This window comes from Bacillus sp. sid0103, from assembly GCF_019219025.1.
Map to the genome: position 1 here is coordinate 230687 of NZ_JAHUWN010000003.1, position 57671 is coordinate 288357.

Consider the following 57671-nt stretch of genomic DNA (forward strand, 5'->3'; position numbering starts at 1 on the left):
ATGTGATTGCAGTTTGGCAAGTTCTGAAACAATGGCTGGTTGAGCGAGTAAATATCCTAAGCGAATTCCAGGAATCGCAAACATCTTTGTCAGCGAACGAATGATAATTAAATTTGAAAACCTATTTAGGTATGGTACAAACGAAACATAATCGGTTAAAAAATCAAAAAATGCTTCATCCAAAATGACGAGGCAGTCTTGCTCTTCACATTCCTCTAAGATCGAAATAATCGTTGACATTGGATATTGAATGCCAGTTGGATTATTTGGATTACACAAAAATAAGGCATCTGCACCATTTAGACTGGAACGTAAATCATCTGAAATCAATTCAAACCTTGGCTCTCTCAATTGATGATAGACAATTTCACAGTTGTTGGCCTGACAAGTTGTTTCATACTCTGAGAATGCCGGCTCCACGATGACGACTTTTTTGCCAGCCAGTCTTCGTGCAAGTAGTGTGATAAGTTCTGCACCACCATTACCAATTAAAATAAAATCCATCGGGATTTGTTCTGATTTAGAAATCCTATCCTTTAGCTGTGTAGCGAATGGATCTGGATAGACATGAATTTCTTTAAAAAAGTCCTGCCACCTTTCCTTTAACGCAGGTGGTGGTCCAAGTGGATTGATATTCGCGCTAAAATCAATATACTGCTTCGGAAGAGCTAACCCCATTGCCTCATATAAATATTGAGGATTCGAGCCATGTGAAGGCCAAATCAAGGAGCATTCCTCCCATCCATATCATTAATAAAAATAAAAAGACCGTTCTCTTAAGAATAGAATTGGCTTTAAGAATATGATTCGCTTGAATCGGCTGGAGCGATTCTCCCATTTTTGCACGGTCTGAAACGACTCCTTTGTAATAATTGATACCGCCAAGTTGTATCCCTAAAATAGCCGCGACAGCTGCTTCACCCCAGCCGCTGTTAGGGCTTGGATGCTTCTTCGCATCACGGAACAAAATGGACCACGCCATTCTCTGTCCTGTCCTTTCAGGTGGTTTAGAAAGCAGCATGATCATCCCTGTTAATCGGCTGGGGATCCAATTCATCACATCATCCCATTTTGCAGACGCCCAGCCAAACTCTTTATATTTTTCGTTCATATGGCCCACCATCGAGTCGCAAGTATTCGCAGCCCGATAAACCATCGCAAGTGGTGCACCGCCAATGAGTGCCCAAAACATAGGGGCTGTCACACCATCACTCGTATTTTCTGCGACCGTCTCAATCGCCCCCCGTGCAATTTCTCCTTCGTCCAGGGATGCTGTATCACGCCCCACAATATAGGATAGTTTTTCACGGGCTCTAGCTAGATCCCCATTGACTAATGGTTGATAAACCTCTACCGCTGCACTTTTTAAGCTCTTTTGGGCAATGGTTGTCGAAATAATCATACTTTCTACTAAAATCCCAGCAAAGGGATGCACCCAATAACTTACTACAACTAAAACCAGTGCGACGAAAAAAACAAATAGTAAAATAAAAAGGAGCATTCCCACCCCATTCCATTTCTTATACTTCCCTTTATTCCAACGTTTTTCAAAAAATGTAATCATCGTCCCAATCCATCTGACTGGATGGGGCCAATTGGGTGGATCGCCAATAAACATGTCAATAAAATAGGCACCTGTAATTGCGACTAAATGATAGACGATCATTTTCGTTTCCTTTTATTTGATGTTTGAATCGCTTCGGTTGTACACTGGTAAACAGCCTTACTAATCAGCTTTCCTAATGGGGTAATAGTTCCAGCAAACTCCAATCTTTCTCCCCTTTGAGTTGCAGCAATTAAAATACTATCTGTCGAAGTTCCAGTAGCGAAAGTTCCTGTGAGTTCATCCATTACCTTTAGGTCATTCAACGCCTTTACTTTCGCTTCCGTTGCGGTCATGATGCTTTGGATAAAAGCCTCCTCCGTTAGCTCACCATCGACAAAAATCCATGTATTGATTGTTCCAGGTACCTTATCATACGAATGAACTTCACTTTTCGAGGCATCAATTGCATTTCCCACTCCAGCTGTTACAACAACAAAAATCGAGAAGGTGTCACTCGTATACGTTTTGTATATGACATCCTCCAATATTACTGCAGTCATCATTCCAACTGTTTCGGACGGTTCCATCCCTTTTGATTTGAGAAATGAAGCCATTTCTGAACGGTGATCATGACAATTATAATCCTTGTTGACATGCCGATTTACAAATGTCTGATGCCATCCGGTACCTGAGCCAATTACTCCTGAGGACATCGTTCTTAATGGTATCGGGGATGTGAACTCGATAAAATCTTGTGATATATGTAACCTCGAATCATCTAAATGAAAATCCAGCAATTCGCTCTTCACCTTTGGCAGTAAAACCATTTGTGGTGCAGCGACTTTAGGATGGGGGTGGTTTTGGATATCGGTATGGTACACGTCTCTTATTCGTTCTTCACGTAACACCTCATTAGGAATGTGATCGATATTAATCCGTCCATTTTCAAGGAGGAGCAACCGGTCACAATAAAGCCCAGCAAGGTTTAAATCATGAAAAATCGAGATGACAGTTAAACCGTTTTCTGCTGTCCATTGTTTTAGGAAATCTAGTAATTCCTTTTGATACGATAAATCCAAATGGTTCGTGGGTTCATCTAAAAGAAGAATTTCAGGTTCTTGCGCTAAGGCTTGGGCGAGAAATACTCTTTGTTTTTCACCGCCTGATAACTCCTGAATATTTTTATGTTGGAATTTGGCCACACCAATTTGATTCATTACCCGTTGGACAACCTCTTCATCGTCGTTACTCCAGGTTTGAAATAACCCCTTTTGATGGGCATAACGCCCGAGGGAGACGGTTTCTCTAACCGTGTAAGAGAAAGATTGTGATGAATGTTGGGACAGGACAGCAACAATTTGGGCCAACTGTTTTGCCTTGTATTCCTGCAGACGTTTGCCATGGATCAGAATCTCCCCTTTTTGGAGCGGTAAAATGCCGCTTAGCATTTTCAAAAGGGTTGTCTTTCCACTTCCATTTGGTCCTAATATCCCGAATAGTTCTCCCTTTTTAACGTCAAAAGAAAGGTCCTTCAGAATTGCTTCACTCGAGTATCCTCCAGAAACCTTTTGCACGTTCAGCATTCTTTAACCACTTCTTTCCATCTTTTTTCTTTGCAGCAGAATGATTCCAAAAATCGGAGCACCAATTAAGGCAGTAATTACACCAATCGGTAATTCCGTTGGAGATATGATCGTTCTTGAAATCAGGTCAGCCAAAATTAAAAAACCGCTTCCCGTAATAATCGATAATGGAAGAAGATGGCAATGATTAGAGCCCCACAATAATCTCGAAAGATGTGGAATCACCAATCCTACAAACCCAATGGTGCCTGACACCGCAACCGCCGCTCCAGTTAAAATAGAGCCTGCCGTTAAGATTATGAGCTTTTTCTTATGAACATTGACTCCTAAATGCTGTGCTCGTTCTTCTCCAAACGACATGGCATTTAGTTCTTTGGCATTAAAGATTAGCAGACAAGAACCAATTACAAAAAACGGTAAAATGATTTTTATGTAATCCCAACCTCTCATCGATACACTACCTAAAAGCCAGCCAATAATTTGCCGGAGCTCATCCCCTGTAAGCGCAATCATGAGCGATATGATTGCTCCCAAGAAGGAGCTAAAAATAATTCCTGTTAAAATAATGGTTTCCACTCTTAAAGTACGCTCTATTTTACTCGCAAATGTAAGGACTAGAAAGATTGTAAAAAAAGAAAATAGAATGCTCAGCAATGGTAAGGTAAAGGAACCGATGAAAGGGATGGAAAGTTGGAAAAATAGCGTTAACACTGCACCTACAGATGCCCCAGAGGATACACCTAATGTATATGGATCTGCTAATGGATTTCTGAGCAGACCTTGAAAGGCTGCCCCTGCAATAGCAAGGGAAGCCCCGACAAGACCTGATAATATCACTCTAGGTAAGCGTATGCTTAGGACAATACTCGAATACATTGGGTCAATTGTCTCCAATGAAATAAATCCAAATAATTTTGCACTGATAATCTTCATAATCGTTAAGATTGGAACTGAAATCGTTCCAATTGAAATACCTAATATAATAGATAGAACAAGGAAAATTCCAGCTAGAATATAGGCAACAAACTTGTTATTTAAAAACTTCAGGATAGACAGCCTTCGCAAGTTCTTCTACTCCTTCAACGATCCTTGGGCCAGAACGAGTGACCCGATCTGAATCGACATCCACGACATTCTTATTTTTTACGGCGCTGACCGATTCCCAGCCTTTTCTGCTTAAAACCTGGTCTTTCGGATTCTTCACATAGTAACCATAAGTAGTTACAATGACATCAGGATTGCGTTTAATCATTGCCTCCTGATCAATTTTAATCCAGCCTTCTTGATCATTTGCGATATTTTCTGCATTTATTAAACTTAGCATCTGATCCATAAACGTATTCTTTCCAGGTGTATAAATTTCTGGTGCCGGTGAAACCTCGACAAATACTTTTTTCTTATCTTTTATTTTCTGTGCCTTTGCTTTAATATCTGCCAATTTATCCTTCATCGCGGTGATCATTTCTTCGGCTTTCACTGTTTCACCGGTAGCTTTTCCAATCATATCAATGGAATCATAAATTTGGTCAAAATTTTGGGCATCATTAACGACTAAAACTGCAATGCCAGCATCTTTTAGCTGCTGGAGACCTGCTTCAGAATTGTGTGCTGAAGAGGCATGGGCTAACACTAAATCTGGTTTTAAGGAAATAATTTTTTCTAAATTTATTTCCTGTCCGCCGATTTTCTCTTTTTTCGTTGCAGCCTCCGGATAATTATCGAAATCGGATACACCCACCACTTCTTGATCGAGACCTAAAGCAAATGCAATTTCTGTATTACTTGGGATTAGTGAAACAATCTTTTCTGGTTTCTTTTCAATTGTTACTTTGGTTTGGGTAGCATCTGTAAGCGTAAGGGGATATGTTATTTCCGCCGTTTTCTTCTCAACACTGGATTTATTCTCTTCGTTTACTTGGTCATTCTTTTCAGCACAACCTGCTAATACTCCTACTGTCAATAATACTACTAACAGCAATGAATACAACTTCTTCATTTTTCTCCCTGCTTTCTGTGTAAAGTATCATGTATGTAACAAAAAATAAATCTTTTCTTGTGCCAAACAAAATGCTTGATAACAGCAAAAAACATCTCCAAAATGAAATGGAGATGTTGGTATGATAGATTCAGGTTACTAGCATAAGTAAAGAGAGTCTAGCCTTCAACACCTTCCTATCCTCGTAGGTTATTGGCGCACAAGAATTAGGCAGGTTTCCTGGCTCATGGTCATCGCTTCCTATGCCTTCCCATCGTATACGACAGTGACACAATATAGGTTGCTCCCATTTACAGTGGCGGGACCGCGTTGGATTATACCAACTTCCCTTTTAAGCTTAAAATCTTCTGAGAAGATTTTAGCACCTAAATTTAAAAAAATATTTTTTGTTATATTTATTATAGAAAATGAGGAATGATTTGTATATGTTTTTTTACAACAAGTTATTGTTCAATGCTTCTGCATAAATTTGCCATTTCAATCGCAGCCGTTGCTGCATCCCAACCTTTATTTCCTGCCTTTGTACCAGCTCGCTCAATTGCTTGTTCGATTGAATCCGTTGTTAACACTCCAAAAATAACCGGAATGCCACTTTTTAGATTGATAGCAGAAACACCCTTTGCCACTTCATTACAAACATAGTCAAAATGCGGAGTAGAACCGCGAATGACCGTTCCAAGCGTGATCACTGCATCATACTTTTTACTATTGGCCATTTTTTGTGCGATTAATGAAATCTCAAATGCCCCCGGAACCCATGCAATATCCACGTCAGTCTCGCTAACTCCATGTCTTTTTAGTGCATCCTGTGCCCCGCTTAATAATTTACTGGTGATGAATTCATTAAATCGACCAACAACAATTCCAATTTTCAGACCAGATCCAACTAAATTTCCTTCAAAAATATTTCCCATGAGTATGCCTCCATAAGTAGTTTTTGTGATTTGTATTTCTTCTTTTCAACAGGTAATTAAACTTCCCGCTTAACCAAGTTTTCCTTTTTCATTCGGTATTCCACTAAATCCTTAATCGTAATCATTTTAAGGTTCATGTCCTTAGCAATTTTATGAAGCTCTGGGACGCGGGCCATCGTTCCGTCCTCATTCATAATTTCACAAATGACTCCAGCGGGCTTAGCACCGCATAATTTAGCAAGATCTACAGCAGCTTCTGTATGCCCAGTTCTTCGCAAGACACCACCTTCTTTTGCAATAAGTGGAAACATATGACCTGGTCGTTTAAAATCATCCGCTTTTGATTCGGGATCAACCAAACTCATCACTGTTGCCGAGCGTTCAAACGCTGAAATGCCTGTCGTCGAAAACTTGTGATCAATGCTAACGGTAAACGCAGTTCCATGCGGATCCGTATTATTAGAAACCATTGGGGATAAATCAAGCTTTTGAGCTAAATCCTCCTCAATCGGAATACAGATGAGACCTCTTCCGTGTGTTGCCATTAAGTTAATCACTTCCGGCGTTGCCTTTTCTGCAAGGGCAATAAAATCCCCTTCATTTTCCCTGTTCTCATCATCACAGACAATGACAACCTTCCCTTTTTTTAAGTCAGAAAGGGCTTCATCAATCGTATTAAACACGTTTCATCTCTCCTTTCAATAGTACAACAAAACGAAAGCCTGATTTGATTCCTTTATTTAATAAAATCCATTCTCTTCTAAAAAATTAGCGGTTATCCCTTTGTTACTTTTTTGCGGGGCATCATTTGATAGGTTATGGATAAAATGACCGACATATTTTCCAATCATATCGCATTCTAAATTAACAATATCTCCTGAACCCTTATTCCCTAAAATTGATTCTGACAATGTATGTGGAATAATCGATAAAGTAAAGCTTTTTTCCGAAACGGCAAAAACAGTTAAGCTTGTCCCATCGACCGCAATGGAACCTCTTAAGATTACATATCTTAATAATTCCGGCTCTGCTTCAATCTCATAGTAAACAGCATTCTCAAGTGACTGTTTACTTTTTATAACGCCAGTACCGTCAATATGTCCTGAAACGAAATGACCGCCAAACCTTCCACCGGCTGCCATCGCCCGCTCTAGATTTACTTTTGAACCTCGTTTAACCATGTTTAAACTGCTGGCTTTGACCGTTTCCGGCATCACATCTACTGTAAACAGTTTACCTGTAAAAGATGTAACGGTTAGACAGACCCCATTGACTGCAATACTGTCGCCAAGATGGACATCATTCAGTATTTTTTTTGCTTCAATGGTTAACACAAACGACTCACCAGTCCGCTGGATGTTCGCGACTACGCCAATTTCCTCAATAATTCCAGTAAACATATCGTTCCTTCTCCTAACTATGTTTCCCTTTAATTCAGACTCTAAAAAAATAAGAAAGACCCTGAAGACAAAAGTCATCAGGGTTCTTTAAAAGGCAATAGAAAATAAAGGCTTAAAAATAGGCATACTTCACCTATAGTTAATCCTGTCTTTTCCTTCTCCCATCCAGACTTTAACTGTCGGCCCTGGAGTTTCACCAGATCCACCGCTTAACAAAAAATGTTAACCGGGTCACGGACTAAGAAGCATTGCTTCATCACCGCCGGTTAGGAATTTCACCTGACCCCGAAGGAAATTATTCGAATATATATTTATATGTTATGATACTTACTTCTAACAGTAAAGGAATTTGCTCTAAATAGTATGTCCTAAAAAAGAAATTAATACTATTGTCTTAATATTAGAACTATCATTATTAAAAAATAAGATAAATTACCCTGCTTATTTTACCTTCTATCCTATTGTTTATATGTCTTTATAGGTAAATAAATATCAAAATGAAGCTTGCCATTCGCATTTAGTTGTTTATGTTCTTCTTTATATACTTCTATACTTAATGCATTATGATCCTGTTCATAGCCATATTCTTCCATCCAAAAATATATTTTTTTATATGTATTGTCTACTTCTTCAAGACTCCCATGATGGGTAGCAAAAACATAATTTTTACTTGGAATCGTAAATCCAACCATACCTTCTGGAACTTCCTCAATTTTTTTAACCGGAGTTGTTACATAATAAGTAAATTCTGTTTCTCTGCTATGAAAAGGTGCAATTAAAACTGGTTCGTTCGTTTGATAAGATACCTCTTCAAGTCGATTAAGCATCTCCTTAAATAGACTCGGGAGTGTATGGATTTGCGAGTAAGTTCCATTCCATGAAATTCCAACCACTTTCATTTCTTCTTTTTCTATTACTTGGATACTCATTCTAATCCCCCTTTTGAATTATCATATTAATATAATTCTAATGATCACTGTTAAAATCCTGCATAAATATTTCGACTAAATCATTCAAATAACTAAAGATCCCATAAGCAATTAAAAAGGCCGCTCAAGATATGAACGGCCTTATTCTAATTTAATAGTTATTTAACCTCTTGAGGGATTGCTATATTCAAGCCTTTGGCTACTTTCTCACCATATTCTGGGTCTGCTTTGTAGAAATGTTGGATTTGACGAAGCTTAATATCATCTCTCTCAACCGGCTTCATCGCACCTACAACTGTTTCAATTAAGCGTGCTCGCTCTTCTTCTGACATTAACCGATAGAGGTCGCCGGCTTGTGTATAGTGGTCATTATGGTCATAAGCAACCTGTTCAGCTACTCCAGTAACCTGAAAGGCTGTTTGTTTATATCCAGGTCCTTCTTTTGGACCCTCGAAACTATTTGGTTCATAATATACAGATCCACCGCCGTTATTATCGGAACGCATTGCACCATCACGTTGATAGTTATTCACTTCTACCTTCGGACGGTTAATTGGCAGCAAGTTATGATTTGGACCTACCCGATAGCGATGGGCATCCGAATAAGCAAATAGTCGTCCTTGAAGCATTTTATCTGGCGAAGCCTCAACACCTGGGACCATTGTACCAGGTGAGAACGTGGCTTGCTCAACCTCAGCAAAGTAGTTCTCAGGGTTACGGTTGAGAACCATACGGCCTACCTCGATTAATGGGTAGTCCTTGTGAGACCACACCTTTGTGACATCAAAGGGATCGAAGCGGTATGTTTCCGCATCTTCAAATGGCATGATTTGAACATGCAGCCTCCAAGCTGGGAAGTCCCCTTTCTCAATCGCATTGAATAAATCTTCGGTATGGTAATCAGGATTTTCGCCTGCTAATTTCCCTGCTAGTTCAGTTGACATGTTCTTAACGCCTTGCTCTGATTTAAAGTGATATTTCACCCAGACAGCCGCTCCATCGGCATTTACCCATTTAAAAGTATGGCTTCCATAGCCGTTCATATGTCTAAGTGTTGCTGGAAGACCGCGGTCACCCATTAAATAGGTTACTTGGTGTAAGGATTCCGGTGATAATGACCAGAAATCCCAGACTGCTGTCGGGTTTTTCAAATGAGTTTTTGGATCTCTTTTTTGGGTATGAATGAAATCAGGAAATTTAATCGCATCACGAATGAAGAAAACAGGTGTGTTGTTTCCAACTAAATCATAGTTTCCTTCTTCAGTATAAAACTTAACCGCAAAGCCGCGAGGATCACGTACTGTATCGGCTGAGCCCAGCTCCCCGGCAACAGTCGAGAAACGAATAAACATCGGGGTACGTTTTCCAACCCCATTAAATAGTTTTGCTTTTGTATATTTTGACATATCGTTGGTCGCCTCAAAATAACCATGTGCTCCGGCGCCTTTGGCATGGACAACACGCTCTGGAACTCTCTCACGATTAAAGTGCGCCAGCTTCTCTAGCAAATGTACATCTTGAATCAAAGTAGGTCCACGTGTTCCAGCAGTCATCGAATTTTGATTATCTCCGACAGGTGCTCCATTTCCTGTTGTTAAGTTTTTGTTACCGTTACTCATCTAATCACCTCGTAAACTATTTTTTAAAACTTAAGCAAATTATAATATAAATTTTATTAAAATCAATATTAATTTATAATAATTATAAATTAATATTGATTTCCAACATAATAACCTGTACCCACTATTACATAGGTATTAAAAATAAAGGACGTTATTCCAAAAATACGAAATAACGTCCAAAAAAATTTTTTTAACTGTCTGTAGTCCTTTGTTGTATTTACGGACGTCCCACCGTTTATTCTATCACATTAATTGTATGAAAATTTTTAAAAATTTGAAAATATTACGACTTAATAGAACCTCTTACGGAGTTCATCTCTTATGTCTATTCTTAAATGTTAATTTTGTTGAAAATAGCATATAATGGACGTAACACCTATATAGGAGGATTTTTTATGACTGATTCAAATCAAACAAATACAAATGAAGAGACAAAGAAGAAAATAAGTCTGCAAGAGGCGATGAAACAACAGCTTCAAAATAAGAAAAACAAATCTGCGGCAGGAAATGTAAGTGGAAATAACTCGATGGCAACTAAAAAGCTGCAAAGTCAGCAAACGAAAAAAGTAAGCAATTCACGGAGAAAAATGGGTGTCTAGTGGTCAAAATCGAGCTGATATTTCCCCAGGTGCGCTCGTCAAAATTGTCCTTAAAGCGGATCAACGAAGCGGGAAACTAACAGAGGGTACCGTCAAGGATATATTAACTAAGTCCAGTTTTCATCCCCATGGTATTAAGGTCAGGCTCACAGATAGACAAGTTGGCCGTGTAAAGGAAATAAATAATTAATTAGGTAAACCCCTCTGCGCTATAATGCAGAGGGGCTTTTTTACCGTGGAATACTTTCTCATTTACCCGTGTAGACGTGTTTTTTCCTTCAAGGTAAATAAAGAACCCTTTCATTTACCGAGTGGACATGTTTTTTCTCTTCAAAGGAAATGAAACACCCTTTCATTTACCGCACGGACGGTTTTTTCCTCTTCAAGGGAAATGAAACACCCTTCCATTTACCGCACGGACGGTTTTTTCCTCTTCAAGGGAAATGAAACACCCTTTCATTTACCGCACGGACGGTTTTTTCCTCTTCAAGGGAAATGAAACACCCTTTCATTTACCGCACGGACGGTTTTTCCTCTTCAAGGTAAATGAAACACCCTTTAGGAATTTCAAGCAGAACATAAAAAACAGACCCTTTGGCAGGGTCTGTTTATCGGCGGGTCATTATGATTTACGGACGTTTACTGCTTGTGGTCCACGTTGGCCACTTTCAATTTCAAACGTTACCTCTTGACCTTCGTCTAAAGTTTTGTACCCTTCACCTTGAATAGCTGAAAAGTGAACAAATACATCTTCTCCACCTTCACGCTCAATGAAGCCAAAACCTTTTTCACCGTTAAACCATTTTACTTTTCCATGTTCCATTTCTTTGTAGCCTCCTAGCATGTAACAATTACATGTAAATGTGCAAATTGACTTGCCTAATTATTTTTACCCATTTCTTTTTTACCTATACTATCCAGTTATTAAATTATTTCTGATCATCATCCATTTTTACAAAACCCATTTGTAAATTGCTTTGGCGACTCCGTCCTCTTCATTTGTGGCTGTTACCCAATCGGCAGACTCTTTCACTATGTCTTGGGCATTTCCCATCGCGACACCGATTCCAGCTGCCTTGATCATTGCCAAATCATTAAGACTATCTCCAACTGCCATTACATTTTTCATTTCCAAACCGAGCCTTTGGCAAACAAGCTCAAGCCCCTTCGCTTTATTAACTCCTGCTGAATTCACTTCAATATTCTTTAAGGTCGAATTACTAATTTCAAATTCACCTTTGTCTTGTAGTTCTTTCATGATGATCGCTCTTGTTTCGTCATCATCGATATTAAAGCCAAATTTCATCCAATTCACTTGATGTAAGTCCTCTGGCATTTCATTATGCCAATTACGCTCCGTACTAATCGCCCAAAACTTGGTGTTATGCTGCTGCGTTAATTTCCACATCCACTCAATATGCTCGGACTTTACCAAATTCCGCTCCACTAATTCACGTTGGTCATCCCATATTTCACTTCCATTTACCGTTACCAAATATGAATTTAGCTCTAAAGAATCTGCATGCTCTCGGCTTGTCAACAGTGAACGTCCTGTGCTTAAAACTACAAATATACCTTTGTCCTTAGCGGCATTGATTGCTTTGCGATTTGCTTCGGATACCTGGCCTTTATTATTTAACAGTGTACCATCCATATCAAGCGCAACAAGTTTAATTTCAACATCATTTTTAACATTATCCATATGTAATAACATGCTCCCTTCATACAATTTCCATTATTAGATTAACACCATCACTAAAAACTAAGCAAACTGTTATGTTTACATAATCATTTTATAGTAAATAAACAATAGAGAACCCTATCTATTTCCCGTAGGGTTCTTTTCGAATTATTGTTGATACTGCACACGATGAAGGTTGGCAAAAATACCTCCTTGTTCGATTAACTCGTCATGGCGGCCTTCTTCCGCGATTCCCTCTTCTGTCACAACAATGATACGGTCAGCATTCCGTATGGTTGCGAGCCTATGGGCAATAATGAGTGTAGTCCGATTTTCGGCAAGTTCAGTTAATGCTTCTTGTATAATCAATTCTGTTTCGGTATCAAGTGCCGATGTTGCTTCATCCAGTATTAAAATAGGCGGGTTTTTTAAGAACATACGCGCAATTGCCAGTCGCTGCTTTTGACCACCTGAAAGCTTCAATCCTCGCTCTCCTATTTGTGTATTGTAGCCCTCAGGCAAGGAAGAAATAAATTTTTCCAGATGAGCCCGGCTTGCTGCCTCAGCAATTTCCTCATCGGTTGCATCCAGTTTTCCATAAGCAATATTTTCCCTAAGTGTTCCCGTAAACAGAAACAAATCTTGCTGAACGATTCCAATTTGGGAGCGTAAGGACTTTTTAGTCATGTTTCGGATATCAAGTCCATCAATATAAATGCCCCCTTCATTCACATCATAGAAACGAGGTATCAGCGAGCAAATGGTTGTTTTACCCGCTCCAGATGGGCCGACAAATGCCACTGTCTCTCCGGCATGAATGTTTAAATTAATTTGGTCAAGCACGGATTTATGATTGTCATAGCGAAATGACACGTTTTCGAAGATAATATTGCCCACAAGTGAGGTAACATCAACGGCATCCACTGTATCCTTTACATCTGGCTCCGCATCAATGACCTCGATAAATCGTTTAAATCCAGCCATCCCTTTTGGATATAACTCCATTATCGCACTAATTTTATCGACAGGTTTCAACAAGACATTTACATAGAGGACAAAACCGACAAGTTCGCCGTAGGTGAGTTGACCGGTAAAACTCAACCATGCTCCATATACAAGAACAATAATTGTAATGAGCCTGGTCATCATATAAATACCTGAAATGCTAAAGGACATCACACGATATCCGCCAAGCTTTGCATTTCGGTATGTCCAATTATTTTTTTTGAATCTAGTAATCTCAAATTCTTCATTTGTAAAGGATTGAACAACGCGGCTTCCTGAAACACTATCCCTCGACCCGTGCATTGACATCAGCAATACTTGAGTACATGTGTCCCCAAGCCTTGTTCATTTTTAAATTGCAAACAATAACTACTATTATCAAAAATGGAATCACTAAAATGGAAACAAACGCTAATTTCACATTAATTGTAAGCATAATCCAGAACGCGCCAACAAAAGTCATGATCGTAATAAAAACATCCTCTGGACCGTGGTGGGCAAGTTCGCCTAAATCGAATAAGTCATTAGTAATCCTGCTCATAATATGCCCTGTTTTCGTATTATCGAAGAAACGAAAGGATTGCTTCTGGACATGTTCAAATAATTCCTGTCTCATATCCGTTTCAATATTTATCCCGAGCTTATGTCCCCAAAAATTTACAATATATTGCAAAAAACTACTCAGTAAATAGACCATAAATAAACCTATGCTGACAGAAACGATCGCTTGCCAATCTTCACTTGGCAGTAATTTGTCAATAAACCATTTCATTGCGAGTGGAAAAGCTAATTCAAGAATTGCCACTACGATTGCGCTCACAAAATCTAAAATAAATAGTCTCTTATGCGGTCGATAATAAGAAAAGAAACGCCGAACCATATGTAATCTCCTTTTATTCATTTGTTAAAACTCGTGATTGTTTATATCACAATAATAGGATTATATGAAAAATTTACTAATTATTTCAAGTTTTAAGAAAAAAATGACACAAAAAAACGCCTGTCGGAACAAGCGCTTTTTAACGGCATATTAATGGTGATGGTGAACGCCCATTGTAGGGTTGGTAATCAGCCACTCTTCTTTTGGTAATTGGAAATATTGAATCCAAATACTATTTAAATTCGGATCATTTTTATCAAGAATAAAATCAATCTCTTTATCGCTTGTAACTACGACATCATTTTCTGTTGGTGTATCTAGCATTAAATCATAATGGGCGTGGTCACCATGAATACTTGTCACATAAACACGAAACAGTTTGCCTTGTGCTTCCTCTTCTTCCATCATTTTTTTCAAAGCCTTTGCTGCATTACGATTAACTTTTACCTTCATTCTTTGCTCTCCTCTATCTATGTATTTCTCTGTATTATCCCACTTTTTGACTTAAATAGACAATTATACGCTTTGAAACAGGATAAAATCAGCCTCCCTAATTTTCCCTTGTTAGGGAAATTAAAACCTTAACAAATTTGTCACATTTTAAGCCAAAAACCTATATAAACATCACAGCAATGTTGATATTATAGGTTTTGAGAAAAGCAAACGGACTAATTAATATTAAATAATAACAAATATAAATTAATGTATTTGTTCATTTGACAAAAAAAAGAAATAGATTTGTCTTGTTTGTGAAAGTTTTCACGATTATAATCATAAAAGTGTACATGATGGAGAGGAGAACATTACATGTTTAAAAAAAGCTACTTACTTCCACTGTTAGCTTTATTACCAATTCTATTGCTAAGCGGATGTTCGAATATGGTCGTCTTTGATCCAAAAGGCCCTGCGGCACGGGATATTCTTGATTTGATTAACTGGTCACTTATATTTATGCTGCTTGTGGTTGTTGTTGTCTTTGGTTTATTTGGATATATCATATGGAAATATCGTGCGAAACCTGAAAATGCAGGTTACGAACCGCCTGAAGAACACGGAAGTACAAAATTAGAAATTATCTGGACTGTCATTCCAATTCTTATTGTTATTGCTTTAACCATTCCAACAGTTAAAACCATATATAAGCTGGAAAAAGTTCCAGCCGGATACGAAAATAAGAAACCAATCACCATTAATGTCACTTCTGCTGATTGGAAATGGATTTTTAGCTATCCTGAACAAGGGATTGAAACAGTCAACTATGTAAATATTCCAGCTGGTACACCAGTACAGTTTAAATTAACTTCTGCAAGTACAATGCAATCCTTCTGGGTTCCTGCATTAGGTGGTCAAAAGTATACCATGAACAAGATGGAGACTGAGTTGTATTTAACTGCAGACAAACCTGGCGAATTTTTAGGAAGAAATACAAACTTTAACGGCAAAGGATATGCTGAAATGGAATTTACCGTTGAAGCAAAATCTCCGCAAGCCTTTGAAAAATGGGTAAAAGATGTAAAAGATACGGCTCCTAAGTTAACAGAAAAGAAATATTATGAACTTCTTAAGCCTACACACTTAGGTCGTGAAACATTCGTTGGAACTCACCTAGCTTGGGTAAACCATGCGGATATGAATTCTAAAACATATACAAATCCTGAATTGTACGAAGTACACGGAGTAAAAGGAAAGATTTTTAAAGAGAAAGAAACAAATGGTCATTCTATGGACGGCATGGACATGGGCGAAAAATCAGATGGAGGTGAGCATAATGGGCATTAATTGGCATGACTTTTTTATCGTTGGCAACCCATTAATACTAGGTTCTCAGATTGCTATTCTCTTAACAATGATTGGAATTGTAGCTGGAGTTACCTATTTAAAAAAATGGAAATGGCTATGGAGAGAATGGTTGACAACCGTTGATCATAAACGGATTGGTATTATGTATATCCTTTCTGGTGTGCTCATGTTTTTCCGAGGCGGAGTAGACGGTCTTTTAATGAAGGCTCAAACCTCGCGTCCCGAAATGAAATTTTTAGATGCGCAGCATTACAATGAAATTTTTACAACACACGGTGTTATCATGATTTTGTTTGCTGCAATGCCATTATTAATTGGTTTAATGAACGTGGTAATCCCGCTGCAAATAGGTGCTCGTGACGTGGCATTCCCACAACTTAACGCATTAAGCTTCTGGTTGTTCTTTAGCGGGGCTATGTTATTTAATATTTCGTTTGTTGTCGGTGGTTCTCCTGATGCTGGTTGGACTGCCTACTTCCCTCTTGCAGGTAAAGAGTTTACTCCTGGAATTGGGAATAACTATTACGCGGTTGCCCTGCAAATTGCTGGGATTGGTACCCTGATGACGGGAATTAATTTTATTGTCACAATTTTAAAAATGAGAACCAAAGGCATGACACTAATGAGAATGCCGATGTTTACGTGGACTTCCTTCATTGCGTCAGTTATTATTGTGGCTTCATTCCCAATTTTCACTGTAGCCCTTGCATTGATGACATTTGACCGGATCTTTGGAACCCACTTCTTCACCTTAGCGGGTGGCGGAATGGATATGATGTGGGCAAACTTATTCTGGTTATGGGGTCATCCTGAAGTATATATCGTTGTCCTTCCCGCATTTGGGATGTTCTCTGAGGTTATTTCAACCTTCTCTAGAAAAATGTTGTTCGGATATAAATCAATGGTCTTCTCCATTGTTGGTATCGCGCTTTTAAGTATGCTTGTTTGGGTCCACCACTTCTTTACTATGGGGGCAGGACCAGGAGTCAACTCTGTTTTCTCGATTACAACGATGATGATCGCCATTCCAACGGGTGTTAAAATGTTTAACTGGTTATTCACGATGAGAAAAGGACGAATCGAGTTTTCCACTGCAATGCTCTGGGCGCTAGCGTTCATTCCTTGCTTTATTATCGGTGGGGTAACTGGGGTAATGCTCGCAATGGGTGCGGCAGATTATCAATACCACAACACCCTATTCCTTGTCGCTCACTTCCACTATGTGTTAATTCCTGGTGTTGTGTTTGCGGTTTTTGCTGGCCTTTATTACTGGTGGCCAAAAATGTTCGGCCATATGCTAAATGAAAAAATCGGAAAAATTCATTTTTGGTTCTTTACGATTGGATTTAACTTAACCTTTATGCCAATGTTCTTCCTAGGACTTGACGGAGCAGTACGACGTTCATACACGTATTCAGCTGAATCAGGGTATGCCCCACTATTCATGCTATCTACCATTGGCGCAGTCATTTTAGCAATCGGCTTTGGGGCGCTTTGCTATAACATTTATTGGAGTGCACGTTATGCAGACCGCAATATTTCCAACGACCCATGGGATGCAAGAACGTTAGAATGGGCTACAGCTTCACCGCCTCCATTCTATAACTTTGCAAAACTACCTGAGGTGAAATCTGTTGATTCCTTCTGGTATATGAAAAAGCATAATGAAGGTTTAACTTTAAAGGACGACGAAATTGAAGAAATCCATATGCCAAGTAATTCTGGCTTACCAATCTATATGGGTGCTATCTTTGGAATCGCAGGCTTCTTCCTAGTCTTTGAATGGAAAATTGCGGCTCTTGTAGCCACAGTAGGTATCATTATTGGGTTAATCATTCGTTCGTTCGATTATAACGATGGATTCCATGTACATGTTGACGAAATAAAGGAAACGGAAAAAGCATGGCGTAACGTCGGTAAAGGGGGGAACAGCCATGTCAGCTAATGTGAACACAGCCTTACCACTCGAATATCAAACGGAACAGAACCGAATGAATATTCTAGGATTCTGGATTTTCTTAGGAGCGGAGATTATCCTCTTCGGTACTCTCTTTGCGGTCTTCTCAGTACTAAATGCGAGGTATGCTGGTGGGCCTACACCAAAGGACCTTTTTGAAATAAAAGATGTCATGGTTGAAACGATACTTTTATTAACAAGTAGTTTTACTTGTGGTCTTGCCATCTATGAGATGCGCCGCCACAACCGTAATGGGTTATTATTATGGTTCATTATTACTCTTCTGCTTGGTGCTGGCTTCGTGTTCATGGAGATTACGGAATTTGTCCATTATGTCCACGAAGGTGCAACAATGCAAACAAGTGCATTCTTATCAAGCTTCTTTGTTTTACTAGGGACACATGGTCTGCACGTAAGCATGGGGATTGGCTGGGCCACTATGGTGATTATTCAAATATTAAAACGGGGTTTAACACCTGTGACAGCTCGTAAAACATTTATTATCGGTCTTTATTGGCACTTTTTAGATGTTGTTTGGATATTTATTTTCACATTTGTGTATTTGGCAAGGATGGTGGCATAAATGGCTAAAAATAATACAAAAGGGTTTCCTCTAACACATGTATTAGGTTTTGTTATGTCATTAGTACTAACCTTTGCCGCACTTGGTGTGGCCTTGAAAACCAATCTTCCATTTAAAACCATCCTCTGGATTATTGGCTCTTTAGCTGTCATCCAAGCTGCCCTTCAATTATATATGTTCATGCACATGAACGAGGGAGAAGACGGCAAATCTCAAGTCATCAACGTCATCTACGGCTTCTTTATTGCCATCGTAACCGTTGCTGGATCCATTTGGGTCATGTCATTTGGAATGTAAATAGGTGTCAGGCACCATGTGAGGAATTCACATGGTGCCTGACACCCTTTTTTTTTATTTTTTTCCCCCGCCATTACTTTTCCTTTTTCTTCTGACTAGTTGGAAAATAATAAAGGCTATGTATAATGGTATTGCTACATAGATGAAATATGGGAAGCGGTGCTGCTCTTTTTTGAAGACTAGGTAAATCGCGTACCCTAGGAAGAGCGTGACGAGAATTCCATATTTCGGTAGTGGGACATCTTTCAGGCTCGGAATTTTTATTGTGCTTACCATTAAGTAACAAATGATGAAAAAGGCAATTGGCAGAATGAGTTCCGGCATTTTCCCCTGAAAAAGAGTAAGTAGTGTTAGCAAGCCCCCACCTGCAGTGATTGGCACCCCGGTAAAATACTTATTTGATGATTTAACAGCATTAATATTAAACCGTGCTAATCGATATGCACCAAATAAAGGGAATAATCCTGAAATGGCCATCCCAATCACCCCAAACTCAGAGAAATAGGAATAATATGCCATCATAGCAGGTGCAACACCAAAGGTAACCACATCAGCTAAAGAGTCTAGTTCTTTCCCCAATTCACTATCTACCCGTAACATCCTGGCAATCCTGCCATCCATGCTGTCAAGCATCATCCCTATTAAAATTAATATGGCTGCATTTTTGTAATCTCCTTGGGCGGAATACATTATGGATAAATACCCGAAAAATAAATTGGAAATGGTAAATAAATTAGGAATACTGTTTCTGATAATATGTATCACTCCATACAATAAGTTAATTATGCGATTTCTTTTTCTTGCTTGCTGTTCTTATTATAACGTTTTTCTTGATAATATTGGAAAAATAAAATAGCTGTAGCAATCCAAAAGCCGCTTGCGAAATAGCCGCCTATGATATCACTCGGGTAATGGACACCTAAATAGATCCGGCTGATTCCAATTGCTACTATCATTACCGAACTAAAAATGATTAAGGTCCATCTACCCAATCTGCTTGGAATATGCCGCCATAATAAGAACGATATAATGCTATAGACCGTAAAGGCATTCATCGCATGTCCGCTTGGAAAACTATAGCCCCCTATCTCAATTAAACGATGAAAATCAGGGCGTACTCGTTGAAAAAAATTCTTTAAGATACCATTTAAAATAGCCGATCCTGCTATGGCTGCAATCAATAAGATCAATTCTAAGCGATGATGCAGCACCTTATAAAGGAAAAATAAAAGAAAAAGACTAAGGACAATGACAAATGGGGCAGAACCAATAAACGTAAAAAATTTCATCACATTTGTGAGAAACGGCGTTTCCAGTCCTTGAACACGATCGATGATTGTACGATCAAAGGAAATGATTTTTTGGTCACTTATTAATAAGGATATCAAACAAAAGCCAATTATGGAAACAACACTTATGCTAAAGGCGACAACTAGATATGATTTTAATTTCATTCATCCAAACCTCTCTGGGAATATAAATTTAAGATAAAAATTAATCTGATACTCTAAGTTCTTATTCTACAACCATTAGTATCACTTTAGCATTTAATAGTATGTAAAAAAATCACTTTCCTAATTAGTTATGATAAGAAAGGCAGATTTTTTATGTCTGCCTTTCTTAAGCAATTGAAATCTATAAGGTCTTTGCCTCTTCGCGCACTGTTTCTGGATTTTTATCTTTTGAGAAAAACCAGCCGGCTGCAGCGATACCTACTAATACAACATAGAACGTTATTTTCCATCCGGTTGAATGGGCAAAATCCTCGCTTAAAATAGATAACATTGGATGTGATAACGTGTAGACAGCAAGTTTCACACCCACCCAGCCTACAATTGTAAAAGCAGCAATTTCTAATCCAGGCCGTTTTTCTAACAACTTTACAAACTGATTTGCAGCAAAGCGCATAATAATTAGCCCAATAATCCCGCCAGCAAAGATCACTAAAAATTTACCACCATCAAGACCACCGATATTAGGAAGCGGTGTGTTTGGCAAAGCTACAGCCATCGCAACAGCAGCAAGGATTGAATCAACAGCAAAAGCAATGTCCGCAATTTCAACTTTCAATACGGTTACCCAAAAGTTGCTAGGTTTTGATCCTTCCTTCTCCTCCTTCTCATCTGTCTTTCCATGAATGACCACCTTCCGGAAGATATGATTACCGGCCATAAACAGCAAATAAAGAGCACCAATTGCTTGAACCTGCCACACATCCACAAGAAACGAAATCACAAACAAGGAAAGAAAGCGGAACACAAAAGCTCCTGCTAGCCCATAAAATAATGCCTTTTTACGTTTTTCATCTGGCAGTTGTTTCACCATAATTGCGAGTACTAATGCATTGTCAGCAGCTAATAGACCTTCTAGTGCTACCAAGATCAGTAACACCCAGCCATATTCCAGTAAAAGAGTTAAGTCCATGAATATTTCCTCCTTAAAAGTTGGTTTATTTTTTAAAATACTCCCTTACGCCATAAAAATAGGCCTTTACTGATTACAGCAAAGGCCTAAAAGAACACAAAAAGACCTTTACAGTAAAGTAAAGGTCTTGCTAACAACGTCATGTTGCCAATAAAGCCGGAGTAATCAATACTCGGAATGACGACTTTATTGTAGCAGCTACTCCCCTTTAAAAAGGAAATATTTAATTAATAATACCTTATAATAAACCAATTAAAATGTCAATACGAGATTAAGTGATTCATAACTTTTATCCCCATAAGACTCATTCCATTTTACAATCCGTAAACCTCTGAGTATTTTTTCTCTAGATATTCAACCAGATATTCCGCGTTTAATTCTTCACCAGTTGCTTTAACAATTAATTCATTTGGTGTATAAAGCTTTCCGTACTGATGGATATTTTCTTTTAACCATGCTTGGATTAGATCAAATCGTCCATTTTCAATATGGTTATCGAAATCTGGCAAATCTTTTTGAATCGTACGCAGAATTTGCGCTGCATAAAGATTTCCTAATGAATAGGATGGGAAATAACCTATGCCTCCAAAGGACCAATGTACATCCTGTAAGACTCCTTCTGTGTCAGTACTTGGTGTTACACCGAGATAATCCTGCATTTTCTGGTTCCAAATTACTGGCAGGTCTTTCGCTTCAATCTCCCCGCTTATTAAGGCTTTTTCAATTTCATATCGAAGCATGATATGCAAATTGTAAGTTAATTCATCGGCCTCTACGCGAATAAATGATGGTTCAACCGTATTAACAGCCCGGAAAAAGTCTTCGACTGAAATTCTTTCGAGCTGCTTTGGAAAATACGCCTGAAGTGTTGGAAAGAAGTAATTCCAGAATTCTTTACTGCGGCCGACCATATTTTCTAAAAATCTCGATTGAGATTCATGGATTCCAAAGGACGCACCGCTTTGAAGAACGGATTCCTCAAACTGAGGACTGACATGCTGCTCATAGATTCCATGTCCCGCCTCGTGGATGGTTCCGAATAATGCAGACCGGACATTTCTTTCTAAATAACGTGTGGTTAATCGAACATCACCTGTATTCACTGTTTGAGCGAAAGGATGTACTGTTTCATCTAATCTGCCAGCTTCGAGGTCAAAGCCGATAATAGGCAGAATGTAACGATTAAATTCTTTTTGTTTTTCAATTGAAAATGACTGATCAAATATTTCAGCATTAGTTCGTTTTCCATTTCTTTGAATACGTTCTAACAGCTTAACACTTGAGTCTCTTAATTTCGCAAAAAGTGGATCCAATTTTTTCACTGTTAATCCTGGTTCAAACTCATCCAGAAGTGCATCATAAGGATGGTCCTCATACCCATAGATGTCGGCAAATTTCCGCTTATAATTCACGATTTTCTCTAAGTACGGAAGGAAGCGGGCAAAATCATTGTTTTCCCTCGCCTCTTCCCAAGCATCATTTGCCTGGGCGGTTAAAATGCTGTATTCCTGAAATAAATCAGCTGGAATGCTCTTTGATTTTTGGTAGTACTGATTATATTCTCTCACTTTTGCTCTTGTCACTTCATCTAATAATTCCATGTTTTCTGGAAGGGTTAGTTCTGCTAGCAGGTCGCCCATTTCAGGTGAAACAGAGAGTTTAAAAATTTCCGTCCGAAGGGTACCCGTTGCCTTAGCAAACGTGTTCCGTCCTTTTTTCGGCGCCATAACTTTTTGATCCCAGTCGGCTAAACCGATGATGCTTGAAAAATGAGTTATTTTTTCATCTAATGTCTTAAACTGTCCTAAGACTTTTAGTACAACTGGATCGACTACTTTCTGTTCCATAAATTTACCTCCTAATCAATCTCTTTCTCTCTTTTCTAAAGATGTTTGGTCAAGAAACAACCACATCCCTTTCTGATTATAAATTAATATTTTTCAAATATGGGGAAAAATTAGAAGTTTTTTTATAGACAAAAAATTCATCAACACAGAAATGTGTCGATTCATAAATATATATTCGCAAAAAATGGAATAATTATCATACTCAGATTTACAAATGGGCAGGATAGGTATGTAAATTTTGTAGAAAGGATGAGCCGGAAATGATTGAAAAACAGAAAAAGAAAAAGTCCCACTTCCCCTTTCGTCTAAATATACTATTTTTCAGTGTTTTTTTATTATTTTCTGTGCTAATCCTCCGGCTTGGTTTTGTGCAAATTGTCTATGGTGAAAATTTCAAAAGAGATTTAGCAAGAAAAGAAGATATAACGATTAGCAGTCCCGTTCCTCGCGGAAGAATCCTTGACCGAGATTACAGAATTATCGTTGATAATGTTCCTAAAAGTGCAATTTCCTACACTAATGAAGGTTTTAGCCAAACAGGAATGCTCGAAACAGCAGAAAAATTAGCAAAGTTGATTTCTAAAAAAACAGAAAAGCTAACAGATAGGGAAAAACGTGATTTTTGGATTTTGACTAATCCAGAACGTGCTGATGCCAAAATCTCAAAAAGAGAAAAAGAATTATACTATGCCAAGAAATTATCAGATGGAGATATTTATAAATATAAATTAGAGCGAATCACAACTGGTGAATTAAAAGAATTTACGAAAGAGAAACTTGAGGTTCTTGCCCTATTTAAAGATTTTAACAGTGGGTACAAGTTTACGACCCAAATCATCAAAAATGACGACGTAACCGCTAAAGAATTGGCTGTAGTGAGCGAGAATCTTCAATCCCTTCCTGGGGTAGACACTACTACTGACTGGGAGAGACGTTATGCTTTTGATCAAACCTTAAAATCGGTGTTAGGAAAAGTAACCAAATCAGATGAAGGACTGCCTGCTGATCAATTAGAGTATTTTTTAGCAAGAGGTTACAGCCGTAATGATCGTGTCGGCAAAAGTCAACTTGAATGGCAATATGAGAATGTCCTGCATGGTTATAAATCAAAAGTAAAAAATGTTACGGATAAAACAGGTAATGTAATCGAAAATCATCCCGTATCCAATGGAAAAAAAGGGAACGACCTAATCTTAAGTATTGATATGGATTTGCAAAGGAAGGTTGATCGAATTATTGAAGAGGAGCTCTGGGCTGCCAAACGTTATCCAGGCACAAATCTAACTGACCGGGCTTATGTGGTCTTAATGAACCCCAAAACCGGTGAAGTTTTAGCTATGTCCGGTAAAAAAATAGTTCGAGATAAACAAACTGGCAAAGTAGAAATGGAAGACGATGCCCTCGGTACTTTTACGACTACATATAACGTAGGTTCCACGGTCAAGGGAGCAACTATTTTAACGGGATATAAAACAGGTGCTATTGCTCCAGGGACGATTTTTGATGATGCAGGCTTAAAAATCCAGGCCACACCTTTAAAAAAATCTTATGCCTACTTAGGCAGATTAAATGAAATTAATGCCTTAAAATTATCTTCCAACGTTTATATGTTTCATACTGCGATCAGAATTGGACAAGGGCATTATGAGTATGATAAACCATTAAATATAAGCGCAAAGGCTTTTAATACTATTCGAAACTCGTTTGCATCATTCGGACTTGGGACAAGGACTGGCATTGATTTACCGAATGAACAATCCGGATTCAAAGGTCAAAGTCATCTACCTGGCTATTTGCTTGACCTTGTAATTGGACAATACGATACTTATTCTGCCATGCAGTTGGCACAATATGTTTCGACAATCGCAAATGGCGGTTACCGAATGCGTCCGCATGTGGTCAAACAAATGCTTGAACCAAAAGAAGGAACAAGTGAACTTGGACCTGTTGTAAAGGAAATTTACCCAACCGTCCTAAATACAATTGATATGAAACCTGATTGGATGTATCGCGTCCAGTTAGGTTTTAGAAAGGTTATGCAAGAACGTGGCGGCACTGCCTATAAATTTTTTGGCACTGCACCGTACTCTCCTGCAGGTAAAACTGGTACAGCAGAAGCCTTTTATGATGGCCCAGAACGGTACAGATTCGGTAAAGAACCACCCCCAGTTATGAACCTTAGCTTGGTAAGCTACGCCCCTAGTTCAAATCCTGAAGTGGCCATGGCGGTTATTGTACCATGGGCTTATCAGGGAAAAAAAGACAACCGTGCCAACCTAAAAATTGGCCGTCGTGTCCTGGATACTTATTTTCAAATGAAGAAATAATCATCATTTCTGTGGGTGCCGGAATATGGCATCCTTTTTATTTCGTTATTCTCTACGTTCATTTTTCCTCAGCACTGATTTCACTGCCTTTTCAATTTCTGCATAACCCGTGCAGCGGCAAATATTTGATTCCAACCATTCTTTGACCATGTTATCATCGGCATCGGGATGCTGTTCAATTAATGAGTGACAGTTCATGATAAACCCAGGTGTACAGTAGCCGCATTGGAACGCAAAATTTTTGACAAATGCCTGCTGGATTGGAGTATTCTCCAACCCCTCAATGGTCGTTACTTTTTTTCCATCCGCTTCAACAGCAAGCATAAGACATGATTTCATCGGCCAGCCCTCAACATTGACCGTACAAGCGCCACAGTCCCCGTTTAAACAGCCAGGCTTCGCACCAGTCAGACCAAGTTTACCTCGTATTGCATATAAAAGTGTATCAGCTGACCGCACCACGATACTCCGCTTTTCTCCATTTATCTTTAACATAATCGTGTGAGATTTCACCTTAGCCCCTCCTTCCTTCTATAAATCTATAAATCTCAAAAATTCAAAGCAGCCCACACATCTAACAAAAGATTCCGCAAGACAAATAGCCTGTATTTGGCTGATCCTTCAACATCATCTAAAATTGGCTTTGGTAAGGTGGCAAGGGCCGCATCAATCCTTGCAGCGATTGGGATTTCACGGTTATTTAAAGATGCTTCCAATTCCTTGGATCGAAACGGAAATGGGCACAAGCCGCTGATTGCGACACGCACTTCATGGTCCAATTTCAATGCTGCAATTGTAATTAATGGATACCCCATATTCCACTGCTGACGACGCTTAATACTAACTGACGGCGCTCGAATAAACCGGGTATCACTTACTAATTGAACAAGGAATTCCCCTTTTTTCAAGTGAAGCTGTTCATGAAAGATTTCATTTATCGGCACCATCTTTTTTCCTTCCGGTCCCACAAGTAAAACTTGGCTATCCGCTAATAAAAATGGTAAAACGGCTTCTCGATAAAAAATTCGTGCACAAATATTCCCTCCTAACGTAATTTTCGCTCGAGCTGTATGGTCGGCAACTTCACTGGCTGTTTTTGTTAATAATGGAAAGGGATTTGCTTCTTCAATCTTTGTAAGGGTGAGCGTACTGCCAAGCAGCAAATGGTCACCAATAACCTGCATGACCTTGGTTTCAGAAATATCCTTTATATCAATAACGGCTTCGGTATATTCTAAATCTATTCTTCCAAGCGTAATTAACTCCGTACCCCCCGAAAAGAACATCGGTTTCTTTCCATGCTGATCTAAATCCTGATATAAATCAACTGCCTCTTTTAAGGTGGCTGGCTTATAATAATCAAAATCAAAGTGAAGCATTATATTTGAGCCTCCTTTGCTTTCCAAATCAACTTGGGAATAAGCGGCCGATGGTGCAGTGAAACTCCCGCAGCAGTTGATAAAGCATTACCATGTGCTGCTGGCATGCCCATTAATCCATGCTCCCCTACACCGCGGGCTCCATACGGACCATCAAGCTGCGGTGTTTCTACAAATCCCACTAAATGTTCTGGATTTTCTCCGTAGCGAAGTGGCCGATAGGTTCGCAGCTGGGGATTGAGGACCCTGCCGAGCTCGTCAAAATAAAACGTTTCCCTCCCTGACACTTTATCAAGTGCCTCTTTGCCAATGGCACTTTCCCAAATAGCCTCCAAAATGAGCCCTCCCCCATGATAAAGCGGATTTCTAGAATCCAGAATACTCTGCCCGAATATCGTTTTCAAACTAGACTAAAAAAACACTTAATCTGGAATGGTCCATAGAAGCTCCATCTTTTCATGTACAGGTTTTCTCCGCACCTCAATTAATTGGGCAACTATACTAATGGCAATTTCTTCAGGGCCCTTGGCTCCAATCGTCTTACCAACAGGTGAATGTATCCAATTTGGGATTGTTTCACGCTCTAGTAATCTTTTTGTCCTTTCTTGTGGACCTAATACCCCTAAATATCTTATATGTTCCTTTTCTATCACCTTTAAAAGTTCTTTATCTCTCTCGAAATGATGGGTCATAATTACAACATAATCATAGGGGGAGAAGGCAATATTTCTTATAAGCTTTTCAGGGTAGCCAATCAAAATTCGGTCTGCATTTGGAAAGTTTTTTTTCTGACAAAATTCTTCCCGCCAGTCACCAATAGTGACAGAAAAGCCTGTAATCGAGGCTAGGTGGACAAGCGGTATTGCATCAGGTCCTGCCCCGAAGATAATCAGTCGCGGTTTAGGTTCATACGTATGCTGATAAATAGATTGCGGGCCCATCATTATTCCGCTTTTGGAGGTAAAGGCAATTTTCGGGATCGGTCCAGACCAATTTCCAAACGGATCACCTTCCTCCTCAATAAACAGATACTCCCCTAAATCATCCAATTTCTTTAACATGATTACCGGTTTGCATCGTTCGAGAGATTTTCTTACCACAACAAAATCCTCTTTTAGTTTTTCAGAGACTGGCTCTAGTAAGATATCAATGGTTCCATTAAAACCTGACCCTTTCCTCCATCTAGGATTATTCTCCTCTGACATGTTATAGTGGAGTATTTTAGCCTCCTGCTTCTTAAAAACATCTTTTGCTTCTATAGCCACTTCTTTTTCCACAGCCCCGCCTGCTAACATGCCGATTTGCTTTCCATATTCCAAAAAGAGCATGGAAGAACCTTCTCTTTTATAGGCGGATCCTTCCACTCGAATAACCGTTGCTAATACTTGTTTTCCAGGCTGATCAATGACTTCTAATATCGGATAAATATCATCCATGAAACTCCTCCAATTTACACATGTTAATACTTATCCTATTTATATTAATTTGGAGGCTATTCCTAGAATGACAAATTTTTTCAAACTATATATCTCTGGCTAAACATTTAAGTTTTTGTAAAACCTATATTAATCATTTTGAGTAAATAGGTGATGAATGTGGGACTTGTTATTTATTTAATTATTGCCTGGCTGGTTTTGACCGTCTTCTTTTCATTGAAAAAGAAATTACCCAGCCGTATAAATATCATACAATTTCTAGTGATTCAGATTGTTCAAATTAACATTTTTACCATTGTCTCCTTTAATATGAAATTGTTCACTTTCGGTAAAGGTCCAGTGGAATTTATTACGGTATTAGTTCATCGTGACATCGTGATTCCATATTTGCTGCTTTTATTTGTCAATCTGTTATTTTTCTCTAAGAAACTAAGAAACAGAATTCTTATCAGTGTGATTATCTTAATCATGTTATTAGCTAGTGAACATTTATTAAGATTATTAGGATATAGCCATAACCATCATTGGTCCGTCTCGCATTACAGCCTCATATGTATGGGTATGATGGGTTTCTCCCTTCTTACCTTGAATCTGATAATAAAATTAGCCTCAAAGGAGAAATTGGAATATGATAGGCCATCTAATCTATGATCGTCACTTTGATTTAAACGAATGGTTTGTACTTGGAATGATCATTGCTGGGATCGGGTTAATTTATTTTTTGCCAAAAATATTACCTGGGCCAACAGTCGCGTTTTGTTTGCTCATTGGCCCATATTTAGGAATGACTTTTGATCATACCATTTCTGTTCCTCCGTTAGATTTATATGATGTTGGTGACGGACCAAGTTTTTCGTTTTTTGATTTGCTTTCATATACCATGTACGCACCATTTGGATATATTTTTATTTATTTTTATGAACGGCTAAATATTAACGGCCAGAAAAAAGTTATCTACATTATTATCTGGACAATCATGGCTATACTTCTAGAAAAGGTTTGTAATAAAGTCGGTATTTTTCATTACAAAAATGGGTATAAGCTGTATAAGCTTGCCTATTCTATTCCCATCTACTTTTTTGTTGAGAGTCTCCTACTCTTTTTCTATTTGAAATTTTTCAGAAAAAAAACATTCCCGAAGGAATCTAATTGAAGGTTAATGGAAGGAACCCCATTAATATGGCTTTAAGAATTGCATAGCAAAGCTCTGAATCATGCAGATGGTTTTCTTTCACTCTTTTCACACATTCCTGAAGGTCAAGTTTGATTACTTTTATCCTTTCATGTTCCTCAAGTTGCTGGTTAAGGTTTATTCCTACTTCCGAGGTAAAAAATACATGAGTGATTTCATTGGTCCGCCATGAGGCAGGCTGCAAATAACCAAGGTAATGCACCCTTCCACATTGATAACCTGTTTCTTCAAAAAATTCTCGTCTGGCTGCATATTCTAGATCTTCCCCTTTCTTCACACCGCCCCCAGGTAATTGTAAAACGTTTGAAGTGACAGGTTTCCGATACTGCTCAATTAGTATCACTGAATTTTGTTCGATTGCCAGCATCACAACACCTTGATATTCATCGACTACAAAATAAGGCCTATGAAATGGATCCTCTTTAACTTCAATTCCAACTAATTTAGCTATTGTTTTATCCTCGTTCATAACTGCCTCCAATCATTTTTTAAAGATAATACAGGATATTTTCCTTTTTAAGTACACTGAAATATACTAGTAATTAGTATGATGTTGCTGATATTGCAAAAAATATATTGATTTTAAATCCAGTAAAGGAAGAAACCATGAAAAAAAATCGAGCATTATTTTTAACGGCGGTCGCCTCAGGCACGATGTTAAATCCGCTTAATTCATCTATGATTGCGTTAGCATTACACAGTATTCAAAAGGATTTTCACCTTTCCTTTTCAACCGTTTCCTGGTTAATATCCAGCTTTTATTTAGCAAGTGCTGTTGCACAGCCGGTAACTGGAAAAATTGGTGATATTTTCGGCCGAAAAAAGACCTTCTTAACCGGCCTGATTGTAGTTGCCCTGTCTGCGCTTGGTGCACCACTAGCATCCACCTTTCTAATGTTACTGATCATGAGACTTCTTCAATCACTAGGAAGCAGTGCCATTTACCCTTCAGGAATGGCACTAATTCGAGACCATATTAAAGATAGACAGGCCTCAGCCCTTGCTGTTTTATCGATTTTTGCCTCAGCCATGGTAGCACTTGGACCAACAATTGGCGGTTTCTTGATCGTGCTAGGGAATTGGCCGGCAATCTTTTGGGTCAATTTTCCCTTTATTATTCTCAGTTTTCTTCTAGGTTGGTATATGTTTCCGAAGGACATTAAGAAGGATAAGTCGCAAATGAAGGAATTATTCTCTCATCTCGATTTTCTTGGGATCGGATTTTTTGCTGCAGGAATGGTATTCTTTTTATGGTTCCTGTTATCCTTTGATGAAAATATACATTTTCTGTCGGGTATTGTTGGTATTATCTTTTTCGGTTTATTTACTTGGAGAGAGTTAAGAGTAAAAGAACCCTTTATCGACGTTCGGATTTTCAGAATCCATCCAAAGCTTTCGATGGTGTATATCCAGTTTATCTTATTAAATATCTTTTTCTATTGCTTATTTTTCGGACTGCCAAGTTATTTTCAAGAAGGAATGGGTTTAAGTGTTGAATTGAGCGGTATGTTAATGTTGTTTATGTCAGGTGTAAGCATTATTATTTCTTCTGTCACTGGAAAATGGATCGATCGTACCGGTATAAACCAGCCGATTATGGTTGGGGCTTTTATTTCTATTATTGGTGCGCTGGCTTTTATGCTGTTTTTTGTACATACTTCCTATCTGGGTATCGGGATTATATTATCGATCATGGGCTTAAGCTATGGAATTGGAAATGTGGTTCTCCAAGTAGCCATGGTAAAGGAAAGTCCCAGAGAAATAATCGGTACTACATCCGGCCTGTTTCAAACCTGCCGATATTTAGGCTCTATCTTAGCCTCGATCATTTTAGGATTAATTTTCGGAGAAGACATAACAGCGGAAAGCATGAAAATGATTGGAGAGGTTTTAGTGATAACAGGAATCATCAGCTTCTTAATGAGTTTGTGGTTTTCACGAGAGACATTCAATTTTAGAAAAATGCGCCATGTTTGATGATATCCATTAATCCGATCAAAAAAAGAAACAGGCTCAATTGAGTGCTGTTTCTTTTACTTAATCGGCAAAACATAAAACAACACACAAAAAAAGTGAGCAACACTTGCAGCTAATACAAACAAGTGCCAGACCGCATGGTGATATTTAAACCCACGCCAAACATAGAAAATAACGCCAAGTGTGTAAAGTGCTCCGCCAATAATTAAATATGTCATCCCCACTGATGGTAGATTCTTAACTAATGGCTTCCATGCAAAGACAATCAACCAGCCCATGACTACATATAATGCCGTTGAAGAAAAAAGGTATTTTTTCACAAAAAAGCATTTAAAGACTGTGCCAGCAATCGCAAGTCCCCATACGATACCAAAAAGTGTCCAGCCGAGTGTTCCTTTAATTACTACCAGTAGTAACGGTGTATATGTACCAGCAATAAAAAAATAAATAGAAGAATGGTCCAAAATTTCGAAAAGGTCCTTTGCTTTTCCTTCTGGGAAGCTGTGGAGCAATGTTGAGGACAGATAAAGAATAACCATCGTTACACCAAAGATTGTAAAACTTACAATATGCCAAACGTTCCCGTAATGAGTTGAAAAAACAATTAATATTACCAAAGCAGAGATGCTTAGCAATGCTCCCACCCCGTGTGTGATAGAATTGGCTATTTCCTCTTTTTTGGAAAAAACATGTGTAGCTGCCACTAGGATTTTGCTCCTTTCCACTCATAAGCCTACTATTTCAATTATTCATGAAAATAACATGATTATGAAAGGAGGACAATGGACATTTGTCATTTATTAAAAATTGGAAAATGAAAACGTATCTTTAATTATTTTGATCCTTCCTATTTTTGTTACTATTATTGATTAGTTTCTGAATGTTTTCTCTAGGACTCCAGCAATTAAATTTGAAGTTCGTTTTTGTCTCAAAGCCTAAACGCCCGCAAAAATAGAGAATCCCCTCTGCCTTTTTCTCGGCAACAAAATGTTTGCATGTCGCACAACAATGGAAATCTTTCATTTACACACCTTTCTTAAACTATTAATTTTTCGTTCATAGTTTATTAATAATTATCTATTAAGATAGAAATAGGTTCCCGGATGAACCTTAAACCTCCGCCCCCTTAAATATAGATTAGTTTGAATACCCGGCCATGGCTGGGTAATTTTTTTTGTCAAAATGAAAACAGAAGATAAATCGCTGTTCCCCACATTATCAATGCGGAAATTTTGTTTAATATCAAAATGAATTTCCCTGATTGATCTACTCTCCCCACCAACCTGCCAACAATCGACAGCCCTAAAAACCAAATCCATGAAACGATAATACATACGACCATAAAAGTAATCCTAGCTGACCCTGAATAGGATAATGAACTCGTGCCGATCACTCCAATCGTATCCATGATTGCATGAGGGTTTAATAATGAAACAGAAGCTGCAAAGGCAATTTGTTTTTTGGTTGAGAATGTTTGAACTATTGTTCCTTCTGCTCTCGGTTTCGTTTTCCATGTTGAATACCCCATGTACAGCAAAAAAAGGATCCCCAATAGTAACAACGTGACCTTTATCCATGTAACACCCAAAACAACGGATGAGACTCCAAAGACTGCTAATGAAATTAATAATGTATCACAAATAGAAGCTGTTAAAACGACTGGAAGGGCGTAAACCCACCTTGGCTGCACAGCTCCTTGATTAAAAACAAACACATTTTGCACTCCGAGTGGCAGGATTAGCCCGAATGCCAAAATAAATCCATGAATGGCTGCACTAAACATTTACTCTCTCCTCATTTTTATTTCAATCTTGATACAAATGTATTTTCTAAAATAAGTATACTTCTTCACAACCCTGTCAATAACAATACCAATCAAGAAGAAATTGAGGTGTTAGATTATGCAGGGAATTTATTTTATTAATGATCGTATTTGTTTAGATGGGCTAACGAAAGAAGAAAGTACTTCCTTACAGGAACAATCCTTAAAAAATTTTATTAACGACCAAGAAATTCAAGTTGTGAAGTTTAATCCCTTCCAATTAAATGACTATTACACGATTCCACATGCACTCTTATACGATTTAAAAAAGGAAAAAGTCCATATTGATTGTTTTTTATATTACTCTTCACAAGTGATTGAAGATTTCGTATACAGTTATCCAGCTAAATGGTTGATCTTAAAAAGCTTCTTTAAGGAACTCATCTCTATTGAAAAGCAAAATGATTTAAACATCTCAGAAGTCGTTTAATCCATTGAATTTTTTGCTTGTTTTCGATAAATAATCACAAAGTTAATGATAAAAATGATGATTAAATAAATCCCATAAATACCAAATGAGTAAAGCTTGTTATTGCTAAATGAAGCACCGGCATACGACAAAAGTAGAATATTTGGGATTTTCCCTATAATAGATGCTGTAAAAAAAGTCAGCCATCTTACATGACTTAACCCACAAATGATATTGACAACTGGCGCGGGGATGATTGGAATTAAACGACAGGTTAAGATGGCAACAAAGGAGTTTCTGTTCAGAAACTCATCGTATTCTTGAACTTTTGGAAATTTCATTAGTTTCTGTTGTGCATAATCACGGAAACCATACCTAGATAAGAAGAAGAAAGCCATTGTTCCCACCATTGCGCCTGTCAAGGAAACAATCATTCCTTGTGATGTCCCAAATACCGCTCCAATCGTTCCTGCTAAAACTGGAAATGGAATAATGGGAAAAAACACGCAAATTGCTACTAACAGCATGCTGATGAATATGGCAATCGTCCCGCCTTGTTTAACTAGGTGCATGAATTCATCTTTTTGAAAAATACCAATCGCAATCACCATAAGTAAAATGCCAATGCTTAACGCTCTTTTAAACATCCAGCTCCCCCATTCACTTCATTTCTTCGAATACATTCATTCTACTATATTTTTAATTATTAAAAAAATAAAAAGAGCCTTTCATTTAAGAAAGACCCCTACTACTACTACTACTCTATTAAAATGCAGTTCTCGCACCAAGGTATCTTGGTTTCCAATAGGAATTGGTCATATCCGCAATCGACACACCTTTTGAGCCAGCTTGAATGAATTGGTTATTGCCCAAATAAATCCCTACATGGGTAGGACCTGGAGCATATGTCTCAAAAAATACTAGGTCTCCGGGCTTTGGTGTAGTCACTACTTTCAGACCCGACCACTGTGTAGCTGCTGTTCGTGGGATCGTAATTCCTACCTTATTAAATACATAACTAGTTAACCCACTGCAATCAAAACCAGCAGGTGTATTTCCACCCCATAAATATGGTGTTCCTATGTATTTTTTGGCTTCATCCATCACCATTTGTGCCTTTGATACGGTGGGTGAAGGCGCTGGTATAGATGTACCACTAGATGATACGTTCAAAACTTGTCCAACATAAATCGTGTCAGATGTCAGATTATTTAGTGACTTAAGCTGAGCAACCGATAGTTTGTTTCGGATAGCAATAAGGTATAATGTATCCCCTTTTTGGACCGTATACGTTGCAGTTCCTGTTTCATGGCTGTGTGGTGCTAATAATGTAAGCCTTTGATTTACATAAAGAGTATCAGATGTTAGGTGATTCCAAGTTTTTAAGTCTGTTATAGAAACCTTATTGGCTTGGGAAATTTTCCATAATGTATCACCAGATTGGACTGAATAGACGTTTTCATGTGCACTTGCTGAACCACCAAATGTAGATAACAGGATCCCCGCCGTTGCAGCGAATGATAATAATTGTTTTTTCACCGTAGCACCCCTTCTTTTCTTCTGTGTAACTCAATCATAAGCGACCTTGAAGGAGTGATTAAATCCCCAAAAATAAGGCTTTCAAGGAAACACATCCCATTATTAACAAGGATATCCGTAAATGTTTCAAAAAGAATAAAGCTACTTTCTTAATTTATAAGGATTTACATGGCACTTAAGATCATAAAATAATATATTTGTAACATAAATGTAATAGATTTGACTTTTACCGTATTTATCGTTATAAGACAATTCAAGCCTGTAATGTAGAAATTTTGTAACTAGCTCCGTTTAATGCACTTACATGATATAATGGACAAAACGCATTATATCAAGGGGGAAACGAAATGAAAGTCAAAAAGAGAAAAGCACTCTATTTAAGGAAGTCACGTCAAGGTGAAGAAATGGACGCCTTGATGACCCACCGTGCAACATTGGTAGACCTTGCAAAACGTCACGGATTCGACGAATATGACATCTTTGAAGAGATTGCAAGCGGGGACGCCGAAAAAGAAAAACTTGAGAAAATAAAGTCCAACATCGAATTATATGACGGGGTCTTGTGTATGGACATCGACCGCTTGTCACGTAACAAGATTGAATCATTCGAAATCGAATTACTATTCGGTGAAAACGGGGTCAAGGTTTACACGCCGTCACAAACTTATGATTTCGCCGACGATAGTCAAAACATGATGTATTCATTCAAGGCGATTTTTGCTAACGCCGAACACAAAAAAATCAAACAACGTATGAAGGCGGGGAAGATTAATAGATTCCGTAACGGTGAATATTCAATGGGAAGACCACCTTTGGGTTATAAGATAGAAAATAAGCGTCTTGTCATCGACCCTTACAACGCCGAAAAGGTGAAACGAATCTTTGAATTGTGTGCCCAAGGTCTTGGACGTGTGGCAATAGAAAATGAAGTGGGCGTCAACGAAGGTCAATTGAAACACATCTGGAAGAACAAGACTTATATTGGTCAGGTCGAAGTCAACTTTTATGACGGTCAAGGGAACGTGACCGAAACCCTGACCCAATCGTGTGACCCTATCATCGACATTGAACTATTCGTGAAGTGTCAGGAAGAAATTCGCCGTCGTGACCGTAATCCCGCAAGGACACGGGGCGGTGTGAAGTCATTCATTCAAGGAATGTTCCGTTGTTCCGCTTGTGGTTGTCAATTGGTCATTTCCAACAACGGCGGGAAGGGTCACTACATTGTGAGGTGTCAAACCCGCAAGTGTCCGACTAGTGGGATTCGTCTTGACTATGTTGAAAACTATATCATTAATGAAATCGAAGACGCGTGTGACGTTCTGAATGATCTGCTTGTAGAAAAGATGAAGACGTCCACACCATCAACATTACCGAATGAATTAGACGCCGTACGGGGCGAAATTGGAGCATTAGAAGGGAAACTGAAACGGGTCAAGGACGCCTATTTTGACGCCGACATCAACAAAGAGGAATACAAGGAAAGGAAATCTTCCCTTGATATGGAAATCAATAATTTGAACTTGAAACTTCAAGCGTTGGAATTGAAAATTGCACGGGACGACAAAGACCAAGCGGTCAAAGACCTTATCGACCTACTCGACGATGTTGAGGATTTCGAAGACAAGACCCTTGAAGAAAAACATCTTGTCATGAAGCGATTGGTAGACCGTATTGAGTATTCACGGTCAGTACCAAAAACGGCGGATAGGAGGACAACCACCCTAATGTATCCGCCGACGATTAAGGTCATATATAGAGAATTCTAGATACAAGAAAGGACGTCCACACACGGGCGTCCTTTTTTTTATGCTGTCACCTTCCCCTTTTTGGTCTTTTTATCTTCTTTCAAGCGAAGCAAAAGTTCGTCCCATTCATCGGTTGTAATAGTTTTTAGACTATCCTTGACAAGAAGGTTGATAGTTCGTTCACTATAATGACCAATGACTTTTAATGTGCTTTTGAAAGTGGTGACTTGTTCTTCTAAAGATAGTTTTGCAAAAGATTCATAGTTTAACATTTTGATTCCCCCCTGGTTTTCAAATGTCTTCAAGGGATATAACAAGAACCGAAATCGAAACACGCAAAGGGCCTGCGGGAATGTTGTGCAGCATGTTGTGCTGCACATTGAGCTGCACAACCAAAAAAAAAGGGGACATCCCGAAGGACATCCCCTTATTAATTATTTACCTTTGTAACAAACAATCTTGGACGGTTCAGCAAGTGCCGAATCCATTTCAAGGAATGCGGACACACCGGTCTGATAGAATTCCGCATAACGTTCTAATAAGACCTTGATTTCCACATTGTTTGTCATCTTCACGTGGACACCTGAAAGGTCACCATAGAAGATTTGAAGTGCGTTGACACCCATAACAGGAACACGGTCAGATAATAGGACAGGCTTACCAAGAAGTAAATAATCAAACTTATCAGATAGACCACCATCGGTGAATAATAGGTCACCTGACGTGCTTGCCTTCAATGAACGAATGTAAGCGAACGTCGAAGGGTTCATTAACCACACTGACTTTTCTTGGTACACTTGCGGAACTTTCAATTGTAATGAAATCAGTTCATCAGGTGTGATGACCATAGTCGTTGCACCAAGGTTGGTTTGACCCGCCACGACTTGTGCTAATCCGTTCAGCTTACCCGCACCGCCGACACCCGCAATCAATTCACCTTCAACAAACCACGCAATAGACTTTGCAAGTTCATTGATTAAGAATTGAACCACGTTAATGTCAGAACGATTAATGAAAGAGTTCGACACCTTTGTAAGTGTGCCAATGATGACGTTCTTCAATGCAACCGTTGTGAAGTTGGCGTTCGAATCCGACACCGTCGAACCCTCGGTGAAGTATGCAACCACGTGTTGTGTGAAGTCATAAACAGGGATATTTAAGTCCCCTTTGACATTCCAAATGGTAGCACGTTGTAAAATACCACATTGGTTCTTCACTTGGTCAATAATCTGCGAAGCAATTGACGTTGGAATGACCCCACCGTTTGACCCCGCCGTAATTCCGCCCGTTGCACGGGATTCCTTGACCCAAGTCAAGAACGCCTTTTCGTCTAATTGACGTTGTTCAACGTTTTCCGCATTTTTAACAACTATCATATTTTCCATTCCCCCACGTTCTTCTTTTATTTCGGAATCTATTTCCTCAATCTCTTTTTTGATTTGTTCAAAACGAACATTGTCCGCTTTGGTCAAGTTGCGTTTTTCAGCTTTTGCCGTATTGACCAACCTGTCCATTTCGTCAATTAAGTCATTACGTTTTTCAATCAATGCCTTTGACATCAAATCACCCTTTCAATTCAAAATAAAAAACCTTCCTGACATCCGACCGTGCAGGGTCATGACGATGTCAAAAGGTTTCGTGTTGGAAATCAAGAAATCCGTGAAGTTTCGGAAGAAGACCTTTGCGTGGTCGTCATCGTTCCAAGGTCAATCGACTTACAAATGTTGAACCAAATAAACCGCTTGTTACAAAGTCAGGTAGGAGGTGAATTTTCACCTACCTTTCTAAATAGGTGGGAACATTGTTCCCATGATAAAAGTTGGTGTCGTTCCCTTGGGTTGTTTCTTCTTATTGACGTTTCGGTCACACGGTGTCATGCGTCGTCAATAGTTTGTCTTCCCCAAGGGTGACCCCTATGCTAGTTGGCGGTGGTTCTTGACGAACCATAATAAAAATAAAAATAAAAAAGACCCCCGTCGGTGAATCAGACCGACAAAGGTCAAAAGTGTGGATTTTGCAAGGGGTGGGAATCCACGAACCACCATAAGGCTTTTCATAATGAAAAACATTTGTCGAAAAACGACAACGACCATTTTTTAAGATGTGGATAGGTCGAACCACGTTTGACCTTTTTCGTGCGATGGATAAGGTCGAACCACCGAAGAAATTCAAAACAGAAATCAACAAACATTTGACACGGTCTGCACACCTTATCGGTGACGCCCGTCAAAAGGTTTGAAGAAATAGGTGGGGACATAGTCCCCATGATAAAAGGGTGAACCTTAGTTCACCAACAAATATGAAAGGATTGGGGATGACGACCCCGCAAATACACCGACATTTGTAAGGCGACCATGAAAGAATGAAGGGGTTCTTTTAGTCTTTGTCGGTATATTTGCGGGAAGACATCCGACGCCGTCCCGTCTATCTGTTTTGTTGTTCTTCGATGTATTTAATCAATAGTCGTCGAATTAAAGCACTAACATTGGTGTCATTGTCTTTGACATAATCAGAAACCGTGATGACTTCGTCTTTTGATAACCTGACGGAAATATTCTTATGAAGTGTTTCATTTTTCATTCAATCACACCCTTTGAAGTAATGTTTTAAAAAAATACCCTACACTATATATAACAGTAAAAATGACCAAATCACGCAACATTTTAAGAACATTTGACAAAAAAACTTTCATATGCTTCACGGCATCATCAATTGCCCTTATTTAGAATAATTCTAATGTAAATATCTATTTCGGGAAAAAAATGTGCGTTCAAGTCGATACGTGGTATTCTGTTTTGCACTAAAAACGAAAGAAAAAAGGCGGGGGGATAGAAAAAGACATCGTCACACGTATTAAGGTCAAAAGGTCTTTGAACGTGGTGTTCTACCCTATGACCCGCCCTTGGTAGTCCCTACCCCCTACCCGTTGACCCTATACGTCTTTTGAAAGGTCTGTAATGACAATCAAGATGACCTGACCCGTGTCCAATATGCCCGCCCTTGGTCATTGGTGTCGCCGTCATTGATCTTGGTATGTCCCAAGGTGTGGACATCCAGTGAAGTTCCTGACATTCAACATCGACATGTGTAATAGGGTGACCCCCCTTCGTCTATTGTGACGGGCATGACCACCCCTACCCCCTGACAGTGACGCCGTGACCACCTATTAAATATTACTTATTGAAAATGATTTCATAGACCATGACCAAAGGAATGACGAACAGTTCAATACTATCGTTGAACACTTCTTTCAATTCCCGCATGTGTGACCGACCCTTCCCGTTCCTGACGTGCTTCACGTTTTAGACGTTTGTTGGTCTTCCGTTCCACTTCCTTACAAAGACGAAAGAAGGGTGAAGCATAAAACTTCATCCCTTCCTTATTGATCGCATTGTGTTTTTTAAAACGTGCCCGTCCGTGTGGTCTTGGTTTCGACATGATATTTGCCCCTTCCTATATCCTTTCAAATGTCCACCCGTCGGTTTGTTTGACCCGACCTTGTAGGACGGTGTTTATCTTCCCTTGTGCTATCCCCATACATTTCGACGCTTGAAGTTGTGATTCAAAGACATGTTCGTGACCCGTGTCAATATGTCGTGCAATGATTGGTTGTTTGCCCTTACTTGATGTGTCCTTTTTCAAACGGACATTGTCACCATGTGAAACCAAGGCAAGATTATTCCAACGATTATCCGTGCGGATTTCGTTCAGGTGGTGGACTGTCCGCCCTATGCACCGTTCACCATAGACGACCACGGCGATGATTTGATGTGCATACACCTGTTTTCCACCCAAAGATAAAGGACGATACCCAACACCGTTGACGCACGTATCATAGACCTTTTTGGTCTTCTTGTTACGGACAAGACCCCGTTCAAAGTCGGCTTCAAGTTTGTCAATATTTTTGATGATGTGGTCATAGATTTCCTTGGTCATGCCCATTTGTTTTGTCATGCGATTCGTTCCCCTTCCTTTTTATCGGTTCATATTAAATTTAAAAAATACCCTACACTTATATATAACAGGGATTTCCCTCAAATCACGCAAACATCAAAGACAAAACTTCGAATGTGTGGAACGCCCACCCCCTTCTATCCTGACTGACCCCCTTGTTTCAAATCGTATTGACATATGACACTGTCAACCGTGTAACAGTGTAACAGTTATTCAAGGAAGGGAAGACGGGGTCGCACCCCTTTGGACTGGATGACCTTTGACGATGGCGGTCGGGGTGGTTGGTGGTCGGGGTCATTGATCGATCGGAGTTCATCATCGGACGCGGTCGTCATTACAAAAAGAAATTCTTTTTCATTACGTCCATAATCGGCGACAACCGTTGGGGGACGTGGATTCTTACAAATTACAAAAAATACGACGGACATAATCTTTTTTGTAAGATGTTTTTATTTTATTTCTTCTTTTCTCTTACCTATATAAATTTAAATGTAAGTATTATAATAAAGTAATAAATAAAGGTTTAACCCTTGGTACATAAGGGTTTTTGGACATTACAAAAGATTACGTCTTCCTTACAAAACGTAATGACCTTCTGAAATCGTCACCTTTTGACCCCGCCGCCCCCATGACCACGGTAGACACAAAAAGACGACCCTTTTGATAGGGTCGCCCGTGGAAAAGCAGATCAATAAGAGATAAGCGATGTCGACTGATTTCTTCTTTCTTTCCGTCAAAATGTTGACTATTGTTAATCAAACATAAGAATTTGAGGTAATTTCTCTCCAAGTCTTTCAGTAATTTCAATATGTTGTTCTAAAATATGTGGCTTCAATTTATAGAATTCCCTTAGGTCTGATTTTAGATGTTTAGGTGCATATAAGCTAGTTATAGAACTATTTAAGGCATCTACAACTTTTTCATCTAAATCAAAATTGTTAATGTAACAAATAACTAACCCTTTATTTTTGTTTCCCCACGCAAAACTGTGCACAATTTTTCTTTTTTCAAATGCTTCATTATAGAAATTATCGAAGAATTTTTTTGATATTAAAATACCTTTATCTAATTCTGTTACCTTTCTATCAACCCACCAACAACCTTCCTCGAATATATCAGTATCTATGGTGTTAAACATATGTTTAGATGCCTCTTCAAATTGTTCTTCAGGTATCAAGTCATTAATAACCATCTCCAAGAAAATAGAGTAATCATAAGGTGTCATAAAAAGTTTTTTCCATAGGAGGCGAATAAACTTTTCCTTTTTAAAGAAATATCTAACCATCTCCGGCTTTGACCTTAATAAAGCCATGGTAAATTTATGATTTTCTTCTTTGATTAGAAATTCAACAGTTTCATCGGGTAAATCATCCTGCAAACTAAAAAGTTTAAACCAAAAAAGAATAATTTGTTCATCTACTTCTCTATATTTATCCTTTTTAATATAAGAAAACTCCATTAATTGTTGTAAAAAATCCTTATAGTTAATTCGTTCAATCGCATAGGGAATTTGAGTAACAATATGGTCAAATGACTCTCCTCTGGGGGTTATCGTTACATCAAAATGTTCATCTATTTGCTGAACAATAAACGCCATTCCTCCATTTACTACAAATTTCCCCAAATTGGACTGAATAAATAGCCAGAAGCTTTCCACATGACTGTGGCTAATTATATTTCCTTTTGCATGGGCACAATCATTTCTTCTGTTCTTCCAATAAAAATATTGTTCATATACATCTTCTGTTAAATTGAAAATTGGTTTTTTCTTATTTTGTATGGCTTCTATGACTTTTTTTTCCCAACTGTCATCGTCAAGTAGTCCCTTTTGAACATGCTTCCATTCAGGATCTGCATAATCTTTTGGGGGTTGAGATGAAAGCATCCTAATTTTAATTACTGTTTGAAGCCCTAAAAATGAAAATAAGAGAGCAGCACGATAAGCTGATGCTTTATAGCATCTAATACTTTCATCGAATAACTCATGGGCTTCGTTCGTAAAATCTTGTTTTATTAACCACTCTTCAATCTTTAGTATCATCTTAAATTCCCTCTTTCTAAAACTCTCCCTGTTAAAAGCAATTCATCATATCTTAAATTTTGACGACCTCGCTGTTATGCTGAAACCCTTGATATCATTATCATTGTACAACTTCCTAAATATGTTTTACACATTTAATTGTGAAAATTTAGAAATTAAAAAGGGATTTTCATTTCTTATTAAACTAACGAGGCAGGTTAGTTGAAGAAGGTGAGGTTATAATTAATGTACCAATACCAAAAAAAATGGGACAAAATATAAACAGTGTTGTCAATTGGAGGGGATTGATTTGAAAAAAGATAGTGTATTTCTAATAGATGAGTTTGTTAAAAATGCCGTTATTCAAGGGGAAGCGACCTTAGAAGGAAAATATAAAAAAGGTAATAAAGCAAGTGATAAACTATATAAAATCATTGATATTATGAAACAAGATATAAAACTTGCTGAAACTATGCTTGATGTATTAATGGATAGTAAAGAACCAAATGTGAAAATCTGGGCTTGTGGTACAGCATTGGATATTGCATATAAAGTTAAAGAGGCAGAGCAAATTTTAAAAGATATTTCAAATTCAACTCAACTAGGAATTTTGAGTTTTAATGCTGAAATGACTTTGAGTGTACGAAAAGAAGAACTATAAAACCCATACCTTTTTTTACTAACGGGTGCGATAGGATTATAAAAAAGAGGATGAAAAGTTTTGAAATGGACATTTAGAAAAAGTATTTTTAGTTTCCTTTTTTGCTACTTATTCTTAATAATCTTTGGTGATAAATTTAAACTTCCATTTGGTTTATTAAGTTCATTATTTGTTTCGCTTGCTTTTGTTATATTTGAAATTATTTTTGAATATTGTTGGAACAAGTTAATATCCAAAAAATAAATCATTCGTTCTTTAACTAACGGGTGCGATAGTTCAATAAGATTAATTAATCAGTTCTTTGTAGAGTGGCTAAAATGTCACTCTTTTTTCATATTTTTATTAATATAACATTTCCCAAATAAGGTATGATTTCAATGTAATTAATTTGGGAGGTGCTTGTATGTACGAAGGTTTTTGTCCATCGTGACCGTGACCCGTACTTTTGTGTCAGGGATTGCCATTGATTTCACCCTTTTCAAGTTCTTCTATTAACCATCAACGTTAGAATTCACAATTACGTCACGCCTTTCCATTCAATCACCTTTTTTATCATGTTAGAATAAGTGTATCACCTTAGTGGTGATGTCGACAAAAGGGTGCGGAGTTAGTTTGTTCTCTATGTGTATTAAAAATAATTAGTTGTAACAATCCTATCATGCACGATCGTCTGTTAATCCTATAATTAAACCTATAGAAACAATCTTTAGTTTAATAAATCATAATGAATTTGGGTGATGATAATGCAAGGAATAGGTAAAGGACACCCACATGCAATGGGGCATCCTCATGGAATGCGAAATGTAATCGATTATGACAAGAATCCATTTATAGTTATTTGGGAAGTAACAAGAGCTTGTCAACTTAAGTGTGTTCACTGCCGAGCTGATGCACAGCTTACTCCAGACCCACGTGAATTAACACATGCAGAAGGAATCAATTTAATCGATCAAATTTATGAAATGGATAATCCCATGCTCGTCTTTACGGGCGGTGATTGTATGATGAGGGAAGACCATTATGAGCTTGCTGATTATGCAATCAAAAAAGGAATGCGTGTTTCGATGACACCTAGTGCCACAGCAAATGTAACAAAAGAAAAAATGAAACTTTTCAAAGATGTCGGACTTTCACGCTGGGGCTTTAGTTTAGACGGGCCAACACCAGAAATTCATGACCACTTCCGCGGTACACCTGGATCATTTGATCTAACCGTTGAAAAAATAAAATACTTAAATGAATTAGAGATGCCACTGCAGATAAACACCGTAATCTCTCGCTATAATTATGATTCTCTTGAACAAATGTCAAAACTAGTGGCCGAACTTGGCGCTGTCATGTGGTACATATTCTTACTTGTCCCAACCGGCAGAGGTCAAATGGATGCTTGTATCACTCCAGCTGAGCATGAAAAAGTGTTCCGTTGGTTATATGAATTAAGCAAAACCGCACCTTATGATATCAAAACGACTGCAGCACAACATTACCGCAGGGTTGTGTTACAGCAAAAAACACGGGATCAACTGATTGAAAAGGGTGAAATTCATTACGAAGACTCCATTACCACTGATTTTGCTTCCATGCACGATGGTTTAAAGCGGGCACCAAAAGGTGTAAATGACGGGAACGGCTTTGCTTTTGTCTCACATATTGGAGATGTTATGCCGAGTGGATTACTTCCAATCGTTGGAGGAAACATACGAGACACCCCGCTTGCTGAAATTTATCGTGAGGCTAAAGTATTTAAAGAATTACGTCAGCCCGATAATTACAAAGGAAAATGCGGCGTATGTGAATATAACAAAATGTGTGGCGGTTCCCGTTCACGCAGCTATGCAGTAACAGGCGATTATATGGAAAGTGAACCGTACTGCGTCTATATTCCACAAGTAATGAGAAATAAAGAAATAACACCAATCTTATAAGTATATCCATAGGGGCATTCTTTTCATGAGAATGCCTCTATTCTTAGTCAATAATCCTTAGATATTGGAGTTAATAAATTTCCTAAATCATTTTGCAAATAGATCTTTAAAAGTTATGATTAGTTTAGGGATAACGAACATGCTAAGGAGTTAACATGATTAGAACAATTGCAGTAAATCAAACGTATCAATTAATGAGGGATCTTTCCATTGAGGAATTGATGAATGGTGATTTTATCTGGTACTGGGTTGATTTTTATAACCCAACCACCGAAGAAATCGAATTCTTAAGGACCCCCCTTAACTTTCACCCTCTAGCTATAGAGGATTGCATTAATCATTTACAAAGACCTAAGTTGGATTATTATGAGGACTATACTTTTTTTGTGACACAAGCCCTAAATCAACAAACCTTCACGCGCGAAGAGATTGATTTCTTCCTCGGTAAGAACTATATCATTACCTTTCACTACAAACCCTCAGCCGAAATTGAGGAGGTGTGGAAACGATTTGATCAGTCAACAAGTATTAATCGGTGGGATCCTTCCCACGTTTTATACATTATCCTTGATAAAATGGTGGATAATTATTTTCCTCTGGTTTATCAAATTGAGGATATGTTAAATGAAATTGATGAAAATTCAAAAGGGAGAACGATGGAGGCATTGCTCGAGGATTTATTCGACACTAGACATCATCTCCTATCGTTACGGCATACGATTACTCCAATGCGGGACCTTGTTTATCGAATCCTCAACTCTGAACGAATGACTTATATCAATGGGAAAAAAGAATACTTCTCCGATATTCATGATCATTTACTTAAATTAACCGAAATGATTGAGGCAAACCGTGAACTTACCACGGACATCCGCGACAGTTATATCTCACTGAACTCACACCAAACCAATCATGTCATGAAGGTTTTAACTGTGATTACTACGATATTCATGCCACTTTCCTTTATAGCAGGATTGTACGGGATGAATTTTCACTATATGCCTGGATTATCATGGAAATATGGTTTTTTTGCCACGCTGATTTTAATGGTATTAGTTGCCATAGGAATGTCTCTTTGGTTTAAGAAGAAAGGTTGGTTTAAATAAATGGCTAAAAAAAAATGAAAGGACTAGCACCGCTAGTCCTTTCATTTCTAAGATCACTTGCTTATTTCCACTCTTCATAGGCAACAGTTCCGCCTGTTAAATCAATCGTATTCCGCTCACCTTTATAATAGGTTTTCCCGTCTTTTTCGAAAATTAATTTTTCATAGGTATACACTTTTTGCCCATTTTGCAGATGAATAACCACTTTAGGACCTGGATTCTCTATGGGTGCTTCAATTTTTATTGTGTTTTGATAATAGTGACGAAAAACGAAGATACTGGCGGTTAATACCATGCACATGACAATGAAAAAAAATAAACCCTTTAGGAAAGAGTGCTTCGGCTTAGAGTGGTATAATTCAGCTCTGGTCAATTTTTCTCCTCCTGTCATTCATAATACGAAAATAATTTTTCAAATAGTTTGAATACTCCATTCATGCCCAAACCTAGATTTTTTAATCCATTTGAAAAAATTTAACACTTGTTACCTTATGCAGTGCCACTAAAATTGTTGACACTAATCGCTCTTAAACACATGATTTTCATATTTATGTATAATAGTAAGGAATGATTGATCAGAAAGGAGAATTTCTTTGGTAAATACAAATACAAAAGAAACGATGAAATTAATTGCTGATTTAGTCTCGATTCCAAGTCCATCAGGGAATACAAATGAAGTCATTACCTTTGTTGAAAAATACCTTGCCGAGTTACAAATTCACACTTATCGAAATCGTAAAGGCGGGTTAATAGCGACAATTGAGGGGAAGAATTCAAGTAAACACCGCATGCTTACAGCTCATGTTGATACGCTTGGTGCAATGGTAAAGGAAGTAAAAACTAATGGTCGCTTAAAGATTGATTTGATAGGTGGATTTAAGTACAACTCCATTGAAGGAGAATACTGTCAAATTGAAACAAGCGGCGGAAAAAAGATAACTGGAACCATTTTAATGCACCAGACTTCTGTCCATGTCTATAAAGATGCTGGAAAAGCTGAGCGAAACCAAGCCAATATTGAAATTAGACTTGATGAAAAGGTACATAATGCCGAGGAAGTTCGTGCCCTTGGAATTGAAGTTGGAGATTTTGTTTCGTTTGACCCTCGTGTAGAAATAACTCCAAGCGGATACATTAAATCGCGCCACTTGGATGATAAAGCAAGTGTGGCGATCTTGCTTCAATTAATGAAACAAATTAAGATGGAGCATATCAACCTGCCCTATACTACACATTTCTTAATTTCAAACAACGAAGAAATTGGATATGGCGGTAACTCAAATATAACTCCAGAAACAGTCGAGTATTTAGCAGTCGATATGGGTGCAATGGGCGACGGACAGTCAACAGATGAATACACGGTTTCCATCTGTGTTAAAGATGCTAGTGGTCCCTATCATTATGAATTGAGAAAAAATCTAGTTCGTCTAGCTGAAGCGAATAAAATCGAATATAAATTGGATATTTATCCTTTCTATGGTTCCGATGCTTCGGCCGCAATCCGTGCTGGTCATGATATTGTCCATGGTTTAATTGGTCCTGGAATCGATTCGTCACATGCGTTTGAAAGAACGCACGAAACTTCCATTGAAAATACAGCCAAACTACTGTATCATTACGTGCAAGCTGATTTAATCCAGTAGGAGATGAAAATATGTTTTCAAATATAGGTGTACCAGGCTTAATATTGATTTTAATTGTAGCTTTAGTCATCTTTGGTCCAAACAAACTTCCTGAAATAGGCCGTGCCTTTGGCAAATCGATTCGTGAATTTAAAAAAGCGACTGAAGGAATTGCAGAAGACATCAAAGAAGAAATAAAAGAAGATATCCAAGAGACCAAACAAACTAGCATTAATTTAAAGAAGTAATTATATAACTGAGCATATTATCAAAAAAACATCCCCTTCAAAAATTTGTTGGGGATGTTTTTTGATATTTATTTCTTAGAAAAAGCCTGTACTTGATTCATTAATTTTTTCCGGGACTTAGGATTTCGGAGTAGATATGCAGCACCTAAAGCAACGGTAGTCATCATTAAATTTTTTCTTTTCATTGCTAACCTCCTCAGTGTTTGTCATTCTTAAATGTTCCCTTTATGAATTCATTTTAACAACTGTAATTATTTACAATCTGTGTTATAGATCAATGGTGTTTTTGTAACCAATTCGATTGGAGCGGAAGGCGCGAGACTCCTGCGGGAGTACGGGACAGGTGAGACCCTGCAGGCCAGCACCTCGCCGAGGAGGCTCCCCGGAACCGCCGGCGGAAAGCGCAGCGCCTGAAGCGGAAAACAACCTATAAGTTAAACACAGCTAAATAAAAAAACTAATTCTGCTTGAATTAGTTTTTTTATTTAAGCTGGTTATTTTTTTAGTAATTCCTTGATCTTTTCATTATGTTGTTTCGATTGCTCCAGTAATTGATTTAGGAGTAATGCAGCTTGCTTGTTATCTTTCTTTTCAACGGCCAACTTTAATTCATGGAAAGTTTTCCAATGGGACATTTCTTTTCCGCCATGTACTTGTTTAATAAATTCTTCTTTTGTAATCTTTCCTGCATCCAGTTGTTTTTTAAGTTCATCCATTTTTGCTCTTTTTTCTTTTTTCCATTGTTCACGTTTAGCAGCATTCTCAGGACTCATCCATTGGTTGATCAGTGTTTTCTTTTCTGCAAGAACGGCAGTCCATTCTGTCTTTTTATTTGGCGTATACTGGTCCACCCAGGAAAGAAGCATTTTCTGTCTTTCAGCCATCTTTGCTTCCCAATCTTTATGCATCATATGATGATGCCTGTTCTCATGACAATCACATGGGGCTTTTTCCCGTTGTACACCATTGGTGGTATCAGGCGTGGTGTGGTTTGCTGCAGCCATTCCAGGCACTGAAAATAATAATCCTAATGATAAAAGTAACAAATTAAACTTCATAGGGATCTCCTTCCATTTCTGTTATTTCTTATATTCACCTTTTTGGTACGAATTTATCATTCCCAATATGTGAAAAAAAATTTACCAATTTGACAAATTTTTAGTTATAAACCACTTGTGATTTTATTTTAATTCACGTATTCTATAAATATAGAAAATTTGTGAAGAGCTTCACAAATAAAGTTCCGTTTTATTTTTATCATATCATGTGAAATTACTCACAAATCGAAGCCCGTTACCTCTTTAATCTGGGCGGTCCTTATTTAATTGTTAAGCAACACTTTGGCGTAAGCAGTGAACCAGTGAAAGTTACTACGAAACAATAAAGAAATAATTACTTTGTGCTTGTTCCCTTCCAGATGGTCTCCCCGCTTTCTGGAATTTGAATAAAATATCCTTATGAAATAATGCCTTCAATCCCCCAATTAAAGGCAGACAGCCCCAATCCACTAAAATGGAATGGGGCTGTTTTAATTATTTTACGTATTTCCTAAAGCCACTCTAATAATTCAAGACGATTACCAAATGGATCATGAACGTGAATTCTGCTCGCTCCAGGAAGTAAATCGTCTTCTGTAAAGGAGACTCCCTTTTCACGGAGATGTCCCTTTAATTCCTCGATATTTTCAACAACAAAGGCAGGATGTGCTTTTTTAGCTGGTGTAAATGGTTCTTCTACACCGATGTGTAGTTGGAAGGTCCCAAACTCGAACCAAACGCCGCCGCGTTTCTTTAGTTCCGCCGGCTTTTCAACTTCATTTAAGCCTAGTATTCCACCGAAAAATTCCCTTGCTTCTTCTTCACAATCCATAGGGGCAGCAAGTTGAATATGATCAATCTTTTTTATTAAAAATGACATAGACACTCCTCCGTTTGTCAATTCTCCTCTTCCATATTTTATTAATTTTATAAAATTCTTTCAAGTTAGAACTTTCATAATTGGTTTAAATAAATGGTACTATAGCATACCTTAATTTAAAAGGCTATTTCCGTTCAATTCGGAAATAACCTTCTTATTAATAAACATCTCTTCTAGTAAATACAAAAAAGGAAACGAATAAAGCTACAGCCCACCAAACAAAGAGGACTAATATGGAGAATGAAAGATTCATCCCTTCAATTGGCGGTGCGGTTCCTTTCATATAATCCGTTAGCCGTAAATTGACCATAAAAAAATACTTCGCGGATTCCCATGAGGATACCATGTTTGTTAAAATCGCTCCTGAGATTAAAGAGGCAAGCATCACACCCATACCTGCTGCAGTACTACGTATTAACACAGACAGCATAAAGGAGAGGGTACCGACAACAATTGACACAAACCAGACTAGACCAAAATCCATTAATAAAAATTTCCACTGACTTATTAGTTTAACTTCTGAGGTATTTAATCCTGTTTCTGTCACGTTAAATCCAGTTAAGATTGGTGCTCCCCATCCCTTGTAACCAAAAACGAGCCCAGAAATTAAATAGGAAAGAATCCCAGCGATTGCGATGATTAAGGAAATGGCTAAACACAAGGTATAGTATTTACTCAGGAGTACCTTCCACCTTTTGACGGGCCTCGTCAAAAGCAGCTTAATCGATCCTAAGCTATGTTCAGATGACACCAAATCGCTAGCTATTACCATGACCATTAATGGAATAAACAGGTCAATCGAATTCTCCAAGAAGATTCTCATAAACGTTGGTGCCCCAGGTTCAGACGGATTGATATCATGATTCAGATAATATTGCTGCTGCTGTAACGAGATTTGCAGCTGTTTTTTCCATTCATCAGTCATTCGACTGCTGCTTAAGCGATTCGTCGTATCGACAATCTGCTGCTGTAATATGGTTCGCCAATCACTGGTTCCTAATTTTTCACGTTGTGTTTGAACTTGTTTATATTGTGCATATGTAAATAACATGACAAGAACGCCAATAATGATGGCAATAACGATGAGCCGTTTCTTGGCAATCAGCTTCATCATTTCATTCTGAATCAATTTATTCAATCGTGTCACCCCCCGTTAATTCGAGGAATAAATCTTCCAGTACTGGCATTTTGCGATTCATTTCCGTTACTGAAACACCTGCTTCGACAAGCTGTTTATTCCATTGAGGTATCTTTTGTTCATTAAATTCAGTCACGATCGTGCCATCCTCGGATTCTTCGATTTTGGTTAAGGATTGTAATACTTCCCTTCCCCGTTCAAGTGGGTACATATGCCAAATCACGCGTTCGCGATTTGAAAGCAATTGTTTGACCGTATCCGTTCGTATAATCGTCCCTTTGGAAATGATCGCGACTCTATCACATAAAAGTTGAATTTCACTTAATAGATGGCTCGAAACTAAGACACTTAAACCCTCTTCCTCTGCAAGATAGCGAATAAATTGACGCATTTCACGAATTCCAGCAGGGTCCAACCCATTCGTTGGTTCATCAAGAATCAACACCTTTGGTTTTCCCAACAATGCCTGAGCAATACCGAGACGCTGCCGCATCCCTAAGGAATAGGTTTTTACTTTATCATGAATTCTTTCCGTAAGGCCTACAAGATCAGTGACTTCTTTGATTCGTTCTTCTCCGATACCCTCAAGCATTCTCGAAAAATGGAGGAGATTATTATAGCCTGAAAGATATGGATATAATTCTGGATTTTCGACAATACATCCGAGGTTGTTCATCGCCTCCTGGAAATTCCCATCAATATTAGAGCCACAAATAAGAATACTGCCGGATGTTGGTTTGATTAATCCAACGAGCATGCGGATTGTTGTTGTTTTTCCGGCACCATTCGGTCCTAGAAAACCAAATACTTCCCCCTCTCGTAAATCGAACGTTAATCCCTTAATAATTTCCTTTTTACCAATTACCTTTTTTAAATCTTTGACTGCCAGCGTAATTTTTTTCTCCATTGATTTCCACTCCTTACCAGGTGAGCAATGAGGCTACCCGTTCGGCAATTAAACGATACCCTTTTGAATTGGGATGAAACTTGTCTGAATAGAGGTAATCATTTACCTTTAACTCAAACAAGTCGAAAGTTGGCACAAAAACAATTTTTGGAAAAGATGCACTGACTTCAGCACTATCGTAATTCCAGTGGCGGACCACCTTGGACATTTCTTTTCCTTGCTCAAGTTCAATGAAGGGATTATACAAACCAATGAAAAATACATTGGCGTTGCGATTGTTTTTCCGTATTTGTTCAAACACAAATTTTAAATTGTTTAGGTATTTCTTTTCAATGGATGCAATGTCTTGTTTTTCAAAATCGATCAATCCTTGTCCACTGCGGAACAAGTCATTGCCGCCAATCGTCACCAGCACTATATCTGCTTTTTGAATTTGGCGCCCAACTTCGGTTTCTTGAACTTGCTTCCTTAGAGAATCTGATCGTTGACCATTAATGCCAAGGTTTGTCAGTTGGACAGGACGGTTTGTTTTTTTCTTCATTTCATCAACCAAGACACCGACATAACCCTTTCCAGTCTCATCCCCAGTACCGCGAGTCAAGGAATCACCTAGGGCCACAATTGTTAACCCTTTTTTATTTTCCACCTTGGAAACGGTCTTTACTTCCGGAACTTTTTCTGGTTTACCAGCATAATACTCACCGACTGCCCACCCAAGCCCGATTAGCCAGAGAAGGCAAAACAATACAGCTATGCCCGTGATCGACCGTATGACATTCTTATTCATGAAAATAACATCCTTTCTGGCCCTTTCTCAATTTCATTTAATCATAGTTAAGAAATGAATCAAACTTTCAAAACTTATATTTGCTGAAAATTTCTAAAGTGTCGATAATTGTTAACATACATAATAAAAACAAAGGAATCTGCACGAGGATTCCTTTGTTTTTTGTTACTTTATTTGGTCCCCGTTTCCATTACAACATTCCTTAATTTCTTAATCAAATAGATTACTCCTATAAGGATGAACAGGATAATACTAGTAAGAATTAAGTATCGCTTCATGACTTCAAAAAAAGTTTCCCATTGAGGTCCGAGGATTTTCCCTAAAAAAATAAAACTTGAAACCCAAAGGGTCGACCCAATACCTGTATATAGGGTGTAAACCTTTATTGGAACTCGAGTAATTCCGGATAAATAGCCAATAAAATGTCTAAATACTGGGATAAACAATGAAATGATTAACAGTTTATTTCCATATCTTCTTATCCAGTTAGAAATCGCATGTAATCGAGTTGGCTCTAAATGCAGCCGCTTACCATGCTTTTCAAAAAAATGAATACCAAGCCTGCATCCAACCCAATAAGAAAGCAACATACCTAAAGTACTTCCTGCAGCTGAAGCAATAATACTTCCGAACCAATTGAGTTGTTCAATAAAAGATAAAAAACCCGCATATGCCAACATAGCTTCCATCGGGATTGGAAGTGCCAATATTCCTAGCGCAATCGAAAGAAAAAGGACAAGGTATCCATACTCGTTCATGATGGCGGTTAAGATATGCAATGATGATAGCCCCTTTCCCTTTTTAGAATAAATGGCAGTAAACCATACAGATATTTTATCCATTCTTATCTAAACTAGTATTGTTTTAGAAGATTTCGATGGAATTTAATGAAAAAAAGGGTGCACATTGGTATAAAAAATAAGCCGATTTCTAAGAAATCGGCTTATTTCTATGCTATTCTTCTAGGTTCCCCATCGGGCCAAAAAATTCAAAGTGAATTCTGTCTGCTTTTACATCTAGTTCCTTTAAGGAACGATTAATAGCTTTCATGAATGGTACAGGTCCACAGAAATAAAAATCTGCATCCTTGGTATCGATTTTTTCCTTTAACCAATCTCGTGTTACATAGCCTTCAACATCAAAGCGATTATTCACTCGATCCTCTTCTGTAGGTGAATCATAGAAGAAATATGAATTTACGTTTTCAAGTATAGTTACTTCATCTACTTCCTCTCTTAGAGCATGTACATTCCCATTCGCAGCCGCATGGATAAATGTTACCTTTCGTTCTGGCTTGACTTCAGCAATTGTTTTTAACATACTCATCATCGGTGTCAAACCAACCCCGCCACTTAGTAACACGACAGGAGTATTTTTTTCCGTATCTAAAACAAAGTCCCCTGCAGGTGCACTAACTTTTAGAATATCTCCTTGATTCACATTATCATGTAAAAAATTAGACACCATACCGTCTGGATTTTCCGTGCCAGCCTCACGTTTCACACTGATTCGGTAATAATCTTTACCTGGAGCATCTGAAAGGCTGTATTGACGAATATGGGTGAACTTTTCACCAGCTATTTCTAATTTGATACTTATATATTGACCAGGTGTAAAATGAGCAATTGCTTTTTTATCTTCAGGCTTTAAGTAAAACGAGGTAATCACGTCACTTTCAACTACTTTGCGGTCAACTATAAAGTTGCGGAAGCCACTCCAACCGCCTTGTTGATTTTCCGTTTCATCATATAATTCTGCCTCAACACTGATAAAAACATCGGCAATGACATTATACGCTTCTTCCCATGCATTGATAATTTCGTCCGTTGCCGCATCACCGAGCACATCCTTAATCGCTAGTAACAGGTGTTTCCCAACAATCGGATAATGTTCAGGCAAAATTCCAAGGCTTCTGTGCTTTTGGGCAATTTGTTTTACCACCGGAAGAATCGCACCCAGATTATCAATGTACATAGCTGCGGCATAAACCGTTCCAGCCAATGCTTTTTGCTGTCTTCCTTGTTTTTGGTTGGCATGATTAAAGATATTTAATAATTCAGGATGGTTTCCGAACATCAATTGGTAAAATCGAGTAGTGATTGCTTCCCCGTGTTTTTCTAATACAGGTACAGTAGATTTGATGATATTAATGGTTTGTTGATCTAGCATCAATAACACTCCTTATATAATTACTATTTCCATAGTAATTATATGAAATTTAACACAATCAATAAGTGATTTAAATCACAGATTAATATATTTGAATAATTCGAACTATGGCCTTTTGTCACAGAATGTTAACAATTTAACATGACAAATATAACTTGTTGCGTCATTAGCATTCTTGTAATGTGGATGCTAGTTATCAAGAGAGCCTAGTAATTATATAGGCAGCTAGTATCGTTTAGGATAACAAAATTGGAGATATTAATTGGAGGAAGAGGATAGATGAATAAAGCTAAAATTGCGTGGATTACTGACACCACTGCTTCTCTTAGCAAAGAATTTATCGAGCAACATGATATACACGTAGTTCCATTAAACATTGTCATTGACCAAACATCCTATAAGGAAACCATAGATATTACCCAAAAAGAGTTTTACGAGCGTATGAAACAGGAGGATTCGAAATTTCAAACCTCACAGCCGGCGCTCGGTGATTTTGTAGAACTTTATACAAAATTAAAGGAGCATTATGACTTTGGTATCGCAATTCATGCCTCCAGTCTATTATCTGGTACATATCAAACCTCTGTGATGGCAGCGGAAATGGCTGATTTTAAATTGGTTCCGATTGACTCGATGACAGGTTCCTACCCACTCTCTTATTTACTAAAAAGAGGTATTGAACTAGTGGAAAAAGGACATGAAATCAGCGAAATTGTGGAGGAACTTAATGGCCTGCGCGAGGACACTCGCTTATATTTAGTCCCTTCCAATTTAGATCAACTCAAAAAAAGCGGCAGAGTCTCTAGCGGCCAAGCAATTTTGGCTTCATTATTTAATATAAAGCCTATTTTAGCAATTGAAGAAGGCGGCGCTAAGATAAAAGATAAGGTTCGAACCGAAAAAAAGGCACTGGCCTGGCTGATTAATAACTTAAAAATCGACCTGGCAACCAAGAGTGTCAAAAAAGCTGCTATTGTTCATGCAAATGATATCGATCGCGCTGCTGAGCTAGAAAAATTAGTCAACGAAACATTCCCGGATATTGAAACTGAAAAAATGATGCTGATAACCGTTGCTGGAGTGCATACGGGGGTTGGCACGCTAGGACTTTCGTGGGTTGGCGAATAAAGAAAAAAGGGCTGACGGTTCTAAACAGCACCCGAATTGTTAGACAAAACTAACAATTCGGGTGCTGCTCATTCTCAGTCCTTTTTTTCTTTGTGTATATATACTTATACTCCATTTCAAAAATATGTTAGTATTTTCCACCAACTTAATCTATTATTTTGTATAATAGGTTTAATAAAATAACATGAAATGGATTTGAATGAATGAAAAATAGGAAAAGAGTGTTTATATTGATTGGAGTGCTTGTTACTTTGGGGTTGATTTATATTGGCTTTTTACAATTTAAAATTAGTCAATATAGTCATAAAGAGGTACCTAAAAATGCAGACTATTTGATTGTTCTTGGGGCAAGGGTTAAAGGAACAGTCCCTTCCTTGGCGTTTGCGAGTCGAATAAATGCTGCTGGTGATTATTTAAAGAAAAACAAAAAGACACTTGTGATAGCCTCAGGAGGAAAAGGGCAAGGTGAAGATATATCCGAAGCGGACTCGATCAGAAGAGAACTTGTGAAGCAAGGAATAAGCGAGACTCGGATTATCTTAGAAGATCAATCTACTGATACATATGAAAATATTAATTTTTCAAAAAGGCTTATTCCTGAGGGGGCAAAGCATGGTCTAGTGGTTACAAATAAATTTCATCTCTACCGAGCGGTCTCAATTGCCCGTGACAATGACTTAGAGGTGCAGGGACTCCCAGCAGAAACTCCTTGGATTGCTGTGGTAAAATCCTATTCCCGCGAGTATTTGGCGATTACAAAATTCTATCTAAAAAGATATATTTTTGACTAAAACAAAGAGTACTGAATCTTTCAGTACTCTTTGTTCATTAATTTTGGGTTATTTTTGCATAAATACATGTATCTCGTAAATCTTGACTATTTGCAGAAATTTCATCATTTTGTAAAATGCCTTCTAAGGTAAATCCTAATCGTTCAGGAATGGCCCGGCTTTTGATATTTTTGGAGTCACAACGAATTTCAACCCGCTTTGCATTAAGTTCGTTAAAGGCAAATTTAGTTATCGCCTCTGCTGCTTCCGTGATATACCCCTTCCTGCTAAAGCGCGTATCAATCCAGTAGCCAATCTCAAACTTTGGGATCATCCAATTGATTCGATGCATACCTGATGAACCAATGAATTCCATTGTTTCTCGATGAAATATATGTAACCTCAAATCCTCACGGGTTAAAAACTT

At 38.2% G+C, this 57671-nt stretch carries 57 protein-coding genes, 5 pseudogenes and 2 riboswitches (2 of these 64 running past the window's edge); of the genes and pseudogenes, 19 read left to right on the forward strand and 43 right to left on the reverse strand.

The features are described 5' to 3' along the window. The 10 genes and pseudogenes from cobD to katA form a co-directional block, all read right to left on the reverse strand. Positions 1–726: the 5' portion of a threonine-phosphate decarboxylase CobD gene (gene cobD / locus KW850_RS05165; protein WP_218346493.1), read on the reverse strand. 360 nt of this gene lie to the left of the window's left edge; only the first 726 of its 1086 coding nucleotides appear in the window; it begins with the start codon at positions 724–726; its stop codon lies off the left edge, out of view. Continuing rightward, entirely contained in the window at positions 683–1666 is a 984-nt protein-coding gene (cbiB, locus tag KW850_RS05170) for an adenosylcobinamide-phosphate synthase CbiB (RefSeq protein WP_218346494.1), read from the reverse strand. Before cbiB ends, cobD begins: the two co-directional genes overlap by 44 nt. Then, the gene (locus KW850_RS05175; RefSeq protein ID WP_218346495.1) at positions 1663–3129 is read right to left on the reverse strand and encodes a heme ABC transporter ATP-binding protein; all 1467 of its coding nucleotides are present in this window, start codon (positions 3127–3129) and stop codon (positions 1663–1665) included. The genes cbiB and KW850_RS05175 overlap by 4 nt, the downstream gene beginning before the upstream one ends. A 3-nt stretch (positions 3130–3132) precedes the next feature. After that, positions 3133–4194: a FecCD family ABC transporter permease gene (locus KW850_RS05180; protein WP_218346496.1), complete on the reverse strand. Its 1062-nt coding sequence runs from the start codon at positions 4192–4194 to the stop codon at positions 3133–3135. Next, positions 4160–5125, reverse strand: coding sequence for an ABC transporter substrate-binding protein (locus KW850_RS05185; RefSeq protein WP_218346497.1), 966 nt, complete (start codon positions 5123–5125; stop codon positions 4160–4162). The genes KW850_RS05180 and KW850_RS05185 overlap by 35 nt, the downstream gene beginning before the upstream one ends. A gap of 192 nt (positions 5126–5317) precedes the next feature. Next, positions 5318–5509: riboswitch (cobalamin riboswitch) on the reverse strand. A gap of 59 nt (positions 5510–5568) precedes the next feature. Continuing rightward, entirely contained in the window at positions 5569–6039 is a 471-nt protein-coding gene (gene ribH / locus KW850_RS05190) for a 6,7-dimethyl-8-ribityllumazine synthase (protein ID WP_218346498.1), read from the reverse strand. A gap of 59 nt (positions 6040–6098) precedes the next feature. Further along, a pseudogene (gene ribB / locus KW850_RS05195) lies at positions 6099–6722 on the reverse strand (3,4-dihydroxy-2-butanone-4-phosphate synthase); the annotation flags it as partial. Positions 6723–6779: 57 nt separating this feature from the next. Next, on the reverse strand, positions 6780–7439 hold the full coding sequence (ribE, locus tag KW850_RS05200) for a riboflavin synthase (RefSeq protein ID WP_218346500.1): 660 nt from the start codon (positions 7437–7439) through the stop codon (positions 6780–6782). A 149-nt stretch (positions 7440–7588) separates the two neighbouring features. Continuing rightward, a riboswitch (FMN riboswitch) is annotated at positions 7589–7736 on the reverse strand. A gap of 161 nt (positions 7737–7897) precedes the next feature. Continuing rightward, a complete protein-coding gene (locus KW850_RS05205) occupies positions 7898–8368 on the reverse strand; it encodes a GyrI-like domain-containing protein (protein WP_218346501.1) in 471 nt (156 codons plus the stop codon). Between the two features lie 158 nt (positions 8369–8526). Then, on the reverse strand, positions 8527–9987 hold the full coding sequence (gene katA, locus KW850_RS05210) for a catalase KatA (protein ID WP_218346502.1): 1461 nt from the start codon (positions 9985–9987) through the stop codon (positions 8527–8529). Between the two features lie 398 nt (positions 9988–10385). Here katA and KW850_RS05215 point away from each other — a divergent pair, with 398 nt between their 5' ends. Together KW850_RS05215 and KW850_RS05220 are read left to right on the forward strand one after the other, a co-directional pair. Then, positions 10386–10589 (forward strand): hypothetical protein, encoded by a 204-nt coding sequence (locus KW850_RS05215; RefSeq protein WP_218346503.1) that lies wholly within the window; start codon positions 10386–10388, stop codon positions 10587–10589. Then, positions 10582–10779 (forward strand): YwbE family protein, encoded by a 198-nt coding sequence (locus tag KW850_RS05220; protein WP_218346504.1) that lies wholly within the window; start codon positions 10582–10584, stop codon positions 10777–10779. Before KW850_RS05215 ends, KW850_RS05220 begins: the two co-directional genes overlap by 8 nt. A gap of 432 nt (positions 10780–11211) precedes the next feature. Here KW850_RS05220 and KW850_RS05225 read toward each other — a convergent pair whose 3' ends face one another. The 4 genes and pseudogenes from KW850_RS05225 to KW850_RS05240 all read right to left on the reverse strand — a co-directional run bounded on the left by KW850_RS05225 (position 11212) and on the right by KW850_RS05240 (position 14608). Beyond that, a complete protein-coding gene (locus tag KW850_RS05225; RefSeq protein ID WP_218346505.1) occupies positions 11212–11412 on the reverse strand; it encodes a cold-shock protein in 201 nt (66 codons plus the stop codon). A gap of 129 nt (positions 11413–11541) precedes the next feature. After that, on the reverse strand, positions 11542–12291 hold the full coding sequence (locus tag KW850_RS05230) for a Cof-type HAD-IIB family hydrolase (protein WP_218346506.1): 750 nt from the start codon (positions 12289–12291) through the stop codon (positions 11542–11544). A 147-nt stretch (positions 12292–12438) separates the two neighbouring features. Then, a pseudogene (locus tag KW850_RS05235) lies at positions 12439–14155 on the reverse strand (ABC transporter ATP-binding protein). Between the two features lie 150 nt (positions 14156–14305). Then, positions 14306–14608, reverse strand: a complete 303-nt coding sequence (locus tag KW850_RS05240) for an iron-sulfur cluster assembly accessory protein (RefSeq protein WP_218346507.1) — start codon at positions 14606–14608, stop codon at positions 14306–14308. 354 nt (positions 14609–14962) lie between these two features. On the opposite strand from KW850_RS05240, the gene qoxA reads away from it, so the two are divergent. The 4 genes from qoxA to qoxD are packed head-to-tail and all read left to right on the forward strand — an operon-like array spanning position 14963 to position 18792. Beyond that, the gene (gene qoxA / locus KW850_RS05245; RefSeq protein ID WP_218346508.1) at positions 14963–15934 is read left to right on the forward strand and encodes a cytochrome aa3 quinol oxidase subunit II; all 972 of its coding nucleotides are present in this window, start codon (positions 14963–14965) and stop codon (positions 15932–15934) included. Beyond that, positions 15924–17900 (forward strand): cytochrome aa3 quinol oxidase subunit I, encoded by a 1977-nt coding sequence (gene qoxB, locus KW850_RS05250; protein ID WP_218346509.1) that lies wholly within the window; start codon positions 15924–15926, stop codon positions 17898–17900. The genes qoxA and qoxB overlap by 11 nt, the downstream gene beginning before the upstream one ends. After that, a complete protein-coding gene (gene qoxC / locus KW850_RS05255; RefSeq protein WP_218346510.1) occupies positions 17890–18495 on the forward strand; it encodes a cytochrome aa3 quinol oxidase subunit III in 606 nt (201 codons plus the stop codon). The genes qoxB and qoxC overlap by 11 nt, the downstream gene beginning before the upstream one ends. Further along, positions 18496–18792 (forward strand): cytochrome aa3 quinol oxidase subunit IV, encoded by a 297-nt coding sequence (qoxD, locus tag KW850_RS05260; protein WP_218346511.1) that lies wholly within the window; start codon positions 18496–18498, stop codon positions 18790–18792. A 54-nt stretch (positions 18793–18846) separates the two neighbouring features. Here the strand turns inward: qoxD and pssA are convergent, their stop codons facing one another. The 4 genes from pssA to KW850_RS05280 all read right to left on the reverse strand — a co-directional run bounded on the left by pssA (position 18847) and on the right by KW850_RS05280 (position 23063). Further along, on the reverse strand, positions 18847–19557 hold the full coding sequence (pssA, locus tag KW850_RS05265) for a CDP-diacylglycerol--serine O-phosphatidyltransferase (RefSeq protein WP_218346613.1): 711 nt from the start codon (positions 19555–19557) through the stop codon (positions 18847–18849). A gap of 17 nt (positions 19558–19574) precedes the next feature. Then, positions 19575–20246: a phosphatase PAP2 family protein gene (locus tag KW850_RS05270; RefSeq protein WP_218346512.1), complete on the reverse strand. Its 672-nt coding sequence runs from the start codon at positions 20244–20246 to the stop codon at positions 19575–19577. Positions 20247–20427: 181 nt separating this feature from the next. Continuing rightward, entirely contained in the window at positions 20428–21216 is a 789-nt protein-coding gene (locus tag KW850_RS05275; RefSeq protein ID WP_218346513.1) for a TerC family protein, read from the reverse strand. A 314-nt stretch (positions 21217–21530) separates the two neighbouring features. Beyond that, on the reverse strand, positions 21531–23063 hold the full coding sequence (locus KW850_RS05280) for a carboxypeptidase M32 (RefSeq protein WP_218346514.1): 1533 nt from the start codon (positions 23061–23063) through the stop codon (positions 21531–21533). 260 nt (positions 23064–23323) lie between these two features. Between KW850_RS05280 and KW850_RS05285 the strand changes: the two genes are divergently transcribed. Further along, complete coding sequence (locus tag KW850_RS05285; protein WP_256358091.1) at positions 23324–25390, forward strand: peptidoglycan D,D-transpeptidase FtsI family protein; 2067 nt, start codon at positions 23324–23326, stop codon at positions 25388–25390. A gap of 45 nt (positions 25391–25435) precedes the next feature. On the opposite strand, the gene KW850_RS05290 is transcribed toward KW850_RS05285, so the two are convergent. The 4 genes and pseudogenes from KW850_RS05290 to KW850_RS05305 form a co-directional block, all read right to left on the reverse strand. Next, positions 25436–25885 (reverse strand): (2Fe-2S)-binding protein, encoded by a 450-nt coding sequence (locus KW850_RS05290; protein ID WP_218346615.1) that lies wholly within the window; start codon positions 25883–25885, stop codon positions 25436–25438. A gap of 53 nt (positions 25886–25938) precedes the next feature. Next, positions 25939–26769: an FAD binding domain-containing protein gene (locus KW850_RS05295; protein WP_218346515.1), complete on the reverse strand. Its 831-nt coding sequence runs from the start codon at positions 26767–26769 to the stop codon at positions 25939–25941. Further along, positions 26769–27053 (reverse strand): annotated as a pseudogene (locus KW850_RS05300) (xanthine dehydrogenase family protein molybdopterin-binding subunit); the annotation flags it as partial. The pseudogene KW850_RS05300 and the gene KW850_RS05295, both read right to left, overlap by 1 nt. 138 nt (positions 27054–27191) lie before the next feature. Beyond that, positions 27192–28205 (reverse strand): XdhC family protein, encoded by a 1014-nt coding sequence (locus KW850_RS05305; RefSeq protein ID WP_218346516.1) that lies wholly within the window; start codon positions 28203–28205, stop codon positions 27192–27194. Positions 28206–28358: 153 nt separating this feature from the next. On the opposite strand from KW850_RS05305, the gene KW850_RS05310 reads away from it, so the two are divergent. Further along, positions 28359–28856, forward strand: a complete 498-nt coding sequence (locus tag KW850_RS05310; protein ID WP_218346517.1) for a hypothetical protein — start codon at positions 28359–28361, stop codon at positions 28854–28856. After that, positions 28834–29358: a hypothetical protein gene (locus tag KW850_RS05315; RefSeq protein ID WP_218346518.1), complete on the forward strand. Its 525-nt coding sequence runs from the start codon at positions 28834–28836 to the stop codon at positions 29356–29358. The genes KW850_RS05310 and KW850_RS05315 overlap by 23 nt, the downstream gene beginning before the upstream one ends. Here the strand turns inward: KW850_RS05315 and KW850_RS05320 are convergent. Next, on the reverse strand, positions 29351–29866 hold the full coding sequence (locus tag KW850_RS05320) for an NUDIX hydrolase (protein WP_218346519.1): 516 nt from the start codon (positions 29864–29866) through the stop codon (positions 29351–29353). The two genes, KW850_RS05315 and KW850_RS05320, sit on opposite strands and share 8 nt — an antisense overlap. A gap of 137 nt (positions 29867–30003) precedes the next feature. Here KW850_RS05320 and KW850_RS05325 point away from each other — a divergent pair, with 137 nt between their 5' ends. Beyond that, entirely contained in the window at positions 30004–31374 is a 1371-nt protein-coding gene (locus KW850_RS05325; protein WP_218346520.1) for an MFS transporter, read from the forward strand. Between the two features lie 56 nt (positions 31375–31430). On the opposite strand, the gene trhA is transcribed toward KW850_RS05325, so the two are convergent. Both trhA and KW850_RS05335 read right to left on the reverse strand, forming a co-directional pair. Beyond that, a complete protein-coding gene (gene trhA / locus KW850_RS05330) occupies positions 31431–32078 on the reverse strand; it encodes a PAQR family membrane homeostasis protein TrhA (RefSeq protein WP_218346521.1) in 648 nt (215 codons plus the stop codon). A 473-nt stretch (positions 32079–32551) separates the two neighbouring features. Then, positions 32552–33157, reverse strand: coding sequence for a LysE/ArgO family amino acid transporter (locus tag KW850_RS05335; protein ID WP_218346522.1), 606 nt, complete (start codon positions 33155–33157; stop codon positions 32552–32554). A 118-nt stretch (positions 33158–33275) separates the two neighbouring features. On the opposite strand from KW850_RS05335, the gene KW850_RS05340 reads away from it, so the two are divergent. Further along, positions 33276–33626: a hypothetical protein gene (locus KW850_RS05340; RefSeq protein ID WP_218346523.1), complete on the forward strand. Its 351-nt coding sequence runs from the start codon at positions 33276–33278 to the stop codon at positions 33624–33626. Here the strand turns inward: KW850_RS05340 and KW850_RS05345 are convergent. From KW850_RS05345 to KW850_RS34565, 3 genes and pseudogenes are all read right to left on the reverse strand, one after another. Next, positions 33623–34252, reverse strand: coding sequence for a TVP38/TMEM64 family protein (locus tag KW850_RS05345; protein ID WP_218346524.1), 630 nt, complete (start codon positions 34250–34252; stop codon positions 33623–33625). The genes KW850_RS05340 and KW850_RS05345 overlap by 4 nt on opposite strands. Positions 34253–34370: 118 nt before the next feature. Then, positions 34371–34625 (reverse strand): annotated as a pseudogene (locus KW850_RS34560) (C40 family peptidase); the annotation flags it as partial. Then, positions 34625–34706: pseudogene (locus KW850_RS34565) on the reverse strand (NlpC/P60 family protein); the annotation flags it as partial. The pseudogenes KW850_RS34565 and KW850_RS34560, both read right to left, overlap by 1 nt. 785 nt (positions 34707–35491) lie before the next feature. Here KW850_RS34565 and KW850_RS05355 point away from each other — a divergent pair. Then, positions 35492–36913, forward strand: coding sequence for a recombinase family protein (locus tag KW850_RS05355; protein ID WP_218346526.1), 1422 nt, complete (start codon positions 35492–35494; stop codon positions 36911–36913). 38 nt (positions 36914–36951) lie between these two features. On the opposite strand, the gene KW850_RS05360 is transcribed toward KW850_RS05355, so the two are convergent. The 6 genes from KW850_RS05360 to KW850_RS05385 form a co-directional block, all read right to left on the reverse strand. Beyond that, positions 36952–37164: a hypothetical protein gene (locus tag KW850_RS05360; RefSeq protein WP_218346527.1), complete on the reverse strand. Its 213-nt coding sequence runs from the start codon at positions 37162–37164 to the stop codon at positions 36952–36954. A 162-nt stretch (positions 37165–37326) separates the two neighbouring features. Further along, positions 37327–38451 carry a phage major capsid protein gene (locus KW850_RS05365; protein ID WP_218346528.1) on the reverse strand — a complete coding sequence of 375 codons (1125 nt, stop codon included), beginning with the start codon at positions 38449–38451 and terminating at the stop codon, positions 37327–37329. Positions 38452–39316: 865 nt separating this feature from the next. Then, positions 39317–39472: a DUF6290 family protein gene (locus tag KW850_RS05370; protein WP_218346529.1), complete on the reverse strand. Its 156-nt coding sequence runs from the start codon at positions 39470–39472 to the stop codon at positions 39317–39319. Positions 39473–40123: 651 nt separating this feature from the next. Then, positions 40124–40330 (reverse strand): hypothetical protein, encoded by a 207-nt coding sequence (locus tag KW850_RS05375; protein WP_218346530.1) that lies wholly within the window; start codon positions 40328–40330, stop codon positions 40124–40126. 15 nt (positions 40331–40345) lie between these two features. Continuing rightward, positions 40346–40846: an HNH endonuclease signature motif containing protein gene (locus tag KW850_RS05380; RefSeq protein ID WP_218346531.1), complete on the reverse strand. Its 501-nt coding sequence runs from the start codon at positions 40844–40846 to the stop codon at positions 40346–40348. A 751-nt stretch (positions 40847–41597) separates the two neighbouring features. Next, positions 41598–42887, reverse strand: a complete 1290-nt coding sequence (locus tag KW850_RS05385) for a hypothetical protein (protein ID WP_218346532.1) — start codon at positions 42885–42887, stop codon at positions 41598–41600. A gap of 289 nt (positions 42888–43176) precedes the next feature. On the opposite strand from KW850_RS05385, the gene KW850_RS05390 reads away from it, so the two are divergent. The 3 genes from KW850_RS05390 (at position 43177) to corA (ending at position 46558) form a co-directional block, all read left to right on the forward strand. Beyond that, positions 43177–43527 (forward strand): hypothetical protein, encoded by a 351-nt coding sequence (locus tag KW850_RS05390; protein WP_218346533.1) that lies wholly within the window; start codon positions 43177–43179, stop codon positions 43525–43527. 743 nt (positions 43528–44270) lie between these two features. Then, positions 44271–45452 (forward strand): TIGR04053 family radical SAM/SPASM domain-containing protein, encoded by a 1182-nt coding sequence (locus KW850_RS05395; protein WP_374226277.1) that lies wholly within the window; start codon positions 44271–44273, stop codon positions 45450–45452. Positions 45453–45607: 155 nt separating this feature from the next. Beyond that, positions 45608–46558: a magnesium/cobalt transporter CorA gene (gene corA, locus KW850_RS05400; protein WP_218346534.1), complete on the forward strand. Its 951-nt coding sequence runs from the start codon at positions 45608–45610 to the stop codon at positions 46556–46558. Positions 46559–46619: 61 nt separating this feature from the next. Here corA and KW850_RS05405 read toward each other — a convergent pair whose 3' ends face one another. Further along, entirely contained in the window at positions 46620–46931 is a 312-nt protein-coding gene (locus KW850_RS05405) for a hypothetical protein (protein WP_256358093.1), read from the reverse strand. Positions 46932–47178: 247 nt separating this feature from the next. On the opposite strand from KW850_RS05405, the gene KW850_RS05410 reads away from it, so the two are divergent. Both KW850_RS05410 and KW850_RS05415 read left to right on the forward strand, forming a co-directional pair. Next, positions 47179–48201, forward strand: a complete 1023-nt coding sequence (locus tag KW850_RS05410; RefSeq protein ID WP_218346617.1) for a M42 family metallopeptidase — start codon at positions 47179–47181, stop codon at positions 48199–48201. Positions 48202–48212: 11 nt separating this feature from the next. Then, the gene (locus KW850_RS05415) at positions 48213–48428 is read left to right on the forward strand and encodes a twin-arginine translocase TatA/TatE family subunit (protein WP_218346536.1); all 216 of its coding nucleotides are present in this window, start codon (positions 48213–48215) and stop codon (positions 48426–48428) included. A gap of 494 nt (positions 48429–48922) precedes the next feature. On the opposite strand, the gene KW850_RS05420 is transcribed toward KW850_RS05415, so the two are convergent. From KW850_RS05420 to hmpA, 7 genes are all read right to left on the reverse strand, one after another. After that, positions 48923–49486, reverse strand: coding sequence for a hypothetical protein (locus KW850_RS05420; protein ID WP_218346537.1), 564 nt, complete (start codon positions 49484–49486; stop codon positions 48923–48925). A gap of 490 nt (positions 49487–49976) precedes the next feature. Next, a complete protein-coding gene (locus KW850_RS05425) occupies positions 49977–50345 on the reverse strand; it encodes a VOC family protein (RefSeq protein ID WP_218346538.1) in 369 nt (122 codons plus the stop codon). A gap of 157 nt (positions 50346–50502) precedes the next feature. Beyond that, positions 50503–51483, reverse strand: coding sequence for an ABC transporter permease subunit (locus KW850_RS05430; protein WP_218346539.1), 981 nt, complete (start codon positions 51481–51483; stop codon positions 50503–50505). Then, positions 51476–52390, reverse strand: coding sequence for an ABC transporter ATP-binding protein (locus KW850_RS05435; RefSeq protein ID WP_218346540.1), 915 nt, complete (start codon positions 52388–52390; stop codon positions 51476–51478). The genes KW850_RS05430 and KW850_RS05435 overlap by 8 nt, the downstream gene beginning before the upstream one ends. Before the next feature lie 13 nt (positions 52391–52403). Further along, positions 52404–53177 carry an SGNH/GDSL hydrolase family protein gene (locus KW850_RS05440; protein ID WP_218346541.1) on the reverse strand — a complete coding sequence of 258 codons (774 nt, stop codon included), beginning with the start codon at positions 53175–53177 and terminating at the stop codon, positions 52404–52406. Between the two features lie 170 nt (positions 53178–53347). Beyond that, positions 53348–53956: a DedA family protein gene (locus tag KW850_RS05445; protein ID WP_218346542.1), complete on the reverse strand. Its 609-nt coding sequence runs from the start codon at positions 53954–53956 to the stop codon at positions 53348–53350. A 175-nt stretch (positions 53957–54131) separates the two neighbouring features. Beyond that, the gene (gene hmpA / locus KW850_RS05450; protein ID WP_218346543.1) at positions 54132–55346 is read right to left on the reverse strand and encodes an NO-inducible flavohemoprotein; all 1215 of its coding nucleotides are present in this window, start codon (positions 55344–55346) and stop codon (positions 54132–54134) included. Between the two features lie 279 nt (positions 55347–55625). Here hmpA and KW850_RS05455 point away from each other — a divergent pair, with 279 nt between their 5' ends. Together KW850_RS05455 and KW850_RS05460 are read left to right on the forward strand one after the other, a co-directional pair. Beyond that, entirely contained in the window at positions 55626–56474 is an 849-nt protein-coding gene (locus tag KW850_RS05455) for a DegV family protein (protein ID WP_218346544.1), read from the forward strand. A 203-nt stretch (positions 56475–56677) separates the two neighbouring features. Further along, positions 56678–57265 carry a YdcF family protein gene (locus KW850_RS05460; protein ID WP_218346545.1) on the forward strand — a complete coding sequence of 196 codons (588 nt, stop codon included), beginning with the start codon at positions 56678–56680 and terminating at the stop codon, positions 57263–57265. Between the two features lie 37 nt (positions 57266–57302). On the opposite strand, the gene KW850_RS05465 is transcribed toward KW850_RS05460, so the two are convergent. Next, positions 57303–57671, reverse strand: the 3' portion of a protein-coding gene (locus KW850_RS05465) for a GNAT family N-acetyltransferase (RefSeq protein WP_218346546.1). Its footprint extends 198 nt past the window's final position; 369 of the gene's 567 nt are visible here — the last part of the coding sequence; its start codon lies off the right edge, out of view; its stop codon occupies positions 57303–57305.

Coding starts and splice junctions, on each gene's coding strand:
- KW850_RS05375 (WP_218346530.1), bottom strand. CDS start 40,330: ATGTCGAAACCAAGACCACACGGACGGGCACGTTTTAAAAAACACAAT.
- KW850_RS05425 (WP_218346538.1), bottom strand. CDS start 50,345: ATGTCATTTTTAATAAAAAAGATTGATCATATTCAACTTGCTGCCCCT.
- KW850_RS05340 (WP_218346523.1), top strand. CDS start 33,276: ATGCAGGGAATTTATTTTATTAATGATCGTATTTGTTTAGATGGGCTA.
- KW850_RS05285 (WP_256358091.1), top strand. CDS start 23,324: ATGATTGAAAAACAGAAAAAGAAAAAGTCCCACTTCCCCTTTCGTCTA.
- KW850_RS05440 (WP_218346541.1), bottom strand. CDS start 53,177: ATGAATAAGAATGTCATACGGTCGATCACGGGCATAGCTGTATTGTTT.
- KW850_RS05240 (WP_218346507.1), bottom strand. CDS start 14,608: ATGAAGGTAAAAGTTAATCGTAATGCAGCAAAGGCTTTGAAAAAAATG.
- KW850_RS05295 (WP_218346515.1), bottom strand. CDS start 26,769: ATGCTTCACTTTGATTTTGATTATTATAAGCCAGCCACCTTAAAAGAG.
- hmpA (WP_218346543.1), bottom strand. CDS start 55,346: ATGCTAGATCAACAAACCATTAATATCATCAAATCTACTGTACCTGTA.
- KW850_RS05270 (WP_218346512.1), bottom strand. CDS start 20,246: ATGAAATTAAAATCATATCTAGTTGTCGCCTTTAGCATAAGTGTTGTT.
- qoxC (WP_218346510.1), top strand. CDS start 17,890: ATGTCAGCTAATGTGAACACAGCCTTACCACTCGAATATCAAACGGAA.
- KW850_RS05185 (WP_218346497.1), bottom strand. CDS start 5,125: ATGAAGAAGTTGTATTCATTGCTGTTAGTAGTATTATTGACAGTAGGA.
- KW850_RS05290 (WP_218346615.1), bottom strand. CDS start 25,885: ATGTTAAAGATAAATGGAGAAAAGCGGAGTATCGTGGTGCGGTCAGCT.
- KW850_RS05395 (WP_374226277.1), top strand. CDS start 44,271: ATGCAAGGAATAGGTAAAGGACACCCACATGCAATGGGGCATCCTCAT.
- KW850_RS05380 (WP_218346531.1), bottom strand. CDS start 40,846: ATGACAAAACAAATGGGCATGACCAAGGAAATCTATGACCACATCATC.
- KW850_RS05335 (WP_218346522.1), bottom strand. CDS start 33,157: ATGTTTAGTGCAGCCATTCATGGATTTATTTTGGCATTCGGGCTAATC.
- cbiB (WP_218346494.1), bottom strand. CDS start 1,666: ATGATCGTCTATCATTTAGTCGCAATTACAGGTGCCTATTTTATTGAC.
- KW850_RS05305 (WP_218346516.1), bottom strand. CDS start 28,205: ATGGATGATATTTATCCGATATTAGAAGTCATTGATCAGCCTGGAAAA.
- KW850_RS05435 (WP_218346540.1), bottom strand. CDS start 52,390: ATGGAGAAAAAAATTACGCTGGCAGTCAAAGATTTAAAAAAGGTAATT.
- KW850_RS05355 (WP_218346526.1), top strand. CDS start 35,492: ATGAAAGTCAAAAAGAGAAAAGCACTCTATTTAAGGAAGTCACGTCAA.
- KW850_RS05420 (WP_218346537.1), bottom strand. CDS start 49,486: ATGAAGTTTAATTTGTTACTTTTATCATTAGGATTATTATTTTCAGTG.
- ribH (WP_218346498.1), bottom strand. CDS start 6,039: ATGGGAAATATTTTTGAAGGAAATTTAGTTGGATCTGGTCTGAAAATT.
- KW850_RS05205 (WP_218346501.1), bottom strand. CDS start 8,368: ATGAGTATCCAAGTAATAGAAAAAGAAGAAATGAAAGTGGTTGGAATT.
- KW850_RS05310 (WP_218346517.1), top strand. CDS start 28,359: ATGAATGTGGGACTTGTTATTTATTTAATTATTGCCTGGCTGGTTTTG.
- KW850_RS05315 (WP_218346518.1), top strand. CDS start 28,834: ATGATAGGCCATCTAATCTATGATCGTCACTTTGATTTAAACGAATGG.
- qoxA (WP_218346508.1), top strand. CDS start 14,963: ATGTTTAAAAAAAGCTACTTACTTCCACTGTTAGCTTTATTACCAATT.
- qoxB (WP_218346509.1), top strand. CDS start 15,924: ATGGGCATTAATTGGCATGACTTTTTTATCGTTGGCAACCCATTAATA.
- KW850_RS05345 (WP_218346524.1), bottom strand. CDS start 34,252: ATGTTTAAAAGAGCGTTAAGCATTGGCATTTTACTTATGGTGATTGCG.
- KW850_RS05320 (WP_218346519.1), bottom strand. CDS start 29,866: ATGAACGAGGATAAAACAATAGCTAAATTAGTTGGAATTGAAGTTAAA.
- ribE (WP_218346500.1), bottom strand. CDS start 7,439: ATGTTTACTGGAATTATTGAGGAAATTGGCGTAGTCGCGAACATCCAG.
- KW850_RS05275 (WP_218346513.1), bottom strand. CDS start 21,216: ATGGACTTAACTCTTTTACTGGAATATGGCTGGGTGTTACTGATCTTG.
- qoxD (WP_218346511.1), top strand. CDS start 18,496: ATGGCTAAAAATAATACAAAAGGGTTTCCTCTAACACATGTATTAGGT.
- corA (WP_218346534.1), top strand. CDS start 45,608: ATGATTAGAACAATTGCAGTAAATCAAACGTATCAATTAATGAGGGAT.
- katA (WP_218346502.1), bottom strand. CDS start 9,987: ATGAGTAACGGTAACAAAAACTTAACAACAGGAAATGGAGCACCTGTC.
- KW850_RS05215 (WP_218346503.1), top strand. CDS start 10,386: ATGACTGATTCAAATCAAACAAATACAAATGAAGAGACAAAGAAGAAA.
- KW850_RS05365 (WP_218346528.1), bottom strand. CDS start 38,451: ATGTCAAAGGCATTGATTGAAAAACGTAATGACTTAATTGACGAAATG.
- KW850_RS05230 (WP_218346506.1), bottom strand. CDS start 12,291: ATGGATAATGTTAAAAATGATGTTGAAATTAAACTTGTTGCGCTTGAT.
- KW850_RS05460 (WP_218346545.1), top strand. CDS start 56,678: ATGAAAAATAGGAAAAGAGTGTTTATATTGATTGGAGTGCTTGTTACT.
- KW850_RS05370 (WP_218346529.1), bottom strand. CDS start 39,472: ATGAAAAATGAAACACTTCATAAGAATATTTCCGTCAGGTTATCAAAA.
- KW850_RS05280 (WP_218346514.1), bottom strand. CDS start 23,063: ATGGAACAGAAAGTAGTCGATCCAGTTGTACTAAAAGTCTTAGGACAG.
- KW850_RS05360 (WP_218346527.1), bottom strand. CDS start 37,164: ATGTTAAACTATGAATCTTTTGCAAAACTATCTTTAGAAGAACAAGTC.
- KW850_RS05325 (WP_218346520.1), top strand. CDS start 30,004: ATGAAAAAAAATCGAGCATTATTTTTAACGGCGGTCGCCTCAGGCACG.
- KW850_RS05415 (WP_218346536.1), top strand. CDS start 48,213: ATGTTTTCAAATATAGGTGTACCAGGCTTAATATTGATTTTAATTGTA.
- KW850_RS05385 (WP_218346532.1), bottom strand. CDS start 42,887: ATGATACTAAAGATTGAAGAGTGGTTAATAAAACAAGATTTTACGAAC.
- KW850_RS05175 (WP_218346495.1), bottom strand. CDS start 3,129: ATGCTGAACGTGCAAAAGGTTTCTGGAGGATACTCGAGTGAAGCAATT.
- KW850_RS05455 (WP_218346544.1), top strand. CDS start 55,626: ATGAATAAAGCTAAAATTGCGTGGATTACTGACACCACTGCTTCTCTT.
- KW850_RS05410 (WP_218346617.1), top strand. CDS start 47,179: ATGAAATTAATTGCTGATTTAGTCTCGATTCCAAGTCCATCAGGGAAT.
- KW850_RS05225 (WP_218346505.1), bottom strand. CDS start 11,412: ATGGAACATGGAAAAGTAAAATGGTTTAACGGTGAAAAAGGTTTTGGC.